The 55,919-nt window shown below is 71.6% G+C and carries 51 protein-coding genes and 1 pseudogene (1 of these 52 running past the window's edge); 31 read left to right on the top strand and 21 right to left on the bottom strand.

Features of this window, described 5'->3' with window-relative positions:
- The 3 genes from Ato02nite_RS19995 to Ato02nite_RS19985 all read left to right on the top strand — a co-directional run.
- Positions 1–1,290: the 3' portion of a GlnX family signal transduction membrane protein gene (locus Ato02nite_RS19995; RefSeq protein WP_246607231.1), read on the top strand. Its footprint begins 45 nt before the window's first position; 1,290 of the gene's 1,335 nt are visible here — the last part of the coding sequence; the start codon falls outside the window, past its left edge; it ends in the stop codon at positions 1,288–1,290.
- 10 nt (positions 1,291–1,300) lie between these two features.
- Complete coding sequence (gene pstS / locus Ato02nite_RS19990) at positions 1,301–2,347, top strand: phosphate ABC transporter substrate-binding protein PstS (RefSeq protein WP_213008094.1); 1,047 nt, start codon at positions 1,301–1,303, stop codon at positions 2,345–2,347.
- A 762-nt stretch (positions 2,348–3,109) separates the two neighbouring features.
- Positions 3,110–3,496, top strand: coding sequence for a hypothetical protein (locus Ato02nite_RS19985; protein ID WP_213008093.1), 387 nt, complete (start codon positions 3,110–3,112; stop codon positions 3,494–3,496).
- A 284-nt stretch (positions 3,497–3,780) separates the two neighbouring features.
- On the opposite strand, the gene Ato02nite_RS19980 is transcribed toward Ato02nite_RS19985, so the two are convergent.
- The 3 genes from Ato02nite_RS19980 to Ato02nite_RS19970 form a co-directional block, all read right to left on the bottom strand.
- Complete coding sequence (locus Ato02nite_RS19980) at positions 3,781–4,734, bottom strand: helix-hairpin-helix domain-containing protein (RefSeq protein WP_213008092.1); 954 nt, start codon at positions 4,732–4,734, stop codon at positions 3,781–3,783.
- Positions 4,735–4,901: 167 nt separating this feature from the next.
- A complete protein-coding gene (locus tag Ato02nite_RS19975) occupies positions 4,902–5,261 on the bottom strand; it encodes an MmcQ/YjbR family DNA-binding protein (RefSeq protein ID WP_213008091.1) in 360 nt (119 codons plus the stop codon).
- A 10-nt stretch (positions 5,262–5,271) separates the two neighbouring features.
- On the bottom strand, positions 5,272–5,649 hold the full coding sequence (locus Ato02nite_RS19970; protein ID WP_213008090.1) for a YccF domain-containing protein: 378 nt from the start codon (positions 5,647–5,649) through the stop codon (positions 5,272–5,274).
- 172 nt (positions 5,650–5,821) lie between these two features.
- Here Ato02nite_RS19970 and Ato02nite_RS19965 point away from each other — a divergent pair, with 172 nt between their 5' ends.
- A complete protein-coding gene (locus tag Ato02nite_RS19965; RefSeq protein WP_213008089.1) occupies positions 5,822–10,015 on the top strand; it encodes a bifunctional nitrate reductase/sulfite reductase flavoprotein subunit alpha in 4,194 nt (1,397 codons plus the stop codon).
- Here Ato02nite_RS19965 and Ato02nite_RS19960 read toward each other — a convergent pair.
- Positions 10,009–10,434 carry a MarR family winged helix-turn-helix transcriptional regulator gene (locus tag Ato02nite_RS19960; RefSeq protein WP_213008088.1) on the bottom strand — a complete coding sequence of 142 codons (426 nt, stop codon included), beginning with the start codon at positions 10,432–10,434 and terminating at the stop codon, positions 10,009–10,011. The two genes, Ato02nite_RS19965 and Ato02nite_RS19960, sit on opposite strands and share 7 nt — an antisense overlap.
- A gap of 81 nt (positions 10,435–10,515) precedes the next feature.
- Between Ato02nite_RS19960 and Ato02nite_RS19955 the strand changes: the two genes are divergently transcribed.
- Entirely contained in the window at positions 10,516–11,685 is a 1,170-nt protein-coding gene (locus Ato02nite_RS19955) for an MFS transporter (RefSeq protein ID WP_213008087.1), read from the top strand.
- A gap of 137 nt (positions 11,686–11,822) precedes the next feature.
- The gene (locus Ato02nite_RS19950) at positions 11,823–12,371 is read left to right on the top strand and encodes a hypothetical protein (protein ID WP_246607230.1); all 549 of its coding nucleotides are present in this window, start codon (positions 11,823–11,825) and stop codon (positions 12,369–12,371) included.
- Here Ato02nite_RS19950 and Ato02nite_RS19945 read toward each other — a convergent pair.
- Genes Ato02nite_RS19945 through Ato02nite_RS19930 form a run of 4 tightly spaced genes read right to left on the bottom strand, consistent with a single transcriptional unit; the run spans position 12,256 to position 15,494 of the window.
- Complete coding sequence (locus tag Ato02nite_RS19945) at positions 12,256–13,089, bottom strand: metal ABC transporter permease (RefSeq protein ID WP_213008086.1); 834 nt, start codon at positions 13,087–13,089, stop codon at positions 12,256–12,258. The two genes, Ato02nite_RS19950 and Ato02nite_RS19945, sit on opposite strands and share 116 nt — an antisense overlap.
- Positions 13,073–13,897 (bottom strand): metal ABC transporter permease, encoded by an 825-nt coding sequence (locus Ato02nite_RS19940; RefSeq protein WP_246607229.1) that lies wholly within the window; start codon positions 13,895–13,897, stop codon positions 13,073–13,075. The genes Ato02nite_RS19945 and Ato02nite_RS19940 overlap by 17 nt, the downstream gene beginning before the upstream one ends.
- Complete coding sequence (locus Ato02nite_RS19935; protein ID WP_213008085.1) at positions 13,894–14,586, bottom strand: metal ABC transporter ATP-binding protein; 693 nt, start codon at positions 14,584–14,586, stop codon at positions 13,894–13,896. Before Ato02nite_RS19935 ends, Ato02nite_RS19940 begins: the two co-directional genes overlap by 4 nt.
- 2 nt (positions 14,587–14,588) lie before the next feature.
- Entirely contained in the window at positions 14,589–15,494 is a 906-nt protein-coding gene (locus Ato02nite_RS19930; protein ID WP_213008084.1) for a metal ABC transporter substrate-binding protein, read from the bottom strand.
- Between the two features lie 322 nt (positions 15,495–15,816).
- On the opposite strand from Ato02nite_RS19930, the gene Ato02nite_RS19925 reads away from it, so the two are divergent.
- A complete protein-coding gene (locus tag Ato02nite_RS19925; protein WP_213008083.1) occupies positions 15,817–17,223 on the top strand; it encodes a glycoside hydrolase family 10 protein in 1,407 nt (468 codons plus the stop codon).
- A gap of 71 nt (positions 17,224–17,294) precedes the next feature.
- Positions 17,295–18,671 carry an extracellular catalytic domain type 1 short-chain-length polyhydroxyalkanoate depolymerase gene (locus tag Ato02nite_RS19920; RefSeq protein ID WP_213008082.1) on the top strand — a complete coding sequence of 459 codons (1,377 nt, stop codon included), beginning with the start codon at positions 17,295–17,297 and terminating at the stop codon, positions 18,669–18,671.
- Positions 18,672–18,688: 17 nt separating this feature from the next.
- On the opposite strand, the gene Ato02nite_RS51705 is transcribed toward Ato02nite_RS19920, so the two are convergent.
- The 5 genes and pseudogenes from Ato02nite_RS51705 to Ato02nite_RS19900 all read right to left on the bottom strand — a co-directional run bounded on the left by Ato02nite_RS51705 (position 18,689) and on the right by Ato02nite_RS19900 (position 22,982).
- On the bottom strand, positions 18,689–19,333 hold the full coding sequence (locus tag Ato02nite_RS51705; protein ID WP_246607228.1) for a hypothetical protein: 645 nt from the start codon (positions 19,331–19,333) through the stop codon (positions 18,689–18,691).
- A gap of 193 nt (positions 19,334–19,526) precedes the next feature.
- Positions 19,527–19,961: pseudogene (locus Ato02nite_RS53035) on the bottom strand (transporter substrate-binding domain-containing protein); the annotation flags it as partial.
- 158 nt (positions 19,962–20,119) lie between these two features.
- A complete protein-coding gene (locus tag Ato02nite_RS19910; protein ID WP_246607227.1) occupies positions 20,120–21,229 on the bottom strand; it encodes a hypothetical protein in 1,110 nt (369 codons plus the stop codon).
- Positions 21,226–21,939: a TIGR03943 family putative permease subunit gene (locus Ato02nite_RS19905; protein ID WP_213008080.1), complete on the bottom strand. Its 714-nt coding sequence runs from the start codon at positions 21,937–21,939 to the stop codon at positions 21,226–21,228. The genes Ato02nite_RS19910 and Ato02nite_RS19905 overlap by 4 nt, the downstream gene beginning before the upstream one ends.
- The gene (locus tag Ato02nite_RS19900; protein ID WP_213008079.1) at positions 21,936–22,982 is read right to left on the bottom strand and encodes a permease; all 1,047 of its coding nucleotides are present in this window, start codon (positions 22,980–22,982) and stop codon (positions 21,936–21,938) included. The genes Ato02nite_RS19905 and Ato02nite_RS19900 overlap by 4 nt, the downstream gene beginning before the upstream one ends.
- 126 nt (positions 22,983–23,108) lie before the next feature.
- Here Ato02nite_RS19900 and Ato02nite_RS19895 point away from each other — a divergent pair, with 126 nt between their 5' ends.
- A complete protein-coding gene (locus Ato02nite_RS19895) occupies positions 23,109–24,260 on the top strand; it encodes a YibE/F family protein (protein ID WP_246607226.1) in 1,152 nt (383 codons plus the stop codon).
- Here Ato02nite_RS19895 and Ato02nite_RS19890 read toward each other — a convergent pair.
- Together Ato02nite_RS19890 and Ato02nite_RS19885 are read right to left on the bottom strand one after the other, a co-directional pair.
- Complete coding sequence (locus Ato02nite_RS19890) at positions 24,193–25,350, bottom strand: 4-hydroxybenzoate 3-monooxygenase (RefSeq protein ID WP_213008078.1); 1,158 nt, start codon at positions 25,348–25,350, stop codon at positions 24,193–24,195. The two genes, Ato02nite_RS19895 and Ato02nite_RS19890, sit on opposite strands and share 68 nt — an antisense overlap.
- A 40-nt stretch (positions 25,351–25,390) precedes the next feature.
- Complete coding sequence (locus Ato02nite_RS19885; protein WP_213008077.1) at positions 25,391–26,134, bottom strand: IclR family transcriptional regulator; 744 nt, start codon at positions 26,132–26,134, stop codon at positions 25,391–25,393.
- 67 nt (positions 26,135–26,201) lie between these two features.
- Here Ato02nite_RS19885 and pcaH point away from each other — a divergent pair, with 67 nt between their 5' ends.
- The 9 genes from pcaH (at position 26,202) to Ato02nite_RS19840 (ending at position 35,098) form a co-directional block, all read left to right on the top strand.
- Positions 26,202–26,945 (top strand): protocatechuate 3,4-dioxygenase subunit beta, encoded by a 744-nt coding sequence (gene pcaH / locus Ato02nite_RS19880; RefSeq protein WP_246607225.1) that lies wholly within the window; start codon positions 26,202–26,204, stop codon positions 26,943–26,945.
- Complete coding sequence (pcaG, locus tag Ato02nite_RS19875; RefSeq protein ID WP_213008075.1) at positions 26,942–27,496, top strand: protocatechuate 3,4-dioxygenase subunit alpha; 555 nt, start codon at positions 26,942–26,944, stop codon at positions 27,494–27,496. The genes pcaH and pcaG overlap by 4 nt, the downstream gene beginning before the upstream one ends.
- Positions 27,493–28,656 (top strand): lyase family protein, encoded by a 1,164-nt coding sequence (locus tag Ato02nite_RS19870; protein WP_213008074.1) that lies wholly within the window; start codon positions 27,493–27,495, stop codon positions 28,654–28,656. The genes pcaG and Ato02nite_RS19870 overlap by 4 nt, the downstream gene beginning before the upstream one ends.
- Complete coding sequence (pcaDC, locus tag Ato02nite_RS53300) at positions 28,650–29,798, top strand: bifunctional 3-oxoadipate enol-lactonase/4-carboxymuconolactone decarboxylase PcaDC (RefSeq protein WP_213008073.1); 1,149 nt, start codon at positions 28,650–28,652, stop codon at positions 29,796–29,798. Before Ato02nite_RS19870 ends, pcaDC begins: the two co-directional genes overlap by 7 nt.
- A 213-nt stretch (positions 29,799–30,011) precedes the next feature.
- Positions 30,012–31,625: an ABC transporter substrate-binding protein gene (locus Ato02nite_RS19860; RefSeq protein ID WP_213008072.1), complete on the top strand. Its 1,614-nt coding sequence runs from the start codon at positions 30,012–30,014 to the stop codon at positions 31,623–31,625.
- Positions 31,622–32,569, top strand: coding sequence for an ABC transporter permease (locus Ato02nite_RS19855; protein ID WP_246607224.1), 948 nt, complete (start codon positions 31,622–31,624; stop codon positions 32,567–32,569). Before Ato02nite_RS19860 ends, Ato02nite_RS19855 begins: the two co-directional genes overlap by 4 nt.
- On the top strand, positions 32,566–33,405 hold the full coding sequence (locus tag Ato02nite_RS19850) for an ABC transporter permease (RefSeq protein WP_213008071.1): 840 nt from the start codon (positions 32,566–32,568) through the stop codon (positions 33,403–33,405). The genes Ato02nite_RS19855 and Ato02nite_RS19850 overlap by 4 nt, the downstream gene beginning before the upstream one ends.
- Positions 33,402–34,346 carry an ABC transporter ATP-binding protein gene (locus Ato02nite_RS19845; RefSeq protein WP_246607223.1) on the top strand — a complete coding sequence of 315 codons (945 nt, stop codon included), beginning with the start codon at positions 33,402–33,404 and terminating at the stop codon, positions 34,344–34,346. The genes Ato02nite_RS19850 and Ato02nite_RS19845 overlap by 4 nt, the downstream gene beginning before the upstream one ends.
- Positions 34,343–35,098, top strand: a complete 756-nt coding sequence (locus tag Ato02nite_RS19840; protein WP_246607221.1) for an ABC transporter ATP-binding protein — start codon at positions 34,343–34,345, stop codon at positions 35,096–35,098. The genes Ato02nite_RS19845 and Ato02nite_RS19840 overlap by 4 nt, the downstream gene beginning before the upstream one ends.
- Before the next feature lies 1 nt (position 35,099).
- Here Ato02nite_RS19840 and Ato02nite_RS19835 read toward each other — a convergent pair whose 3' ends face one another.
- Positions 35,100–35,678, bottom strand: coding sequence for a TetR/AcrR family transcriptional regulator (locus Ato02nite_RS19835; protein WP_213008069.1), 579 nt, complete (start codon positions 35,676–35,678; stop codon positions 35,100–35,102).
- Between the two features lie 68 nt (positions 35,679–35,746).
- Here Ato02nite_RS19835 and Ato02nite_RS19830 point away from each other — a divergent pair, with 68 nt between their 5' ends.
- The 4 genes from Ato02nite_RS19830 (at position 35,747) to Ato02nite_RS19815 (ending at position 39,540) form a co-directional block, all read left to right on the top strand.
- Positions 35,747–36,208 (top strand): DUF3237 domain-containing protein, encoded by a 462-nt coding sequence (locus tag Ato02nite_RS19830; protein WP_213008068.1) that lies wholly within the window; start codon positions 35,747–35,749, stop codon positions 36,206–36,208.
- A gap of 1 nt (position 36,209) precedes the next feature.
- Positions 36,210–37,829, top strand: coding sequence for a CocE/NonD family hydrolase (locus tag Ato02nite_RS52540; RefSeq protein WP_213008067.1), 1,620 nt, complete (start codon positions 36,210–36,212; stop codon positions 37,827–37,829).
- 11 nt (positions 37,830–37,840) lie between these two features.
- The gene (locus Ato02nite_RS19820) at positions 37,841–39,250 is read left to right on the top strand and encodes an amidase family protein (protein WP_213008066.1); all 1,410 of its coding nucleotides are present in this window, start codon (positions 37,841–37,843) and stop codon (positions 39,248–39,250) included.
- Positions 39,251–39,342: 92 nt separating this feature from the next.
- A complete protein-coding gene (locus Ato02nite_RS19815) occupies positions 39,343–39,540 on the top strand; it encodes a hypothetical protein (protein ID WP_213008065.1) in 198 nt (65 codons plus the stop codon).
- Positions 39,541–39,617: 77 nt separating this feature from the next.
- Here Ato02nite_RS19815 and Ato02nite_RS19810 read toward each other — a convergent pair whose 3' ends face one another.
- Entirely contained in the window at positions 39,618–41,060 is a 1,443-nt protein-coding gene (locus Ato02nite_RS19810; RefSeq protein WP_213008064.1) for an alpha/beta fold hydrolase, read from the bottom strand.
- A 100-nt stretch (positions 41,061–41,160) separates the two neighbouring features.
- On the opposite strand from Ato02nite_RS19810, the gene Ato02nite_RS19805 reads away from it, so the two are divergent.
- Positions 41,161–42,375 (top strand): family 1 glycosylhydrolase, encoded by a 1,215-nt coding sequence (locus Ato02nite_RS19805; protein ID WP_213008063.1) that lies wholly within the window; start codon positions 41,161–41,163, stop codon positions 42,373–42,375.
- Here the strand turns inward: Ato02nite_RS19805 and Ato02nite_RS19800 are convergent.
- Entirely contained in the window at positions 42,342–42,602 is a 261-nt protein-coding gene (locus tag Ato02nite_RS19800) for a hypothetical protein (RefSeq protein ID WP_213008062.1), read from the bottom strand. The two genes, Ato02nite_RS19805 and Ato02nite_RS19800, sit on opposite strands and share 34 nt — an antisense overlap.
- 109 nt (positions 42,603–42,711) lie before the next feature.
- On the opposite strand from Ato02nite_RS19800, the gene Ato02nite_RS19795 reads away from it, so the two are divergent.
- The gene (locus tag Ato02nite_RS19795) at positions 42,712–43,158 is read left to right on the top strand and encodes a hypothetical protein (RefSeq protein ID WP_213008061.1); all 447 of its coding nucleotides are present in this window, start codon (positions 42,712–42,714) and stop codon (positions 43,156–43,158) included.
- 292 nt (positions 43,159–43,450) lie between these two features.
- On the opposite strand, the gene Ato02nite_RS19790 is transcribed toward Ato02nite_RS19795, so the two are convergent.
- Both Ato02nite_RS19790 and Ato02nite_RS19785 read right to left on the bottom strand, forming a co-directional pair.
- Positions 43,451–44,710, bottom strand: a complete 1,260-nt coding sequence (locus tag Ato02nite_RS19790; RefSeq protein ID WP_213008060.1) for an MFS transporter — start codon at positions 44,708–44,710, stop codon at positions 43,451–43,453.
- A gap of 43 nt (positions 44,711–44,753) precedes the next feature.
- Positions 44,754–45,734, bottom strand: coding sequence for a LysR family transcriptional regulator (locus Ato02nite_RS19785; RefSeq protein WP_213008059.1), 981 nt, complete (start codon positions 45,732–45,734; stop codon positions 44,754–44,756).
- A 114-nt stretch (positions 45,735–45,848) separates the two neighbouring features.
- Here Ato02nite_RS19785 and Ato02nite_RS19780 point away from each other — a divergent pair, with 114 nt between their 5' ends.
- The 7 genes from Ato02nite_RS19780 to Ato02nite_RS19750 all read left to right on the top strand — a co-directional run bounded on the left by Ato02nite_RS19780 (position 45,849) and on the right by Ato02nite_RS19750 (position 53,820).
- On the top strand, positions 45,849–46,979 hold the full coding sequence (locus Ato02nite_RS19780) for an FAD-dependent monooxygenase (protein WP_246607219.1): 1,131 nt from the start codon (positions 45,849–45,851) through the stop codon (positions 46,977–46,979).
- Positions 46,980–46,988: 9 nt separating this feature from the next.
- Positions 46,989–47,927, top strand: coding sequence for a VOC family protein (locus tag Ato02nite_RS19775; RefSeq protein WP_213008057.1), 939 nt, complete (start codon positions 46,989–46,991; stop codon positions 47,925–47,927).
- Positions 47,927–48,832, top strand: a complete 906-nt coding sequence (locus Ato02nite_RS19770; RefSeq protein ID WP_213008056.1) for a fumarylacetoacetate hydrolase family protein — start codon at positions 47,927–47,929, stop codon at positions 48,830–48,832. Before Ato02nite_RS19775 ends, Ato02nite_RS19770 begins: the two co-directional genes overlap by 1 nt.
- Complete coding sequence (locus Ato02nite_RS19765) at positions 48,832–49,959, top strand: alpha/beta hydrolase family protein (protein ID WP_213008055.1); 1,128 nt, start codon at positions 48,832–48,834, stop codon at positions 49,957–49,959. The genes Ato02nite_RS19770 and Ato02nite_RS19765 overlap by 1 nt, the downstream gene beginning before the upstream one ends.
- A complete protein-coding gene (locus tag Ato02nite_RS19760; RefSeq protein ID WP_213008054.1) occupies positions 49,956–50,921 on the top strand; it encodes a cyclase family protein in 966 nt (321 codons plus the stop codon). Before Ato02nite_RS19765 ends, Ato02nite_RS19760 begins: the two co-directional genes overlap by 4 nt.
- 128 nt (positions 50,922–51,049) lie before the next feature.
- Positions 51,050–52,069 carry a phosphatase PAP2 family protein gene (locus Ato02nite_RS19755; protein ID WP_213008053.1) on the top strand — a complete coding sequence of 340 codons (1,020 nt, stop codon included), beginning with the start codon at positions 51,050–51,052 and terminating at the stop codon, positions 52,067–52,069.
- 53 nt (positions 52,070–52,122) lie between these two features.
- Positions 52,123–53,820 (top strand): SulP family inorganic anion transporter, encoded by a 1,698-nt coding sequence (locus tag Ato02nite_RS19750; protein WP_246607218.1) that lies wholly within the window; start codon positions 52,123–52,125, stop codon positions 53,818–53,820.
- Here the strand turns inward: Ato02nite_RS19750 and Ato02nite_RS19745 are convergent.
- Complete coding sequence (locus Ato02nite_RS19745) at positions 53,808–55,418, bottom strand: amidohydrolase (protein ID WP_213008052.1); 1,611 nt, start codon at positions 55,416–55,418, stop codon at positions 53,808–53,810. The genes Ato02nite_RS19750 and Ato02nite_RS19745 overlap by 13 nt on opposite strands.
- Positions 55,419–55,919 lie beyond the last annotated feature (501 nt).

Raw genomic sequence — 55,919 nt, 5'->3', positions numbered from 1 at the left:
GTCCGGCCCGAAACCCCCGCCCGGCTGCGCCTCTGGTCCGCGGTCACCATCGTCGCCGCCGTCGCCCTGCTCGCCTCGCTCAGCCTGCTCATGGCCCGGGTGCAGGAACAGGTGCGGATCATCGGCGACGAGGCCGCCCCGCAGGCCGCCACCGCCGCCGACCTCTACTTCGCGCTCAGCGATATGGATGCCCAGGTCGCCCGCATGGTCCTCACCGCCGGCCAGGACGAGCTGGCCGGCAGCCAGATCGACGCCCTCGGCACCTACCAGGAACGCAGCCGCCAGGTCGACGCCGATGTGCAGAAAGCCCTGAGCGCCCCGAGCGACCACGACCTGGTCCTCGAACTGATGGGGCACCTGGCCACCTACCGGGAGCGGGTCTGGCAGACCCTCACCGCCGGGGACGCCGCCGCCGGCTATTACACGCAGGCCACCAACGTGCTGCACCTCGACCTGCTGCCGGCCGCGAAGGACCTCCGCGACCGCGGTGCGGAACGGCTCTCCCAGGCGTACGGCCGGAAAAGCGTGACCGAAGGCCGGGCCGTGACCGTCGCGGTCGTGCTGGGGGCCGCCCTGCTGCTGTTGCTTCTCGCCCTGCAGGTGTGGCTGGCCCGCCGGTTCCGGCGGGTGCTCAATCCGGCCCTGCTCGCCGCGACCGGGCTGACCGCGGCCCTGGTGATCCCGGCCGTCGCCGTGCTGACCCTGCAGGCGTCCCGGCTGAACGAGGCGCGCGACGACAGCCTCACGCCGTTCCTGGCCCTGTCCCAGGCGCGGGCGATCAGCTACGACGCGGCCGCCGACACGAGCCGCTACCTGATCAGCGACAACCTGGCCTACTACGACGACGACTTCCGGCGGAAGTCCGGCTGCCTGACCACCGGCGGCTCGTGCGGCCCGGAGGCCGGCGAGATCGAGGGTGGCCTGCCCGCGGTGGCCGGCGAGATCGGCGGCGGCCTGCCCGCGGTGGCCGGCCGTTCCGACGTGCTGACCCGCTGGCAGGCCTACCGGGCCGACCACGAGCGGATCGTCGGCCTGGCCCGTGGCGGCCGGAGCGCGGAGGCGGTCGGCGCCCTCACCGGCATCCGCCGCGGTGACGCCTCGTTCGACTTCTCCTACTTCGACGCCGCGGTCGCCGACATCGCGACGGCCCGATCGAACGACTTCGACCAGGCCCTGCACGACGCGAAAACCATCCTGACCGGCTGGCCGTGGATCCCGGTAGCCGTCCTGGGCCTGGTGATCCTCCTGATCCCGGTCGCCGTCCGCAAACGCTTCGCCGAATACCGCTGAGGGGTCCCCGATGAAACTTCGAGCGCTGGGACTGATCGCTCTGGTGACGCTCGCCGGATGTTCGGCGCCGCGGCCGGCGGCGGCCGCGCCGATCTCCTGCGCGTCCGGCAAGATCACCGGACAGGGATCCTCGGCGCAGGCCAACGCGGTCAGCGCCTGGATCCGGAACTACCAGGTCAGCTGCGCGGACGCGACGGTCGAATACGCGAGCGTCGGTTCCGGCGCCGGGCTGGCCGCCTTCATCGCCGGTGCCGGCGACTTCGCCGGAACCGACTCGCCGCTGTCGGCAGCCGACCAGTCCAGGGCGAACGCCCGCTGCGCCCAGGCACCGGCGATCCACCTGCCGATGGTGGTCGGGCCGATCGCCCTGGCCTTCAACGTCGCCGGCGTAGACAGCCTGCGCTTGACACCCGCCACGATCGCCCAGATCTTCACCGGCCGGATCACCACCTGGAACGACCCGTCGATCATCCGCGACAACCCGGCAGCCGCGCTGCCGGCGACGCCGATCCGCCCGGTCCACCGATCCGACAACTCCGGCACCACCGACAACTTCACGAAATTTCTGGCAGCCACCGCGGCGCCAAACTGGCCGCACGGCTCCGGCAGCACGTGGAAGGCCCCCGGCGGCCTGGCGCAGAAGGGCAGCAACCGCGTGGTGTCCACCATCGAGCGCTCGGACGGAGCGATCGGCTACGTAGAGGCCTCCTACGCCCGCTTCCACCACCTGCCGACCGCCAGAGTAGGCAACGCGGCCGGCGAGTTCACAGCACCGACCGACGCTGCCGCGGGCAACATGGTCGACGGCGCCAAACTCACCGGCACAGGCGGCGACCTGCAACTGGCCATCGACTACGGCACCGGCTCCGCCGGCGCCTACCCCCTGGTCCTGGTGACCTACGAGGTGGTGTGCAAGGCGGGAGCATCACCCCTGGTCAAGAGCTTCCTGACGTACGCGTCAAGCCCCACCGGCCAGACCGCCGCCACAAGACTCGGCTACGCCCCACTACCCAGCACACTCCGCACCCGGGTAGCCAACGCCGTAGCCACCCTCTGATCACCCGGAGGAGCCCGCGACCAGCCCGAAAGCGGACGGCCTGACCGACGATCGACCGCGACCATCGAAGGCGGAGCCGACCGCGCTGACACGGCTCAGGCTCTGGCCGGCGCCCCACCGAGATTCATTGCCTACCGATGTGAGCGCCCGGTCAGGGCGGTGATGAGGTATTTGCCATCGCCGCCAAGAATTATTGTTGTCCACGCGTCCGCACGACGTTGGCCCGGAGTCGAATGCATCCCCCTTCTTTACTTTTCTGAGCTGGGCGACGCCGGTCGGTCCGGCAATGTGTACGGTCGGCCTTTCCCTGGTGGTCTCTGGTGCTCGGATGAGTTTGTTCTGGATGTGTGGTGGCCCCCCACCGACCGCGGCGGGGCTATTGGGAGATCGGCCGTCGCCAGTGACCCGATGATGTCGCCGGTAGCGTTACGCCGGTCGGCCTCGCCGGTCGGCCTCGCCGGTCGGCCTCGCCGGTCGGCCTCGCCGGTCGGCCTCGCCGGTCGGCCTCGCCGGTCGGACGATCGCCGCGCGGCAGCCGAACCTCGGTGGTGCGCCGGCGCCGGGCGGCCGACGATGTTCGTCCCGTCCTGGCGGTTTGTCGCTGCGAGGGGGCCGGACCCGGCGCGTTGACTCAGCGCGGTCGTGGTCGTCCGCGCGGCCGGGCTGGTCTGCGCGCCTGGCTGGGCGGGCCTGGCGCGCGGGGTGCGTCTGCGTCGCTGCCGTGGTTTGTGGGTTGGGGTCGGTTCGGGTGGCGGTGTCTGCATGGTGTTCGGGCTCGGCGCGCGTCTCGGCTTCCGGCTCGCGTGCGAGGGCTGTCCGGTCGGCGGGGACGGGCTGTCCGGGTGGCTGTTTGCCGTGTGGCGGCAGGTCGCCCTGGGTCGCGACGTCACGGCTGCGGGAGGGCCGCCGGGCCACGGTCGCCTCCTGCGGCCAGATCAGCGGCGGGACCAGCTCGGTCTCGTCGTGCAGGCCCAACTCGCCGCACTCACGGGAGCAGCCATGTGCGCGGCACTGCTTGCGCGCGTGTCGGCGAGCGAGTCCCCACCGCCGGCGACGGGCATGCTCACGACGAAATTCGTCCGTTGCCGGCGAATAGTTACGCGCTTTCGTGCGATCACGCAGGGCAGCAGTTTCGGGCCGGGTGAATAGCTGGAGCTGCTGGTACCGCATGCATATATTCTCGCGCAGCCGGAACCGCACCCGCTAAGAGATGATCATGCCAATCTCGGACGCCATCCGGAACCGGCTAATCGGTTGCCTACAAGCAATTCGATGCCGGAAAATGGAATTGACTTTATACCCGTCGCCGTGTGGTTCACCGGGCTGAACGTGTGCTCATGACCGTGCGGACGGCGATGCCCGGCGGTTCGAGAACCGCCGGGCATCGTCAGTTTGTCCGGGCGCCGGCTTGTGGCGTGGCCGGGGATGGGTCGTCAGGCCGTCTCGGCCAGCTGCTTGGCCTTCTCGGGCCAGGTCGCCACGGTCGGGGACAGGCGCATGCCGGCGCTTGCGATCGCGGTCTTCAGGGTGGCCACATCGGAGTCGGCCAGCTGACGGAACGTCGTGATGCCGGCGACCGCCAGGGCCATCGCCATCTTGGGGCCGATGCCGGTGATCTTGGTCAGGTCGTCCGGCTCGGCGATCGCCACGGCGACCGGGGCCGGGGTGGCCTCGACCTCGTCGGCCTCGGCCGGGCCGGGGACGGCCGCGACGACGGCGGGCGAGGCGGGGATCGGCTCGGCGGCGGCGATCGGCTCGGTCTCGGCGGCGACGGCCACCGGCTCGGGAATGATCTCGGCGACCGGCTCGGCGGCAACCGGCTCGGCGGCGGCCGCGATCGGCTCCTCCACTGCGACCGGCTCGGGCGTGAACTCGGGCTCCGGCTCGGCAGCGACGGGCTCGGCCACGGCGACCGGCTCCGGAACGGCGACCGGCTCGGTCTCGGCGACCGCGACCGGCTCGGTCCCGGCGGCGGCGACAGGCTCGGCGGCGGCGACAGGCTCGGCGGCGGCGACAGGCTCGGCGGCGGCGACAGGCTCGGCGGCCGCGGCAGGCTCGGTCTCGGCGACCGAGGCGGGCTTCTCGACGGCGACCGGCTCCTCGACCGCGGTGGGCGTCTCCTCAGTGGCCGGCTCGGCTGCGGCGGATGTGGTGGGGGTCGGGTCCTCGGTGACCACGGCCTGTTCGGCGATGGCCGCCTCGGTCTCGGCGGGGGTTGCCTCCTCGGCTTGGGTGGTCTCGACGGCCGGGACGGCTACGAGGGCCGCCTCCGGAGTTGCCGGGAGCGTGGCGGTAGCGGGCTGCTCGGTGGCCCGGCGGGCCCGCAAGAACCAGCCGCCGAGCAGGCCGATCACGAGCCCGGCAACGAAAAAGAGAAACGAAGCCATGAAGGGCCTCCGGACAATGAGAGCTGCGGATGTAGCGCGCATGTTTGCACATCCCCTCGTTTGCGCACCATGAGGGTGGTGTGCCGGCGCCGTTCATACAACGAACAAGCTCACCAGCCGTCATGGCTCGATTACCGTTCGACGACCGGGGGACCGGAAGTTCCCGTTTAGAGCATCCCGGCCAGGTCCTCGGGCGCCCGCATCCGCCATGCGTCGGTGACGAGTTCCTCCAGACGCGCGGCCGAAACCTGGGACAGCCGCACCATCACGAGTGGCAGGCCGTCGTAGCCGGGGGTGGTGAAGAACAGTGCCGGCTCGCCGAGCAGCAGCGCCTGCTTCTCCGCCTCGTCGCCCACATACAGCACCGCGATGTCGGTGCGGATCACCCGCGGCTTGCCGGGCAGTCGCTCCGGATAGGACCAGATGAAGCCCTTGTTACCGACCCGGAAGTCGAAACCGTCGCTGTCGATCTCCACCACGTGCGGCAGCTTCAGCGCCAGCCGCCGCACATCCTCGGCCCCAGCCATGCGCGAGACTTTAGTCGAGCTCGACGATCTCGCGGCCGAGCGGCCAGAACGCCACCGGGACCAGTTTGAAGTTGGCGATGCCGAACGGGATGCCGATGATCGTCAGGCACTGGGCGACGCCGGTGGTGAGGTGGGCGAGGGCCAGCCACCAGCCGGCCAGCACGACCCACAGCACGTTGGCTACGCCGGAGCCGACGCCGGCGCCGGGCCGGCTGACCACGGTGCGGCCGAACGGCCACAGCGAATACACCGCCAGGCGCAGCGAGGCGACGCCGAACGGGATCGTGACGATCAGGGCGAAACAGATCAGGGCCGCGACGCCGTACGCGATGGCGAGCAGCAGCCCGCTCCCGAAGATGAACCACAGCACGTTCAGAATCAGCCTCACGTCTTCAGGATGACCCGTGTCGGCAACCGGTTGACCATCCGGGCCGGAGGAGCGGGGGCTTCTCACATTCGCCCCGGGGCGCGTGGTGATGACCGGGTAACCCGCCGAGCACAGACGATTGACGACCGCGAAACCCCGTACGCCTACCGTCGGCCTCGACGGAAGGGGACTGATGGTCGCGCAGGTCAGGACGGTGTGCGGCTATTGCGGCGTGGGCTGCGGCATGGTGCTCGACATCGAGCGCGGCCCGGACGGCCGGCGCCGCGCGGTGAAGGTGCGCGGCGACCGGGACCATCCGGCCAACGCGGGACGCCTGTGCACGAAGGGCGCCACCAGCGCGGACATGCTCGGCGCGCCGGGTCGGCTGGGCACGGCGCTGACCCGCGCCGCGCGCGACGCCGCCGCGGCGGAGACCCCGGTGGAGCAGGCCGTCGCCGAGGCCGGGCGGCGGCTGCGGGAGATCATCCAGCGGTACGGGCCGGACAGTGTCGCCCTCTACGTCTCCGGTCAGATGACATTGGAAGCCCAGTACCTGTCGAACAAACTCGCCAAGGGGTTCATCGGCACCAACCAGATCGAGTCGAACTCCCGGCTGTGCATGGCCAGCGCCGGCACCGGCTACAAGCTGTCGCTGGGGGCGGACGGTCCGCCCGGCTCCTACGACGACCTGGACCACGCCGACGTCTTCTTCGTGATCGGCGCGAACATGGCCGACTGCCACCCCATCCTGTTCCTGCGGATGATGGAGCGGGTCAAGGCGGGCGCGAAACTGATCGTCGTCGACCCCCGCCGCACCGCCACCGCCGACAAGGCCGACCTCTACCTGCCGATCCGCCCCGGAACCGATCTTTCCCTGCTAAACGGCCTGCTCCAACTGCTGGTCGCGAACGGGGACATCGACGAGGAGTTTGTCACCTCGTACACAAATGGTTGGGAAGCGATGCCGGACCACCTGGCCGAATATCCGCCCGAGGCGGTAGCCGAGGTGACCGGTCTCGAAGAGGCCGGCATCCGGCAGGCCGCCGAGTGGATCGGCGCGGCCGGCAACTGGGTGACGCTGTGGACGATGGGCCTCAACCAGAGCACCCACGGCACCTGGAACACCAACGCGATCTGCAACCTGCACCTGGCGACCGGCGCGATCTGCCGCACCGGCAGCGGACCGCTGTCACTGACCGGCCAGCCGAACGCGATGGGCGGCCGGGAGATGGGCTACATGGGCCCGGGGCTGCCCGGACAGCGGTCGGTGCTGGTCCCGGCCGACCGCGAGTTCGTCGAGAACGCGTGGGGGCTGCCGGCCGGCACCCTGCGCACCGAGGTCGGCAAGGGCACGGTGGAGATGTTCGAGCGGATGGCCGCGGGCGAGATCAAGGCCTGCTGGATCATCTGCACGAACCCGGTCGCGTCGGTGGGCAACCGCCGCACGGTCATCGCCGGCCTGGAGGCCGCCGAGCTGGTCATCACCCAGGACGCGTTCGCCGAGACCGAGACCAACGCGTACGCGGACATCGTGCTGCCGGCCGCGATGTGGTCGGAGACCGACGGCATCATGATTAACTCGGAGCGGAACCTCACCCTCGTACACCCGGCGGTGGACCCGCCGGGCGAGGCCCTGCCGGACTGGCAGCTGATCGCGATGGTCGCGCGGGAGATGGGTTTCGGCGACCAGTTCGGGTACGGGTCGGCCGCCGAGATCCTGGACGAGATCAAACAATTCTGGAACCCGCAGACCGGGTACGACCTGCGCGGCGTCACGTATGAGCGGCTCGCCGAGGGCTCGGTGCAGTGGCCGGTCCCGCCGGACGCCGGCGACCGCAACCCGATCCGCTATCGCAACGACGGCACCAGCCAGCCCCTGCGCGAACGCCCCGACGGCAGCCGGCCGGCGCTGACCTTCGCCACCCCGGACGGGCGGGCGGTCTTCCACGCCCGGCCGCACATGCCCCCGGCCGAACTGCCCGACGACGACTTCCCGTTCGTCCTCAACACCGGCCGCCTGCAGCACCAGTGGCACACCCTCACCAAGACCGCCAAGGTGGCCAAGCTCAACCGCCTGAACCCTGGTCCGTTCGTCGAGGTCAACCCGGCCGACGCCGCGCGGCTCGGCATTACCGCGGGTCAGTCGGTGGAGATCGCGTCGCGGCGTGGGCGCGCGGTGCTGCCGGCGGTGCTGACCGACCGGGTCCAGGTGGGGAATCTGTTCGCGCCGTTCCACTGGAACGACCTGTTCGGCGAGTACGTGAGCGTCAATGCGGTGACCAGCGATGCGGTCGATCCGCTCTCCTTCCAGCCGGAGCTGAAGGTGTGCGCGGTGTCCCTGACGCCGGTCGCCGTCCCGCCATCCGGGGACCCATCAGCCACTCGAACGTTAGGCGCCCCAACGTTAGGCGCACCAACGTTAGGCCCACCAACGTTAGTCGGACGAACGTTAGATGGACTTACGTTAGGGGACCTTACGTTAGGTGGGCCAACGTTAGGGGCGCCAACGTTAGGGGGACTAACGTTCGGTCGCCTAACGGCCGCGGGATCAGTGGCCGGGGAGTCGGTGGGGCCGGCCGGCGCGCTGGGCGGGATCCTCGGCCTGCCTTCCGGGCCGGTGCTCGATGACGCCGGACGGCACTACCTCTCCGGGTTCCTGACCGCGCTCGCGGTGCTGCCCGCGGACCCGGAAATGCCGCCCACCCTGCCGGCCAACGCCCCGTTCGACGCCACCACCGCAGCCTGGTTGAACGGGCTGCTGGCGGGGGCCTTCACCCGCGTACCGCAAAAGCCGGCCGCGGACCCGGCGGCGGACGCACCCAGCCGGCGCCTGCAGGTCCTGTGGGCCTCGCAGACCGGGACCGCGGAGGAGTTCGCGCAGGCCGTCGGCCGGCGGCTGGCCGAGGCCGGGCGGCCCGCCACGCTGCGCGGGATGGACGGCTCGGCCGGTGACCTGCTCGACAGTGACGCCGATCTGCTCATTGTGACCAGCACGTTCGGCGACGGGGAGGCGCCGGACAACGGCACCGGGTTCTGGGATTCGCTGGCCGGGCCGGACGCGCCGCGGCTCGACGGGCGCCGCTATGCGGTGCTGGCGTTCGGCGATTCCAGCTACGACGATTTTTGCGGGCACGGCCGCCGCCTCGACGATCGGCTCGCCGAGCTCGGCGCGGTCCGGATCGCGCCGCGTGTCGACTGCGAGCCGGACTTCGAGGACGCGGCTCGCGGCTGGCTCGACCAGGTCGTCGTCGCGCTCACCGCGCCGGTCGCGGCGCCCGCGCCGCAACCCACCCGGGCCGCGCCGCTGACCGCTGTGCTGTGCGGGAACGACCTGCTCAGCGGGCCGGGATCGGCCAAGGAGGTACGGCAGTTCACTTTTGACACGGGTGGGCGGCTCGAATACTCGGCCGGTGACGCGCTCGGGATCTGGCCGACGAACTGCCCGGACCTGGTCGACGAGTGGCTGGCCGTCACCGGGCTGCGGGCGGATCAGGCCGTCTCGATCCCCGGCGTGGGGGAGCGGTCCTTCGCCGATGCGCTTCGCCGGGATCTCGACATCACCCGGATCACCCCGGATCTGTTGCGGTTCCTGGCCGAGCGCACCGGGGACGCGTTCCTGCGTACCCTGCTGCGGCCGGACAACAAGGGGGAGCTGGCCAAGTTCACGTGGGGGCGGCAGGCCGCCGACCTGATTGCCGAACATCCGGTGCGGGCGGCCGCCCAGGAGTGGGCCGACGTGCTCAAACGGCTCCAGCCGCGGCTCTACTCGATCTCGTCGACGCCGCTGACCGACCCGGGCCGGGTCAGCCTGACCGTGTCGGTGGTGCGTTTCGACAACCTGCGCGGGGCTCCGCGCAAGGGGGTGTGCTCGACGTTCCTGGCCGACAGCGCCGACGAGGTGCCGGTGTTCGTGCAGCGTTCGCCGCACTTCCGCCCGCCCGCCGACCCGGCCACCCCGATGATCATGGTGGGGCCGGGGACCGGGGTGGCGCCGTTCGTCGGTTTCCTGCGGGAGCGGCAGGCGCTCGGCGCGACCGGCCCGAACTGGCTGTTCTTCGGCGAACAGCGCCGGGACACCGACTTCTACTACGCCGACGAACTCGCTCAACTGCAGAACGACGGCGTGCTGAACCGGCTCGACCTGGCCTTCTCCCGCGACCAGCGCAGCAAGGTCTACGTGCAGGACCGGATGCGTGAGCACGGCGCGCAGCTGTGGGCGTGGCTGCGCGACGGCGCCCATCTCTACGTCTGCGGCGACGCTTCGCGCATGGCCCGCGACGTGGACCGGGCGCTGCGCGACATTGCCGCGGCCCACGGCCGCGTCGACCCTGACGAGTACGTGAAACAGCTGTCGGCCGAGAAGCGCTACCGCCGGGACGTCTACTGATCCTTCGCGGTCGCGCCGATGCGGGTGAGGAGCTCCTTGAGCGTGCCGAGTTCGACGTCGTCGAGCGACTTCGACAGGGCCGCGTCGAGCTCGGCGACCCGGGCGTCGGCCGCGGCGAACAGGTTGCGCCCGGCCCGGGTCAGCCGGATCTCGACCAGGGTGCCGTGCATCGGGTGCGGGGTGCGCTCGACGATGCCGCGCCGCTCGAGCCGGACCAGGGTGCTGTTCATCGTCTGCGGGGTGACGTCGCACTCCCGGGCGAGCTGAGCGCCGGTGATCCCCTCGTGGTCGCTGAGGATGGCCATGGCGGTCTGCTGGGCCGGGGTGAGCCCGAACTCGCGCAGCGCCCGCTCCTTGGCCGATTGGGTCGCCTGCTCGGCCCGCTTCACATAGCCCAGAATCCGCTCGGAGTAATGCACGCCACAAAGCCTAACCGACGTGATAAGTCTGCTGTTAACTATCAGCCATCTGATAACCATCAGGATGCTGAGGTGATGAAGGTGGCTGATCGTCGGCGTTGGGCCGTCCTCGCGGTGGGCATGCTGGCCATGGCCGCGGCCTGCACGTTCCAGTACGGCCTGCCGTACCTGATTCCCGCGTTCCGCGCGGACGGGCTCACCCTCGCCCAGGCCGGCCTGCTCGCCGCCGCGCCCACCGCCGGCCTGCTCGTCACCCTGATCGCCTGGGGCGCCGCTGCGGACCGCTGGGGCGAACGCCGGGTCCTCGCCATCGGCCTGGGCGCGGCCGGCGCGATCCTCCTGGCGGGCATCGGCGCGGGCGGCCTGCGAGCCCTGGCCACCTGCTTCTTCCTGGCCGGCGCGGCCGGTGCCGCCACCCACGCCTCCAGCGGCCGGCTGATCCTGGGCTGGTTCGCCGCGAGGGAGCGCGGCCTGGCCATGGGCCTCCGGCAGACCGCCCAGCCGCTCGGCGTGGCCCTGGCCGCCCTCGTGCTGCCGGGGCTGGCCCGCGGCACGGCGCTCGCCTTCCTCGGCGCGTTCTGCCTGGTGGCGGCATTGACGGTGATCGCGTTCGTGCGCGACCCGGCGGTCTCGCCGGCCGAGCATGCGGTGCCGTCCGGGACCCCCTACCGGACGCCGGTGCTGTGGCGCATCCACGCGGCCAGCGCCCTGCTGATCGTCCCGCAGTTCACCGTCGCGACGTTCGCCCTGGTCTTCCTGGTCGACACGCACGGCTGGGACGCGGCGGCGGCCGGCCGCCTGCTGGCCGCCGGGCAGATCCTCGGTGCTCTGGGCCGCCTCGCGGTGGGCTGGTGGTCCGACCGGGCCGGCTCCCGGATGCGCCCGATGCGCCAGGTAGCCCTCGGCATTGCCGCCGTCCTCGCTGCCCTCGCCGCCGGTGCGGGAACCGGCTTCGCGATCCCCGCGCTGCTGCTGGCCGGCGTGCTGGCGGTCAGTCCGAACGGTCTGGCCTTCACCGCGGTGGCCGAACACGCCGGCCGCTCGTGGGCGGGCCGGGCCCTGGGCATCCAGAACACCGCCCAGAACATCGTCGCCACCGCGACCCCGCCGGTCATGGCCACGCTCATCGCCGCCACCGGTTACCGCCTCGGCTTCGCCGCCGCGATCGCGTTCCCCCTGGTCGCCGCAGCAGTGATCCCCACCCTCAAGGAACCTCGTGGAGATGCCGTCCCGGTCGAAGCCCGGACGTGACCCGCCGACCCCGCACCGCTCGAGGCGTTCAACGCCCAGGCCGCCCGGCACCACGTACGGCCCGGCCGCATACCTAGGGGGCGTCCCCGGGACTTCACCTATGTCGGGTGGGGTGTGCGGCTTCCTAGGCTCGGGTCATGAGATCGATGGCCTTCGCCGCGCCGCTGCTCCTGCTGGCCTACGGCGTTCTGCGGTGGATGGACGGACTGGACGGGCATCGGGACAAGGACGGGGCGGCCTGGATCGTCGGGCATCTCGCGTTCTTCGGGTCGATGGTGCTGTTCGCGATGATCGCGGTGACGCTTGCCCGGCGTACCCGGATGGGCCGGCGCCTTGCCGCGGTGGCCGCGGCCGTCTCGGTTTTCGGGGTGGCCTGCTTCCTCTGGGTCATCACCGGGGACCTGTCCGCGGAATTTCGGGAACGGTGGCCGTTGCCGGACGCGCTGCAGATCGTGGGGCCGCTGCTGTTCGTGCTCGGCATGTCGGTGCTGCTCAGCCTTCAGGTCGCGGCGGGGCGGGTGCCGGTGTGGAGCCCGGTTCTGTTCTTCGTGGGCTATCTCGCGATCAGCGTCAACCTGGACTTGCTGCCGCTTGCCGCACTGGTGATCCTTGCCGCGACGGTGCCGCTCGGACGGCCCGGGTCCGGGTCGCCGCGAGCGATACCAGCAGTATCGCGGTTGCACTGAGGGTGATCGCGGCTCCGGCGGCGATGTTCCACCGGGTCGACACGGCCAGGCCGGCCGCGCCGCTCACCACGCCGAACCCCATCGAGAGCGGGGTGAGCAGGGCGAGCCGGTCGGTCCACAGGCGGGCGGCCGCGGCCGGGGCGACCAGCAGGGCCAGGGCCTGGACGGTGCCGACGGCCGGGACGATCGTGACGACCACCAGTTCGATGGTGACCAGCAGGGTGAGGTCCACGGCGCGGGCGTTCACCCCGGCGGCCCGGGCGGCCGCCGGGTCGAAGCCGGTGAACAGCAGCGGGCGGGCCAGTACGGTGAGCACCATCGCGGACAGGGCCAGCACGACGGCGGTGGTGGCCACGTCCCGGCCGGTCACCGTGAGGATCGAGCCGACCAGGAACTCGGACAGGTCGATGCCGAAGCCGTCCTGAGTGGCGACCAGCCCGACGCCGAGCGCGAAGCCGCCGGAGAGCAGGACGCCGGTGACGGCGGCGGTGTTCTGGCCGCGCCGTCGGGACAGGACGGCGACCGCGCCGGCCACGATCAGCCCGGCGGCCGCCCCGCCGAGGTAGATGTTGAGGCCGAGGATGGCGGCCGCCACCACGCCGGGGAAGGTCGCGTGGGTGAGCGCCATCGTGAAGAACGACAGCCGCCGCAGCACGACCTGCACCCCGACCAGCCCGCCGAGCGCCCCGACCAGCACCGCTTCAAGCCACCAGATCACGTCGCCGGCCTTTCGAGGGAAGGGGCAAGAGCACCAGGTACGCCGCGACCAGCAGGAGCACCACCGCGGAGGCGGAGGTGACGCGCATGCCGTGGTCGACGGAGGCGGTCCAGCTCAGCCACAGCCCGAGGTACCCGGCCCCGGCGGTCAGCGCGGTCGCCACGACGATCATCGGGATCACCCGGGCGGTCACCAGGCGAGCCGCGGCGGCCGGGACCACCAGCAGGGCGACGACGAGGACGGTGCCGACCGCGCGCACCGCCGCGACCACCACGAGGGCGACGATCACATTCAGCCACAGGTCCAGCCGGGCAACGCGGTAGCCGGCGGCCGCGGCGCCGGCCGGGTCGAAGGTGCGGAACAGGAACGCCCGGCCGCCGATGGCCAGGGACGCCAGGACGATGACGCCGAGGACGGCCGTCTCGACGATCTGGGACATGGTGACCGTGAGGATTCGGCCGAAGAGAAAGGCGGTCAGATCCGAGGTGTACGACGTACGCCGGGACACCAGCGCGACGCCGACCGCGAACATCGAGGTGAGCAGGACCGCCGTGGCCGCGTCGGAGGGCAGCCGGTCGAGCAGGGTGAGGCCGATCGCGGTGAGCAGCCCGGCGGCCAGGGCGCCCAGGAAGACCCCCGACGCGCCGCCGAACAGGAAGCCGATCACCACCCCGGGGAAAACCGTGTGGGTGAGGGCGTCCGCGACGAACGACAGCCGCCGGGCGAAGACGAACACGCTGACCGGCCCGCAGATCGCCGCGAGCAGCAGCAGCTCGGTCAGCGCCCGCAGCATGAACGGCGTGGTCACAGCGTCACCAGCCCGCCGTACGCCTGCCGCAGCAGTTCCGGCGTGAGTGTCGACGACGGCGGGCCGGCCGCGTGCTGCCGGCCGTTGAGCAGGCTCACCAGGTCGGCGTGCGAGCGGGCCAGGTCGAGGTTGTGGGTGCTGATCACGATGGCCGTGCCGTCGGCGGCCGCGGCCTTCAGGACGCGCAGGATCGCGTCGCGGCTGAGCGCGTCGACCCCGTTGAACGGCTCGTCGAGCAGCAGCAGGCGCGGGGCGGCCACCAGCGCCCGGGCCACCAGGACCCGCTGGCGCTGGCCGCCGGAGAGCAGCCCGAACCGGTCCCGCGCCCGGGCGGCCAGCCCGACCAGGGCGAGGGCGTCGAGCGCCACCTGCCGGTCGGCCCGGCCGGTGGGCCGCCACCAGCCGATCCGGCGGTAGCGACCCATCAGGACGACCTGTAGCGCCGACACCGGGAAGTCCTGGTCGACCAGGCCGCTCTGGGGAACGTACCCGATGGGGCCCGGTGCGAGCACGGAGCCGGCGGCGACCTCGGCCAGCCCGACCACCGATTTGATCAGAGTGGATTTGCCGGCCCCGTTGGGGCCGACCAGGGCGAGGACCTGGCCGGGGGCAAGGGCCAGATCAACATCTTCGAGTACGACGTGACCGCGGTAGCCGAGGGCGGCGCTGTCGAGCCGCAGGGCGTCCATGCTCAGCCGGCCAGTGCGCCGGCGATGGTCGCGGTGTTGTGCCGCTCGGCGGTCAGGTAGGTCGCGCCGTCGGAGCCGGCCGGGCCGAGGCTGTCGCCGTACAGCGAGGCCACCACCTTGACGCCGGCCTGGGCCGCGATGGCCTCGGCGGTCTTGGGCGGCAGCGAGCTCTCGGTGAAGACGGCCTTCGTCCCGGTCGCCCTGATCTTGGCGACCAGGTCGGTGAGCTGCTTGGCGCTCAGCTCGGCCGAGGTGTCCATGCTCGGGATGACCGAGCCGACGAAGTCGAGCCGGTAGCGGTCCACGTAGTAACCGAAGGCGTCGTGGTTGGTGACCAGCTTGCGCTGATCGGCCGGGATCCGGGCGTACGCGGCGAGGTTGTCGGCGTCGAGTTCGTCGAGCTCGGCGCTGTAGTCGGCGAGGTTCTCGGCGAACACGGCGGTGCGCGCCGGGTCGGCCGCGGCGAGGCCCTTCTCGATGTCCGCCACCATGATCTTGGCGTTGAGCGGGTTGTGCCAGATGTGCGGGTCGTCGGGGCGCAGCGCGACGTTGGCACTGGCGTCGACCACCGTGCCGGTGTAACCGGCCGAGGAGATGGTCCGGTCGAGCCACTTCTCCAGGCCGACGCCGTTCTTCACGACGAGTTTCGCGCCGGCGACGGCCTGCATGTCGGCGGGGGTCGGCTCGTAGTCGTGCGGGTCCACGCCGGGCTTGACGATCTGGGTGACGGTCACGTCGTCGCCGCCGATGTTGCGGACGAAGTCGGCCACCTGAGGCGTGGTGGCGACCACCGGCACCGGCTCGGAGGAGGCGGCGGCCGCGTTCCCGGCGGGCTCGGCGGAGCAGCCGGTCAGGAGGCCGGCCACGGCCAGGGCGGCCGCGGCCACCCCGTAGCGAAGTCGTGTCATGGCCCGGAACGATAACCATGTTCATTTAGATGGTCTAATCGCAATGTGTCTTTCCAATGAAACGGTTCATTGATGACTGTCAACGTTGTCATTTGATCGAGACCGAAAGTTTCGGAACGCCGATCTTGCCGACTTGCCCGGTAAAGGGCGGATAAAAACGGTGTTTTACCAGCGTGAAAGGGGTGGCTACGAAAACTCTGGCATTGAGATTTCCGGAACTTGGAGTTAATGTTTCGATCGATCCGGATCACTTTCTGCTGTAACGGTTAAGGCTCCACCGCCGCGACCATCCGTCCCCCTCCGCAGCTGGAAGGCATCGGCAATGAACCGTTCCCCCAGGCGGCGCGTCCTCGCCGCCACCCTCTCCGCCGCCTCCGCGGTCCTCGTCGCGAGCGGCGCCGTGCTTCTCTCCGCGGGCAACGCGAACGCGGCCACCACCCTCGGCGCCTCGGCGGCTGCCTCCGGCCGTTACTTCGGCACCGCGGTCGCGGCGTACAAACTGAGCGACACCGTCTACTCCACGATCCTCGACCGCGAGTTCGACATGGTCACGCCGGAGAACGAGATGAAGTGGGACGCCACCGAGCCGTCCCAGAACTCGTTCAGCTACTCCAGCGCCGACCAGATCGTCAGCCACGCCCAGTCGCACAACCAGCGCATCCGCGGGCACGCCCTGGCCTGGCACCAGCAGCAGCCGTCGTGGGCGCAGTCGCTGTCCGGCACCGCCCTGCGCAGCGCCATGACCAACCACATCACCAACGTCGCCACCCACTACAAGGGCAAGATCTACTCGTGGGACGTGGTGAACGAGGCGTTCGCCGACGGCAGCACCGGGGCCCGCCGCGACTCCAACCTGCAGCGCACCGGCAACGACTGGATCGAGGTGGCGTTCCGCACCGCGCGGGCCGCCGACCCGGCCGCCAAGCTCTGCTACAACGACTACAACACCGACGGGATCAACGCGAAGTCGACCGCCGTCTACAACATGGTGGCCGACTTCAAGTCCCGCGGCGTCCCGATCGACTGCGTCGGCTTCCAGGGGCACTTCAACTCCGGTTCCCCGGTGACCAGCGACATCCAGCAGAACCTGGCGCGGTTCGCCGCCCTCGGGGTGGACGTGCAGATCACCGAGCTGGACATCGCCGGCTCCGGCACGGCCCAGGCCGGCAACTACTCCACCGTGGTCAAGGCCTGCCTGGCCGTCGCCCGTTGCAACGGCATCACCGTGTGGGGCATCCGCGACTCGGACTCGTGGCGGGCCAGTGACACCCCGCTGCTGTTCGACAACAGCGGCAACAAGAAGGCGGCGTACACCGCGGCGCTGGACGCGCTGAACAGCGGCGGGACGACCGACCCGACCACCACGCCGCCGACCACCAACCCCACCACGTCCTCGCCGCCGCCCAGCTCGAACCCGACCACCACGCCGCCGGCCACGGCCGGGTGCGGTGCCACGGTGTCGCTGAACCAGTGGACCGGCGGGTTCGTCGCCACCGTCAAGGTGACCGCGGGCTCGGCGAAGATCAACGGCTGGACCGTCGGGGTGAACCTGCCCAGCGGCGCCGCCATCACCAACTCGTGGAACGCGTCGGCGACCGGCTCGAGCGGCGCGGTGAGCTTCGCCAACGTCAGCTACAACGGCTCGGTCAACGCGGGTGCGTCCACCGAGTTCGGCTTCCAGGGCACCGGCGTCGGCCCGTCCGTGACGCCCACCTGCACCGCCCGATGAGTGGCAGCGGCCGCGGAACCTCCCCCGTCCGGTGTTCCGCGGCCGCGCCCCTGTCCTGAAGGACCGACGACATGAAGAAACTGCTCGCCGCCTTTGCCGCGGCCGCGGCGATCGTCCTCGGCGTCACGCTCCCGTCCTCGCCGGCCGCCGCCGCGTCGCTGCAGGAGATCACCGGTTTCGGCACCAACCCGACCGGCCTGCGCATGCACCTCTACGTCCCCGACCGGCTCGCCACCAACCCCGGCCTGCTGGTCGCCGTGCACTACTGCACCGGCTCGGGCCCGGCGTTCTACTCCGGCACCGAGTTCGCCACCCTGGCCAACCAGTACGGCTTCATCGTGATCTACCCGTCCACCGTCCGCTCCGGCAACTGCTACGACAACTCGACGGCGAGCGCGCTGACCCACAACGGCAACAGCGACCCGGTCGGCATCGTGTCGATGGTCCGCTACGTGCAGTCGCACTACGGCACCGACGTGAACCGCACGTTCGTCACCGGCGCCTCGTCCGGCGGGATGATGACCAACGTCCTGCTCGGCGACTACCCGGACGTGTTCGCGGCCGGGTCGGCCTTCATGGGCGTACCGTTCAGCTGTTTCTCCGCCTCGGCGAGCGACCCCACCAACCCGGCCAACCAGGCCGGCTGGAACAGCGCGTGCGCCCAGGGCCAGGTCAGCAAGACCCCGGCGGCCTGGGGTGACGCGGTCCGGGCCGCCTACCCCGGTTACACCGGCCGGCGCCCGCGGATGCAGCTCTTCCACGGCACCACCGACACCACGCTGGCGTACCCGAACTTCGCCGAAGAGATCAAGCAGTGGACCAACGTGCTCGGCGTGAGCCAGACCCCGGTCCTCACCGACACGCCGCAGTCCGGCTGGACCCGCACCCGCTACGGCAGCAACGCCGTGCAGGCGCCGGTCGAGGGCATCAGCGTGGCCAACACCGGCCACTCGCTGCCGCTGTCCGGTCAGGCCAAGCTGGCCATCTCGTTCTTCGGCCTGGACGGCACGTCGCCGACCACCCCGCCGACCACCCCGCCGACGACCCCGCCCACCACGCCACCGACCACCCCGCCCACCACGACCCCGACGACCCCGCCGACCACCGCGCCCACGACGATCCCGCCGTCGGGCCTGTGCAAGGTGGTCAACTCGGTCAGTGCGTGGAGCACCGGCCTGACCAACAACGTCACGGTGACCAACACCGGCAGCGCGGCGCTCAGCGGCTGGCGGCTCGCGTTCGCCCTGCCGTCCGGCCAGACCATCACCAACGGCTGGAACGCCACCTACAGCCCGTCCTCCGGTCAGGTGACCGCGACCAACGTGTCGTACAACGGGAGCATCCCGGTGGGTGGGTCGGTGACCGTCGGCTACCAGGCCACCCACACCGGCAACAGTGGCGCGCCGACGGGCTTCACGCTCAACGGCGGAGCATGCACCTCCAGCTGATCAGATCCACCGCCTGATCAGCACCGGGCGTCGCCGCGGGGGTAGGGCCCCGCGGCGACGCCGCCCCGCCGCCGGACCCGTTCGCGCGGGTGGCTCAGAAACCGCTCCAGCTGTCGCCGCGAATGCGGCACCGGGGATCCTCGATCACCGCGGGCCGCTGCCGGCGGGCGAGGACTCGCAGCGCCCGAGTCCTGCAGGGGCAGACCCAGGAAGTTCGGTGAACCGCCCGGCAGGTCGGTGACGCTCGGGCACAGGACCCGGGTGCGGATGTTCGCGTTCGGAATGATCGCGATACCGCCCTGCTCCAGCAGCATGGTGGTCGACTCGTCGTCGACCGAGACGGTGAACCCGCGCAACCACCGGATGGCGCCCGGGCCGAGCCGCGACACATCGGAGTCCGCCTCCGCTCCGTCGGCCTTCGGCGCCACCATCACCGTCGTCGACGGCAGAATCGGCGCACTGACGAGGTTGTAGATCATGCCGGCCACCATGCCGGCCACCAGCAGGGCCACCAGTCGCACGAAGGCCACGATGCGGGAACGCAGCATCGGCCCGTCGGCCCCCATCAACAAGGCGACCAGGGGCCATCCGGCGATCACCGCGTACAGCGGCCTGCCGTCGATCAGTGACACCACGACGATCGCCGCCGTCCCGCCGAGCATGGCGATGCGACCGGCGCGGCGAGGGCGGGCCGGTAGTGCGCGGACACCGCGGCCGGCACGCCGACCAGCAACGACCAGAATCCCGGACGTGGCGCCGGTGCCGGCGCCGGTTCGATCCCGGTGGTCCGGCGGCTGAACGCCGGGGCCGGGCTGACCGGGGCGCGCACGGATCGTCGCCGGGGCCCTTCGCCTTACTGACGGTGAGGAAGGACTGCACTATCTGCCACAGGTAGGGGTCACCCCTGGGCACGGCGATGCCGTATTCGGCGGCCACGCCGGGAATCTCGACCAGGCCGGCATCGCGGCCGAACGTGTCGGCGAAGCCGACCAGCTGAGCGGTGTCGTTGGCCACCGCGTCCACCTCGCCGTCCTTCAGCGCGGCGGCGCAGCGACCGAGGTTCTCCCGCCGGACGATCACCACGTCGGCGCTGCTCCGCAGGAAGTCCTCCGTCACGGTCGCTCCGACGACACAGACCTTGGTACCGCTATGCGCCAGGATCGTCCGCGCGTCGCCCGCCACGGCCGACCGGACCAGCAGTGACGCTCCGGTGCTGAGGTACGGGCCGGCGAAGTCAACATATTTCCGGCGCTCGACCGTCATCGTCATGCCGGCGATGACGAGATCCACCAACGCTGGACCTGGCGAGGTAATCGCCCCAGGTCGGAGTCGGTTCGCCCTGCCCGACGAGAAGTCCGGCGGTAACGGCGACGCACAGGACACTGGCGAAGACCCCGGCCGTGCCGAGTCGGCGTGCGTTTTCCCTCACGAAGAAGGTAACGAGTGCTTCAGACGGTACGGAGGTCGAGCACGTGCCAAACGGGCTCGTTCTCGCCGCCGCCCGTCGACCACCACAGCAGTCCGCCGCCGGTGAAGGCGCCGTCCACCGCCGCCCCCACATCGACCGTCCGGCTGGTGGCCGCGTCGTAGACGAGCAGCGCGGTCGTCCCGGTCAGGTCGGCGTCCGGGCCGGGCTGGGCCAGCAGCTCGAACCGGTCCAGCACGGCCACGTCGTCCACCGCGGCCTGCACGTCGCCGCCCGCGATCCGGCGCCGCTGCGTGCCGTCCGGATGCATGAGGTCGATGCGGGCGAGGCCGTCGCCGTTCATCACCATCACCCGGCACCAGGCCGGTGAGCAGGTGGCCGTCTCGGGGCCGGCGGTGACCACCTCGGTGTCCCGGTTGGCGGCCAGGTTGCGCAGCCGCCGCTCGTTCTCGTCGACCAGCCACGGCCAGGCCGACAGCGACCAGTTGCCCGGTTCGCTGTGCACGCCGACCGGCCCGCCGCCGAGCGGCACCGATCGCACCTCGGTGTTCGTCCCGTTCGCGGCCGCCCACCGCACCAGGCCGTCGGTGACGATCAGGTCGTACTGGTTGCCGAAGAAGATCGCGTTCCCGGTGTCGGCGGTGACCAGCCGCGCGTGCCCGCCCGGCCGCGACGCGTGCCAGATCCGCACCCTCGGCTGCCCGTCGGTGGACTCGGTCCACACGATGTCGTTCCCGGCCGCCGCGACCGCCTCGAACTGCGGGTTGCCGTCGAGCGGCAGCGACCGCAACTGCCGGAAGCCGGTGGCGTCCCGGATGCCGAGGCGCACCGACCGGGCGTCCGGCGTGGGCGCGGTGCCGATCGCGGTGGTCGTGTCGAGGAACAGCAGCGGCGCGAAGAGCGGCCCGTCCGGCATGACCGGATCGAAGTCGGCGCGCACCGCCGTCGGCCAGGCGGCCTCGGCGGTCAGCCGCTCGGGCGGCGCCGGCTCGTCACGCCGGGCCGGCCCGGCCACCAGCAGCGCACCGCCGGCCACCAGCGCCACCACCAGGCTGGCCAGCACCGCGACGCCGGGCCGCCGCGGTGGCCGGGCCAGGCCGGATGCGGCCGGGCTCGCCGAGACCAGCGTCATGCGTACGGTTGCTTCGGCTGGTCGATCTCCTGCCAGGTCTTCACCTCGAGGTAGGCCACGTCGACCTCGTTGACCGGGTCCTTGCCGCGCTGGGTGCTGTAGGCGCCGGTGACCTCGATCCAGGTGTCGGCCGGAACCTCGAGGGGCACCTGACCGGTGAGGCCGAGCTTGATCGGGCGGCCGTCGGCGGCGCAGCAGCTGAGCACGATCCGGGCCAGCATCGGCGAGCCGTCGGGCGCCGGGGTGACGAAGCCGGTCAGCTTCACGTTGCGCCCGGTCAGGCTCTTGCCCTCGTCGAAGAGCGCCCGCGACGCGTAGTCGAGCAGGCTCACCGGCACCGGATCCCCGGCCGGCAGGGCGGGGTAATCCGAATCGGACACCGGGGTGGCCGAGACGCTGCCCGACTTCCCGGCCGCGAAGGAGCCGAGCGCCGGCGGCGCCACCAGGAGCAGGCCGAGCACCGGCAGGATGAGCAGCCACCCGATGCGGGGTTCGTGCGAGTGGGAATGACCGTGGTCCTCCTCGGCCTCACCGGCGCGCAGCGACTGCCACAGCGTCGTCACCGCCGCGGCCACCAGCAGAAGACCGGCCGCGAGGAGGAAGGGACGCAGCCCCTCCTTCACGTAGCGCAGGTAGAGGTCGGTGATCGAGGCGCGCAGGATCGCGCCGCCGAAGAGCAGCAGCACCACGGCCTGGGTCAGCCGGCTCACAGCAGCAACAACCCGGCGCCGGTGCCGACCAGGATGGCGGCGGCGAACGTGGCCGGGGCGAAGCGGACCACGAACCGCCGGCCGAAGACGCCGGTCTGCATCGCGATCAGCTTCAGGTCGACCATCGGGCCGACCACCAGGAACACCAGGCGGGACGTCAGCGAGAACTGGGACAGCGACGCGGCCACGAACGCGTCGGCCTCGCTGCAGATGGACAGCAGGACGGCCAGGACGGCCAGCGCCAGCACCGACAGGACCGGGTTCTCGGCGAGGCGTTGCAGCCAGGAGGCCGGGACGACCACGTTGATGGTGGCGGTGGCCGCAGCGCCGAGCACCAGGTAGCCGCCGGCGTGCATGACGTCGTGCCGGACCGCCGCCCAGAACGCGTGCCACTTCGACTCGCCGTCCACGTCGGGGCGGTGCGGCAGGCGGATCCAATCGGTCCGGCCCAGGCGCAGCCACAGCCAGCCCATCGCGACCGCCACGATGAGGCTGGCCACGCCGCGCGCGACGACCATCTCGGGCTTGCCGGGGAAGGCGACCGCGGTGGCGGTCAGCACGATCGGGTTGATCGCGGGCGCGGCGAGCAGGAACGCCAGCGCGGCGGCCGGGGTCACGCCCCGGCGGATCAGCGAACCGGCGATCGGCACGCTGCCGCACTCGCAGCCGGGCAGGATCACCCCGGCCAGGCCGGCGGCCGGCACGGCGAGGGCCGGATGGCGGGGGAGGGCCCGGGCCCAGAACGAGCGGGGTACGAACACCGCGATCACGGCGGAGAGCGCGACACCGAAGACCAGGAACGGGACGGCTTGGACCAGCACCGACACGAACACGGTGGTCCAGGTCTGCAGGCGTTCGGAGTCGACCAGCCCGGCCAGCCAACCGCGGAGGATCACCAGCAGGACGAGCAGCGCGGCCAGCACCTCGAGCGAGCCGATGCGCCGGGCGCGGGGCACCGGCGGCTCGGCCGGCGCGAGCGCCGGCTCAGGCGCGGGCGGCGGGGTCCAGTCGATCTCCTCGGCGTCGAGGCGGTTCTGGCTCACGGGTCGCTCCAAAGCTGGGGGCCGCGGCCCACCTTAGCGGCCCCGGCGGCGATCACCGACGCTGGCTTGAGCTGCGCATATGTCTACTTGTGAATAGGAAAGCGGCGGGGCTAGCGTCGCCGCACTGTGAGCCACGCGCACGGCGTACCGGCAGGGCCGGCCGATCCCCGCACCCGGCGGGTCCTGGCCGCCGTGCTGATCCCGGCGGCCATCGCCACCCTGGTGGCGATGGCGGTGCTCTGGCCCGGCCGGGTCCATCTCGGATCGGCCGCCGATTCCGCCGAACGGGTGAACGCCACGGTCACCGCGATCGCCGGAGCCACCGCGACCGTGCGCCTCGGCGACGGGACCACGGTCACCGTGGACGTGCCGGACGGGCCGGGCGCGCCCACCCTCGGCACCGGCGACGACGTGGTCCTGCTGCACCTGCCGGACGCGGTGCCGGGCGGCCGGGACTACACGGTGGTGGACCACCAGCGGGCCCGGCCGATGATCTGGCTGCTGGTGGCGGTGGTCCTGGCGGTGCTCGCGTTCGGGCGGCGGCTCGGGCTGACCGCGCTGATCGGGCTCGCGGTCAGCTTCGCGGTGCTGCTGCTGTTCGTGATCCCGGCGATCCTGAAGGGCGAGAACCCGCTGCTGATCGCGGTGGTCGGCAGTGCCGCGATCATGTTCGCGGCGCTGTATCTGACGCACGGCGTCAACGTGCACACGTCGGTGGCGATCGCCGGCACCCTGGCCAGCCTGGTCGTCACCGGGCTGCTCGGCGCCGGGTTCACCGCCGCGCTGCACCTGACCGGGGTGGCCGGCGACGACGCCGCGTTCCTCGCCGCCACCCGGGCCGGTCTGGACATGCGGGGCCTGCTGCTGGCCGGGGTCGTGATCGGCGCGCTCGGTGTCCTCGACGACGTCACCGTCACCCAGGCCGCGACTGTGGCCGAGCTGGCCGCGCACGGCGACCGCGGCCGGCGGGAGATCTACCGGGCGGCGAGCCGGGTCGGCCGGGCGCACGTCGCCTCCGCGGTGAACACGCTTGTCCTCGCGTACGCCGGAGCCTCTCTGCCCTTGTTGTTGTTGCTGGCCACCGGCAGTTCGCCGGTCGGTGACGTCCTCACCGGCGAACTGCTGGCCGGCGAGATCCTGCGCAGTGCGGTCGGCACGATCGGCCTGGTGGCCTCCGTGCCGATCACGACCGCGCTGGCATGCCTTGTGGTCAGAAGCCGATCGGCAGGCCCGCGTAGTTCTCCGCCAGCCCGGTCGCCCCGGCATTCGAGGTCGTGACCCACCGCAGCTGGGACAGCTGGAGTTGGGCGTCGAACGGGTCGCCGCTCGTGTGCAGCATCGTCGTCATCCACCAGGAGAAGTGCGTGCAGCGCCAGACCCGCCGCAGCGCGTCGTCGGAATAGGCATCGGCGAGAGCCGGGTCGCGGCGATTCAAAAGAGCGACCAGGGCCGTGCTGAGCAGGGAAACGTCGGCGATCGCCAGGTTGAGGCCCTTCGCGCCGGTCGGCGGCACGATGTGCGCGGCGTCGCCGGCCAGGAACAGCCGGCCGTGCCGCATCGGCGTCTGCACGTAACTGCGCATCGGCAGCACGCTCTTCTCGGTGATCGGCCCGGGCGTCAGTTTCCAGCCGTCCTGCCCGTGCCCGAGCCGGACGGCCAACTCGTCCCAGATCCGCTCGTCCGGCCACGAGGCCGGGTCGGTGCCGTTCGGCACCTGCAGGTAGAGCCGGCTCACCGTGGGCGAGCGCATCGAATGCAGGGCGAAGCCGTTCGCGTGCCAGGCGTAGATCAGCTCGTCGGTGGACGGTGCCACATCGGCCAGGATGCCCAGCCACGAGTACGGATACGTACGCTCGAAGTGCTCGGCCGGCACCGCCTGCCGGCTCGGCCCGAACGACCCGTCACAGCCGGCGATCACGTCGGCGTCCAGCCGCTGGGCCGCGCCGCCGGCGTCGAGGTAGGTCACGTACGGCCGGTCGGATTCGACGTCGTGCAGCTGGACGTCGGTCACCTCGTACCGTGCGTCGGCCGTGCCCGCCGCGACCAGGTCCTTCTGCACCTCGGTCTGGCCGTAGACCCAGACCGTGCGGCCGGCCAGATCGACGAAGTCGAGATGGTGGCGTTCGCCGGCGAAGTTCAGGTAGATGCCGCGGTGCTCGTGCCCCTCCGCCCGCAGCCGGTCGCCGAGGCCCACCTCGGTGAGCAGATCGACGCTGGACTGCTCGAGGATGCCGGCCCGGATGCGGGACGCGACGTACTCCTGCGAGCGGGTCTCGAGGACCACCGAGTCGACGCCGCCCTGGGCGAGCAGATGGGACAGGAGCAGGCCCGCCGGGCCGGCGCCGATGATGGCGACCTGGGTACGCATGCCTCCAGACAACCCGCCCGCGGCCCGGCGGGGCAAGGGGCTATTTCCACTGAGCGGAAGCCAGCACCCGGCTGATGCCCTGCGCCGCGACCTGCAGCGCCGACACCAGGCGGGCCCGTTCCCGGCGCAGGTCGGGCACCACGAGACCGAGCGCCGCCACCACCTCGCCGACCGGCCCGCGCACCGGCACCGCCACCGAGCAGGCGCCCAGGCTCATCTCCTCGCCGGTGGTGGCGAACCCCTCGGCGCGCACCCGCCTCAGCTGGTCGAGCAGCCGGGCCGGCTGGGTGATCGTGTACGGCGTGACCCGGGTCAGCTTCCCCAGTACCTCGGCTCGCACGGGCTCGGGGGCGTGGGCGAGCAGCACCTTCCCGACGCCGGTGGCGTGCATCGGCAGCCGCGATCCGACCTTGCTGACCACCGGCACCGACACGTGCCCGGAGAGCCGGTCGATGTAGAGCACCTCGCAGCCGTCCCGCACCGCCAGGTGCACGGTGACCAGGGTTGCCCCGTACAGGTCGTGCAGGAACGGCGAGGCGGCCTGCCGCAACCCGGCCTGCACCGGCGCGAGCAGCCCGAGGTCCCACAGGCGGCGGCCGATCACGTATTCGCCGGACTCCAGGCGGGCCAGCGCACCCCACCGGCACAGCTCGCCGACCAGGCGATGGGCGGTCGCGAGGGGCAGGCCGGCGCGCCGGGCGAGCGCGCTGAGGGTGAGCTGCCGGTGGTCGGTGTCGAACGCACCCAGCAGGTCCAGGGCCCGGGAGGTGACGCTCGCCGACATGGTGATCCTTCCGTCCAATGGAAGGCAAGTATCGCGCCCGCAACCGCCGGGGCCTAGTTTCGATTACGTGACGACCACCCAGGCGGACATCGACCGCGAGATCCTGGCCGGTCAGGCCGACGGCCCGCAGGAGAACCAGCCGCGCCTCGACTACCCGCCCTATCGCAGCAGCATCCTGCGCCACCCGACCAAGGCGCTGCATCCGATCGACCCCGAGGGTGTCGAGCTGTGGGCGCCGTGCTTCGGCCACTCCGACGTCGACGACGCGGAGGCCGACCTGACCATCCAGCACGCCGGCGAGCCGCAGGGGTCGCGGATCGTGGTGGCCGGCCGGGTCGTCGACGGCGCCGGCCGCCCGGTGCCGCACCAGTTGGTGGAGATCTGGCAGGCGAACGCGGCGGGTCGTTACGCCCACCTGCGCGACCAGCACCCGGCGCCGCTGGACCCGAACTTCACCGGGCAGGGCCGGGCGCTCACCGACGCCGACGGCTACTACCGGTTCCAGACGATCCAGCCGGGGCCGTACCCGTGGCGGAACCACCTCAACGCCTGGCGCCCCGCGCACATCCACTTCTCGCTGTTCGGCACCGACTTCACCCAGCGGCTGATCACCCAGATGTACTTCCCGGGCGACCCGCTCTTCGCGCTCGACCCGATCTTCCAGTCGGTGACCGACCCGAAGGCGCGGGAGATGCTCATCGCGAAGTACGACCACGACCTGACCTCGCCCGAGTACGCCCTCGGATACCGTTGGGACATCGTGCTCACCGGCGACCACCGCACCCCGCTCGACACCGAGGAGCCCTCGTGAGCGCCGCCCCGGGCCAGACCGTCGGCCCGTTCTTCCACCTCGGTCTGCCCTACGAGAAGGGCAACGAGCTGGTGCCGCCCGGCCGGGCCGGCGCGATCCGGCTGCACGGGCGGGTGCTCGACGGCAGCGGCGTCCCGGTGCCGGACGCGATGATCGAGATCTGGCAGGCCTCGCCGGACGGGAAGATCCTGCAGCAGCCGGGGTCGCTGCGCCGGGACGGCTGGACGTTCACCGGCTTCGGCCGGGCCGCCACCGACGCCGACGGGCACTACTGGTTCTCCACCCTCGCGCCCGGCCCCACCGAGCCCGGCAAGCCGGCCTTCTTCGCGGTCGCGGTGTTCGCGCGCGGCCTGCTCGACCGGCTGTTCACCCGCGCCTACCTGCCGGCCCCGAAGGATCTGGACGCCCTGCTCGAGTCGGTTCCGGAGGACCGCCGCGGCACGCTGATCACCGAGGCCGACGACACCGGCGTGGTCTTCGACATCCACCTGCAGGGCCCGCACGAGACGGTGTTTCTCAGTTTCCCGAGGCATCGCGGCATCTGGGCATGAGTCTTCTCTGGCCCGGCGAGCACCGCGCCGGCGATCTGTTCACCGACGAGTCGGTCGTCGCCGCCATGGTCCGGGTGGAGGAGGCCTGGGTGGCTGCCGTCACCGGGTCGCCGCAGGATCTGGGTGACCTCGTCGGAGCCGCCGACCTGCCCGTCCTCGCCCGCGAGGCCGAGGACGGCGGCAACCCGGTGATCCCGCTGGTCAAACTGTTGCGGCAGCGGATCGACCCGGCGCTGAAGGAAACCCTGCACACCGGCCTGACCAGCCAGGACGTCCTGGACACCGCGCTGGTGCTCAACCTCGGCGCGGCGATCGAGCGGATCAAAGCCGATCTCTCGGTGCAGGTCGGGGAGCTGGCGTACCTCGCCGAGCGGCACCGCGGCACCCGGATGGCCGCCCGCACCCTCACCCAGCACGCCATCCCGATCACCTTCGGGCTCAAGGCGGCCGGCTGGCTGCACGGCCTGCTGGACGCCCGGGACGCGCTGACCGCCGCCGCCGACCTGCCGGTCCAGATCGGCGGGGCGGCCGGCAGCCTGGCCGCGCCCACCGTGCTGGCCGGCTCGCCGGAGCACGCCCTCGATCTGGTGACCATGACGGCGGCCAACCTCGGCCTGGCCGTCCGGCCGCCCTGGCACACCGCCCGCGCCCCGTTCACCCGGGTCGCCGACGCGTTCGTCACCTGCACCGACGCCTGGGGCAAGCTGGCCAACGACGTCCTGCTCGGCAGCCGCCCCGAGATCGGCGAGCTGGCCGAGCCGGCGGTCGCCGGCCGGGGTGGTTCGTCGGCGATGCCGCAGAAACAGAACCCGGTCCTGTCCGTGCTGATCCGCCGCACCGCCCTGGCCGCCCCGCAGCTCGCCGCCACCCTGCACCTGGCCGCCGCCGAGGCGGTCGACGAACGCCCGGACGGCTCCTGGCACGTCGAGTGGTCCACCCTGCGCACCCTGGCCCGCCGCACCGTCGTGGCGTCCTCGCAGACCGCGGAGCTGCTCGGCGGCCTGCGGGTGGACCCCGAGCGGATGGCCGCGACCCTGGCCGCGGCCCGCCCGGGCATCGACGCCGAGCGCACCAAGATGGGCGACGACGGTCCCTACCTGGGCGCCACCGAGCAACTGATCGACGCCGCCCTCGAACGAGCCCAGGGGAAACCATGCTGACCGGTGTCACCCTCGTCGACGCTCCCGGCCGGCCGCTGCTGCTGCTCGGCCCCTCGCTCGGCACCTCGGCCGAGACGCTGTGGGGCAGGTGCGCGCGGCTGCTGCGCGGCGACTACCACGTGGTCGGCTGGGAGCTGCCGGGGCACAGCACCGGGGCGCCGGCCTCGGCCGGCTTCGGCATCGCCGGCCTGGCCAAGAGCGTGCTCGAGCTGGCCGATCGGGTGCGGCCGGGCGCGCCGTTCCGGTACGCGGGGGACAGCGTCGGCGGCGCGGTCGGCCTGCAGTTGCTGCTGGACGCCCCGAACCGGGTCGAGGCGGCGGTGCTGCTCTGCACCGGCGCCAAGATCGGGGAGAGTGGCGGGTGGCGGCAGCGGGCCGAGACGGTCCGGGCCGAGGGCACCCAGGCGGTGGTGGCCGGGTCGATCCAGCGGTGGTTCGGGCCGGGCTTCACCGAGCGCGAGCCCGAGGCGGCCGAGGCGCTGCTGGACGTGTTGCGCGGCGCCGATCCGGAAAGCTACGCCAAGGTCTGCGAGGCCCTCGCCTCGTTCGACGTGCGGGACCGGCTCGGGGCGATCACCGCTCCGGTGCTGGCCGTCGCCGGCGCCGAGGATCAGCCCACCCCGCCGGACAGCCTGGCCCTGATCGCCGAGACGGTCCGCGACGGGCGTCTCGTGGTGCTCGACGGGGTCGCGCACCTCGCCCCGGCCGAGCGGCCGGACACCGTGGCCGAGCTGCTCGACGAACACTTCCGCCGGGACGAGCAGGAGCGCACGCTCGCCCGGACCAGGGAGGCCGGGATGGCGGTGCGGCGGGCCGTGCTCGGCGATGCCCACGTCGACCGGGCCGTGGCCGGGACCACCCCGTTCACCCAGGATTTTCAGGAGCTCATCACCGCGTACGCCTGGGGGGAGATCTGGACCCGCCCGGGCCTGGACCGCCGCAGTCGCTCGATGATCACCATGACCGCGCTGGTGGCCCTCGGCCACCACGAGGAGCTCGCCATGCACGTGCGCGCCGCGCGGACCAACGGCCTCAGCGACGACGAGATCAAGGAAGTGTTGCTGCAGACCGCGATCTACTGCGGTGTGCCGGCCGCGAACACCGCGTTCCGGATCGCGCAGCGAGTCCTCGACGAGGGCTGAACCACCCGGATCAGGCAGCGCCGGCCCGCCCAAGCGGTCCGGCGATTTGTCGTGTCTGACTAACAAAGAGCACCATGCTGAACAGCAATCTTGGAACTCCGTTAATGATTAATTTCCAGGATTGACAAACAACTCCCTGCCGGGAAGCCTGAGGCGGTCACCACAGCAGGGGAGCGACGAATCATGAACTCGAAACCAGCGATAATTCCGTCCTTGTTGGCCCTCTCGCTGATCGTCGGCGGCTGCGGCGGGGGCGGCTCGTCGCAGTCCGCCACCGGAACCGAAGCGATCACGCTCACCAGCACCACGCCCGCGGCCGCCGGGGACATCGACAAGGTCACCTGGGCGTTGCCGAACGGCGAACCGACCTCGCTCGACCCGGCCAAGACCGGCGACTACTCGGCCAACTCGGTCGTCACCAACCTCTGCGAGAGCCTGCTGCGCCTGCAGCCCGACTTCTCCACGGCACCCGGCCTGGCGAAGTCGGTGACCCAGAAGGACGCCAGGACCGTCGTCATCACCCTGCAGGACGGCGTGACGTTCTGGGACGGCGCCGCGATGACGGCCGCCGACGTGGTCTACAGCCTCCGGCGCAACATGGACCCGAAGCTGGCGTCCTACAGCGCGCACGTCTTCGCCAACGTGTCGAGCATCGACGAGACCGGCCCGCTCGAGGTGACGGTGCAGTTCCGTACGCCCGATGTGCAGTTCATCCCGGACCTGGCCGGCGTGCCCGGCGCCGTCATGGAAAAGGCCTTCACCGAAAAGGCCGAAGCCAAATTCGGTACGCCCACCGGCGGCCTCATGTGCACCGGGCCGTTCCGGCTCGGCACCTGGCAGACCGGCCAGAAGATCGAGCTGAAGCGGTACGACGGGTACTGGGACAGCGCCCGTAAGGCGAAGGCCGCCACCTTCGACTTCGTCTTCATCACCGACGACAGCACGATCACCAGCGCCCTGCTGGCCGGCGAGGTCGACGGCGTCTACGGCGCCCCGGTCGGCAGCCTCGCCACCCTGCGCAGGACCGCGGCCGGAAAGCTCTACTTCGGGCCCAGCACCGAGACCGTGAGCCTCGGCCCGGTCGCCGCCGAGGGGCCGGCCGCCGACGCCCGCATCCGGCAGGCTCTCGACCTCGCCATCGACAAGACCACGTTCATCACCAGCGTACTCAAGGGCGCGGGCACCCCGCTGAAGACCTTCACCCCGCCGCTGGCCTGGGCCGGCAGCCCGGCCAAGGCGGTCTACGACGAGGGGTACGCGGCCCTGCCGGACAGCGCCAAGGCCGACCTCGACGCCGCGAAGAAGCTGGTCGCCGCGGCCGCCCCGAGCCGGACCACCCTGGTCGTGGCCGTGCCGGCCGGCAACCAGGCGCTGCTGCAGACCGCCACCATCACCCAGGCCGCCGCCCAGCAGATCGGCCTGACGGTGACCATCAAGCAGCTGCAGGCGGCCGAGTTCGCCGGGCTGTTCTACGACCCGTCGCTGCGGGCCGGCATCGACTTCATCGCCACCACCGGTTACCTCGAGGTGCCCGGCGCCCTGTATTACGCGCCCGGTTTCGTGCTCAGGGGCGCCCAGTTCAACTGGACCGGCTACGACGACCCGGCGGTCACCCAGAAGATCATCGCGGCGGTCTCGGCCACCGACCCGGCCGAGTCGGCCAAGCAGTTCGTGGCCGCGCAGGCCATCTTCGGGCCGGCCCGGCTGCAGATCACCCTGGCCGAGTCGTACAACCGGCTGTTCCTCGGCAAGCGGATCACCGGCGCCCCGGCGTCGTTCTCCTACATCAGTACGGCCTGGGCCGCCCAGGTCGGCTCCGCGTCGTGATCGGGTTCGTCGGGCGCAAGGTGGCCGCGATGCTGGGCACGGTGCTGGTGGCCAGCTTCGTCATCTACGGCGCTCTCTACCTCGCGCCCGGCGACCCGGCCTCGCTGCTGGCCGGCGGGCACGAGATGAGCCCGGCCGCGCTCGCCGCGATCCGCGCGCAGTACCACCTCGACGACCCGTTCCTGGTGCAGTACTGGCAGTGGCTGTCCGGCGTGCTCACCGGGCACCTCGGTGACTCGCTGGTGTTCCGGGAACCGGTCGCGCACCTGATCGGGGCGCGCCTGCTGAACACGGTGCTGCTGGTGGCGTACGCCTCGCTCCTGATCCTGGGGGTCGGGGTCGGATCCGGGATCGTCGCCGCCGTCGGCGGCAGGATCGCCGACACGGCGGTCACGGTGACCACGACGGTGCTGATGGCCGCGCCCGCGTTCGTCGCCGCCATCGTGCTGATCTGGATCTTCGCGACGAAGCTGTCGTGGTTCCCGGTCTACGGATCGGGCACCGGCTTCGGCGACCGGATCCACCACCTGACCCTGCCGGCCGTCGCGCTCAGCGCGGGCTATCTCGCCTACCTCTCCCGGATCACCCGGGCCGAGGTGCGCGCCGAACTCGGCTCCGACCACGTGGTCGCGGCCCGGGCCCGGGGCGTGCGGCGGGCCGCGATCCTGCGCCGGCACGTGCTGCGCAACGCGGCGGCCCCGGTGCTCGCGGTCTCCGGTATCACCGTGGCCGGGTTGTTCGCCGGCACCGCGATCGCCGAGCAGGCGTTCGGGGTGAGCGGGCTCGGGTCGCTGCTGGTGCAGAGCGCGGCCCGGCAGGACCTGGTCGTCGTGCAGGTAATCGCGCTGCTGCTGGTCGCCGCGTTCGTCCTGGTCAACATGCTGGTCGATGTCGTCAACGCGATTCTCGACCCGCGCTTGCTCCGCGCCCGGGAGGTCGGATGACGCTCGCTCTTGCCGCTCCGCTGCGGCTTCCGGCCCGCCGGCTCGCCGCCCTCGGGTGGGCCTCGTCGCTCGCCGGCCTCATCTGCGCGCTGGTGGTGCTGATCGCGGTGTTCGCGCCGTGGATCGCGCCGCACGACCCGAACGCGGTCGACCCGCTCAACGCCTACGCGCCGCTCTCCGCGGCGCACCCGCTCGGCACCGACGACCTCGGCCGGGACCTGCTGTCCCGGCTCATCCTCGGGTCGCGCACCAGCCTCGCCGGGCCGCTCGTCGTGATCGTGCTGTCCGGTGCGACCGGCACCGCGCTCGCCGTCTCGGCCGCCTGGATCGGCGGCTGGTTCGACGCCGCCGTGTCCCGGGTGCTGGACATCCTGTTCGCCTTCCCCGGACTGGTCCTGGCGATCACCGTGGCCGCCCTGTTCGGCGCCGGTTTCCTGGCTCCGGTGGTGGCGCTGTCGCTCGCCTACGTGCCGATCATCGCCCGGGTCATGCGGGCCGCGGCACTGCGCGAACGGTCGCTGCCCTATGTGGAGGCACTGCGCGTGCAGGGCTTCTCCGGATGGCACATCTGCCGCCGGCACCTGCTGCCCAACCTCGCTCCGCTGCTGGTCGTGCAGGCCGCGATCAGCTTCGGCTACGCCATGATCGACCTCGCGTCGATCTCGTTCCTCGGCCTCGGGCTCCAGCCGCCGGCCGCGGACTGGGGTCTCATGATCGCCAACGGGCAGCCGTCGATCCTGGCCGGCTTTCCCCAGCAGTCCATCGCGGCCGCCGTCGCCGTGGTGATCACCGTCGTGGCGTTCACGGTCGTGGCGGAGCGGATGGCGGCCCGATGACCGCGTTCCTCGAATTCGATCACCTGCGGGTCGACGTGCCGACGCCGATGGGGCCGCGGCCGGTGCTGCGATCGGTGAACCTGGCCATCGCCGCCGGGGAGGCGGTCGGCCTGGTCGGCGAGAGCGGCTCGGGCAAGTCCCTGACCGCGCGGTCGGTGCTGGGCCTGCTGCCCGGCGGGGCGACCATCGCCGGGGCGGTCCGCTTCCGGGGTACGGACATCGGCACGCTCGACGCCGCCGGGCTACGACGCCTGCGGTCCCGGGAGGTCGCCATGGTCTTCCAGGACCCGCGGGCGACCGTCAACCCGGTGCGGACGATCGGCGACTTCCTCACCGAGGTGCTGCGCGAACGGGGCATGTCCCGCTCCGCCGCGCTCGCCCTGGCCGGCGGCATCCTCGCCGACATCGGCGTCGACGACGTGCCCCGGCGGCTGAAGCAGCGGCCCTACGAACTGTCCGGCGGTCTCCTGCAGCGGGTCGTCATCGCGGCCGCCCTGGCCGGGGAACCGGCGCTGATCCTGGCCGACGAGCCGACCACCGCGCTCGACGTCACCACCCAGGAGGAGGTGGTGGCGATCCTCGACGAGCAGCGCCGGCAGCGCGGGACCGCGCTGCTGTTCATCTCGCACGACCTGGAACTGGCCACCGCGGTGTGCGACCGGATCGCGGTGATGTACGCGGGCGAGATCGTCGAGATCCTTCCGGCGAAGTCGCTGCACGAGGAGGCCCGCCATCCGTACACGAAGGCGCTGCTGCGGGCCCGGCCCGGCTCGGTGCCACCGGGGGAGCGGCTGCAGATCGTGCCCGGCACCCCGCAGTCCGGCATCGAGGCCCCGCCCGGGTGCGTGTTCGCCGACCGATGCCCGGTCGTCGAGGCGGACTGCCGCACCACCGTGCCGCTGCTGGTCGGCGGCGTCGCCTGTCACCTGGAGGTGCCGTGATTCTCGAGGTGACCGACCTGCGCAAGGTGTTCCGGGGCGACTTCGTCGCGGTCGACGGCGTCTCGTTCGCCGTACCGGTCGGGGGTTCCCTGGCCATCGTCGGCGAATCCGGCTCGGGCAAGACGACCTGCGCCCGGCTCGTGGCCGGTCTGGAACGGGCGACGTCGGGAACGATCCGGCTGGGCGACGACGGGACACCCCGGGCCCGCGTCGTGCAGATGGTGTTCCAGGACCCGTACCAGTCGCTGGATCGCCGCCAGACGGTCGCCGCCTGCCTCGACGAGGTGCTGGCCTTCCACACCGGCCTCGACCGGGCCGAGCGGCGCAGGCGGATCGGCGAGCTCCTCGAACTCGTCGGCCTCGACCAGCGCCACGCGGGCGTCCTGCCACGGCAGCTCTCCGGCGGTCAGCGCCAGCGGGTGGCCATCGCCCGCGCTCTCGCGCCGTCGCCGCGGCTGCTGATCCTGGACGAGGCGGTGGCGGCACTGGACGTCTCCATCCAGGCCCAGATCCTCAACCTGCTGGTGGACGCCCGCGCGGCTACCGGCGTCGGCTACCTGTTCGTCACCCACGACCTGTCCGTGGTGCGGCACGTCTGCGACGACGTCGTCGTTATGCGGCGCGGCCGGATCGTCGAGTCCGGATCGGTGGAACAGGTCCTCGGCGCGCCGTCGGCCGACTACACGAAGAAGCTGGTCGGCTCGATCCCGCGGCCCGGCTGGGTGCCCGTCCGAGGCGGCACCCGTGGCTGAGTCACAGCTGGTCCAGCAGGGACTCGGCGGCCGTCCGGACCAGGCCGCCGCCGGCGATCGGCAGCTGGAGCTCGGCCATGGTCGAGTTGCCGAGCGCCAGGCACCACAGGCCGTAAGCGGCCGACCGCCGTCGCAGAGCCGGCGCATCGGGATATTCGGCCGCGAGGGCCTCCTCGATCGTCTCGACCGCCCCCAGGTACTGCGCCTGCAGGATCGACCGGATCCGCTCGTCGGTGATACCGGCGGTGATCAGCTCGCGGATGACGGTGTCGTCGTCGCTGATCGGCAGGAAGCCGCTGCCGAACAGGTAGTCCATCACGATCGGCAGCTTCGCCGGCCCCTCCGCCTCGGCGACCGCCCCGGTGAACTCAGACTCGTAGCCGGTGTAGAGCCAGGACGCGAACGCCCGCAGCAGATCGTCCCGGTTGCCCACGTAGTGCCGCACGTGGCTGCGGCTGAGCCCGGACTCCTCGGACACCCGCTCCAGGGTGGTGCCGGCCAGCCCGTTCTTGCGCAGGCAGCGGCCGGTGGCCTGCATGATCTGCTCGGTCCGCTCGGCGGCCATGCTCGGGCGTCCCATCGCGGCTCCTCACTCGAAATTCAACGCCACTCTAATTGATTGTCATTGCGACGAAGAACGGAGTCACCATGAACCTGCCCGAACCCCGGCTGGCGTTCGCCTTCGAGGCCCGGGTCGGCGTCGCGGAGTCACTGCACGTCGGCCGGGGACCCGGCGAGGTGCTGATGTTCACCCCGATCACCGGCGGCTCGGTGGCCGGCCCCCGGCTGAACGGCGTGGTCCTGCCCGGCGGCGGCGACTGGTCCACCACCCGCGGCGGCACGACCGAGCTGGACGCGCGCTACCTGCTCCGGGCCGACGACGGCGCGGTGATCGACATCGTGAACCGCGGTTTCTGGCGGGCCGACCCGGACATCGAGCGCCGCGTCGACGCCGGCGAGGACATTCCCGAGACCGAGTACTACTACCGCACCAGCCCGGTCTTCCGCACCGACGCCGACCAGCACCGGTGGCTGGCCGAGTCGGTCTTCGTCGGGCTGGCCCGCGGCGAGGCCGGCCAGGTCTGCATCCGCTTCTTCGAGGTGCTCTGACATGACGATCGAGATCCACCGAACCGGCCCCGGCCCGCTGTCGCCGGACGCCACCCAGCACATGGTGCGCATGCGCGACGGCGTCCGCCTCGCCACCGACGTCTACCTGCCCGCCGACCCGGCCGTGCCGGGCCCGACCATCCTGACCCGCCTGCCGTACGACAAGACCGGCGAGTACACCTTCATGCCCCGGGTCGCGGCCTGGTTCATCGCCCGTGGTTACACGATGGTCGTGCAGGACGTACGCGGAAAGTTCCGCTCCGAGGGTGAGACGCTGCTGTTCGTCAACGAGACGTACGACGGCTACGACACCATCGAGTGGATCACCCACCAGCAGTGGTCCGACGGCGTGGTCGGCATGTGGGGCGACTCGTACTACGGCTACACCCAGTGGGCCGCCGCGTCGTCCGCGCACCGCGCGCTCAAGGCCATGGTCCCGCGCGTCACCGGCACCCGCCTCGGCGAACTGCCGGTGCCGATCCCCGGGCAGCGCACGCACGACGTGGAGATGTCCGTGCACCGGTTCTATCCGCTGTCGATGTTCCACGACCGGGACATCCTCGAGTGGGAGCTCGACTGGTCCCGGCGCCCCCTCGCGGACGCGGTCGAGGAGTTCTTCCAGGCGGTGGGTTCCCGAAGTGCCTCCTACGACCTCTGGTTCCCGCACCCGGTGAGTTTGCGCCGATTCCCGGCCGGCAGCCCGTTCGACGCCCCGGCGGTCCCGGTCCTGCTGACCATCGGATGGTGGGACAACTGCGCACCCTGGCAGTGGTCCGACTACCGCGAGCTGGAACGCCGGCCGGCCTGGTCGCAGAACACCTTCCTGCTGCTGGAGGCCATCGACCACGAGAACAACAGCCACTTCGACCCGGCCGCCGCCCGTGACGAGACCTGGATGAACCGCTACCTCGAACCGGCCGCCGACTTCTTCGACGTCTTCCTGCGCGGCAAGGCCGCGACAATCCCCAGGGTCCGCTGGCAACTGGCGAACTCCGGCGACCCCACCCTGCGCCCGGCGGCCCATTGGCCTCCTTCCGGCGTACGGGCAATGGAGTTACATCCCCATCCTGGGGGGACCCTGGTCGCGGGTGGTTTCGATCCGCCGGTCGAGAAGTCCTGGGTCCACGACGCGTCGTCGCCCGTGCCGTCCCCGGTCCGTGACCCGTTCGCGTTCCTCGCCGAGTTGCCGGACGAGCGGGGTCTGGCCGCCCGGCCGGACGTCCTCACCTTCACCGCCGACCCGGTCGACGGCCCGCTGGACCTGGCCGGCCCGGTCCGGCTGCACGCCACGGTCGGCTCGGACGGCCCCGAGATGGACCTGTTCGCCCGCCTGTCCGACGTGGCCCCCGACGGCACCACCCACCTGATCGCCCGCGGCCAGCAGACCATCCTCGACCCCGGCACCGCGTTCGACGTCGAGCTCGACCTGGGCCACGTCGGTTACCGCCTGCCACCCGGGCACGCCCTGCGCCTGACCCTGGCCGGCAGCGACGCCCCCGAGTTCATCCCCGCCCCCGGCACCGGCGAACACCGCTGGCTGGCCGCCACCACCAAGCCCAACCACCAGCGGGTACGTCTGGGTGGCCGCACCGGCTGCCGGCTGACCGTCACCGTCCTATGAGAGGCCCCACCATGGACAAGCTCACTCTTCTCTCGGCCACGGAGATCGCCGAGGCGGTCCGCTCCGGAAGCGTGCCGGCCGGTGACGTGGTGGCGGCCCACCTGGCTCGTATCGACGAGGTCAACCCGGCGGCCGGCGCCGCCACGGTGGTCCTCGCCGACCGGGCCCGGGCCGCCGCCGCCGAGGTGGACGCCCGCATCGCGGCCGGCGAAAACCCCGGCCCGCTGGCCGGCGTACCCATCTCGGTGAAGGAGAACATCGACCTGACCTGGTCCGCGACCACGTCGGGCCTGCCGTTCGCCGCCGACCACATCCCCGCCTCGAACGCCAGCTTCGTCACCCGGCTGCTGGCCGCCGGCGCGATCCCGGTGGCCCGCGGCAACATGCCGGACGTCGGGCTGCGCTGGGACACCGACAACGACCTGTTCGGCCGCACCTTCAACCCGTGGGACCGCACCCGGGTCCCCGGCGGCTCCAGCGGCGGCGACGCGGTCATCGTCGCCACCGGCATGGCCGCGGCCGCCGTCGGCAACGACTACGGCGGCTCACTGCGGCTGCCCGCCCACGCGGCCGGCATCGCCGCCCTGCGCCCGTCGGCCGGCCGGGTGCCCGCCCCGACCCGCCAGATCATGCCGATCGAGCTGTCCCTGCAGGCCTTCGCGGTGAACGGCCCGCTGGCCCGCACGGTCGCCGACCTCGACCTGCTCTTCGGCGTCATGCACGGCGCCGACGACGTGGACCCGCAGAGCGTGACCGTCCCGCACCCCACCGGCTACGACGGCCCGCGCCGGGTCGCGGTCACCGTCGACCCGGCCGGCTGGGGCGTGGAACCGCAGGTGGCCGCGGCCGTCCGGGAAGCCGCCGCCGCCCTGGCCGCGGCCGGCTGGGAGGTCGAGGAGGTGGAACCGCCGCAGGTGGACCGCTGCGCCACCCTGTGGCGGCAGATCTCCGCCTCGGAGATGGCCCCCGGCCTGCTCACCCCCGGCGTGTTCCCCGGCCCGCTGTCGGCCGGCACGGTCAAGTACTTCACCGACAACGTGGCCGGCGTCGACCTGCTCGACACCGCCCCCGCGTACGCGGCGGCCTGGGCCGAACGGCACGCGCTGGCCGCGCTGTGGCGGCAGTTCCACACCCGCTACCCGATCGTGCTGGGCCCGGTCACCACCGCGGCGATGCCGGCCATCGGCTGGGACCTGTCCGGCCCCGAGGCCACCACCCAGCAGTGGCGCCAGCACCGCCTGCTGGTCACCGCGAACTTCCTCGGCCTGCCCGCCGTGGCGGTCCCCACCGGCCTAGCCGACGGCCGCCCCCAGGGCGTCCAGGTGATCGCCCGCCTGCACGGCGAGCACATCGCCCTGGCCGCGGCCCGCGACATCGAGGCGGCCGCCCCCACCCTGACCCCGATCGACCCACGCCCCTGACCGGCGCGCCCCGGGACGGCGGCACCCACGCGGCCCACCGGCCGCCGTCCCACCCATGGCGTTCCGCACCATCCACAAGCGACGATGGGGTCATGAAACACCGAAGTTGGCCGGTGATCGGTCTCGTCCTGGGCGCCGTGGCCGGCGGGCTATGGGGCTGGTTCGGCGCGGGCGGCTACGAGGCCAACGACTCGGCCATCGGCACGAGCTTCCTGTGCGCCCTGGCCGGCCTCCTACTCGGCGCCGTGGCCGCCACCGTAGCGACCCGCCGAGACCGCCGACGCCACTGACGCACGTCGAACGGGCGTCGAGCGTCGTTCCCGCCGCCGTAGACCGCGCCAATGCCTTCTCCGGGTGCGCGAGATCATTAACCGGGGATCGGGGCGTCGCGGCAGACCGTTCCGGCGGGTGGGACGGTGACGCGCAGCAGGTATTCGTACATGTAAGCCTCCATGCAGGCGCTCTTGCGCCGGGCGGTGTGGCCCTCGCCCTGCCACGTGATCAGGTGGCCGTTCGCCAGGATGCGGGCAAGGGCGACCGCGTCGGCGTACGGGGTGTCGGGATCGCCGGTGTTGCCGGAGACCAGGATCGGGGCCGACCCGGCCGCCCGGTACGACCCGGTGTAGCGACTGAGCCGCGCGGCCGGCCACTGCAGGCACGCCGGCGCGTGGGTCTGGTCGTAGGCGGGTGGCCCGTACGCCATGCGCGGCGCGGTGAGCGGGAAGTCCGCCGCGACCTTGGCCAGCCGGGTGCGCAGTTGCGGCAGGCCCGGCGGGTAGACCCGGTCGGCGCACTCGACGGCCACGTTGACCGCGTTGAACGCCGTGTCCGACTGGCTGATCGCGTACATCAGGGGCCCGGTGCGGGACTCGGCGAGGTGCAGGTCGGTGCCCAGGGCGGCCCACCGCCGGGTGCCGCTGTTCAGCCGGGACGTCAGTTCGGACAACACCGTGGCGCCGTTGACGCCCGGCAGTGGGTGGGCGTCGAGCGAATCCAGGATCGCCCGCACCCGCGCGGCCAGGTCCGGCCTCCCGGCCGCGAAGGCGCACGAGGCGGGCGTGGCGGCACACCACCGCAGGAAGCGTTGCAACGCCGCCTCGGTGGCCCGGTATTGCCCGTAGTCGTAGGAGTACGGGTCCTGGGCGTACTTCACCGGGTCGTAGCCGGAGTCCAGGACCAGCGCCCGGGTCCGCCCGGGGAACAGGTTGGCGTAGACGGTGCCGACGTAGGTGGCGTACGACCCGCCGAAGAACGTCAGCTTCGAGTCGCCGACGGCGGCCCGCAACAGGTCGAGGTCGCGGGCTTGGAACTCGGTACCGACGTACGGCAGAAGGTCTCCGGAATGCGCGAGGCAGGCGGCATTCCACTGCCGGGCCGAGCGTACGGCGTTGCCGAAGGTCGCCGGCGAAGCCCACTGGGCCTGGTAGTCCGGCCGATCCAGGCAGCTGACCGGCCGGCTGCGGTGCACCCCCCGCGGATCGAACCCGACGATGTCGAACCGGTCGCGGATCTCCTGGATCGCCGAGCCGGCGAACCCCTGCACCCACTCCCACCCGGAGCTGCCGGGCCCACCGGCGTAGAGGAACAGCGTCCCGATCCGCTCGGCCGGCTTGGCGGCCGGCCACCGCCGCAGCTGCAGCGTCAGCCGGGCGCCGTCGGGCCGGCGGTAGTCCACCGGAACCTGGGCGGGTGTGCACTGATAGACCCCGTCGCCGCAGTCCGCCCAGTCCAGGCCCGGCGCGACCGGGGCCGCCACGACCGGTCCGGCGCTCAATGTCAGCAGCGCGGCCACCGCGCCCAGGATCCTCATGGGCCCGAACCTAGGGACACCGGCCCGCAGACCGGCCCGAACGGCCGGTTCGTCACACGAAATGATTGACCGCGCGCCGGGCGGCTGTACTAATGATCGAATGCGGACCTTTCCTGCGGATTTCCTCTGGGGTGTGGCCAGCGCCGGTCACCAGATCGAGGGCGACAACACGACCAGCGATACCTGGTTCGCCGAGCACGTGACGCCGTCGGTGTTCCGGGAGCCGTCGGGGAAGGCCTGCGACGGCTACCGGCTCTGGCGGGAGGACGTCGATCTGGCGGCCGGGATGGGGCTGTCGGCCTACCGGTTCTCGGTGGAGTGGGCGCGGGTCGAGCCGGCCGAGGGGCAGTTCGACGACGAGGCGCTCGCGCACTACGAGGGCATCGTCGACCGGTGTGCCGAGCGCGGCCTGGCGGCCGTGGTGACGTTCAACCACATGACCTCGCCGCACTGGTTCGCGGCCCGGGGGAGCTGGCTCGATCCGGCGGCGCCGGGGTTCTTCGCGCGCTACTGCGACCGGGTGATGGCCGCCTTCGGGGACCGGATCGCGGTGGCGGTCACGCTGAACGAGCCGAACCTGCCGCACCTGCTGCGCTGGACGGCGATACCGGACTTCGTGCGGGATCTGGAACGCGCGACGCTTGAGGCGGCGAGCAAAGCGGCGGGGGTGGAGCGCTACCGGCTGACCAACGTCATGGTGCCCGAGGACCTGGACGCGATGGGCGACGGGATGAGCGCCGGTCACCTCGCGGCTCGCGCCGCGATCAAGGCGCGCCGGGCCGACCTGCCGGTCGGATTCTCCCTGGCGATCGTGGACGACCAGGTGGTCGGGGACGATCCGGCGGTGCGGGACCGGAAGCGGGCCGAGGTTTACGCGCGGTGGCTGGAGCTGGCCCGCGGCGACGACTACATCGGCATCCAGAACTACGAGCGGCACTACTACGACGGGAACGGACCGATCGGCGACCACGGCCCGCTCTCCGCGGTGGACGCGCGGTCCCTCGGCGAGACCGTTCGGTACGCGCACGCCGTCACGGGCGTGCCGGTGATGGTGACCGAGCACGGCATCTCCACCGAGGACGACAGCCGCCGGGCCGCGTTCATCCCGGAATCGCTGGCAGGTCTGTGGCAGGCGGTCGAGGACGGCGTGCCGGTTCGTGGCTACTTCCATTGGACGCTGATGGACAACTTCGAATGGATCTTCGGGTACGGGCCGAAGCTGGGCCTGCACAGCGTGGACCGGGAGACCTTCGAGCGGAGCCCGAAACCGAGTGCCGCCGTTTACGGGGGTATCGCCCGCGCGAACGGAGTCTGAGCTCGGCCCAGGGGCGCGGTCTTGAGGGCGACGGCCGTGGTGACGGTGACGACCGTGCCGCTCGAGCCGCCGGCGGTGCCGCCGTTCATGCCGGCCAAACCGACCCGGCTGCTCTCCGCGGCGGACGCGTTGAGCTGTCCGGCCGCGACGACCGTGCCGACGGTCAGCACGCCGGCGGTGGCTGCTGCGACGATGGTGACCAGGCGGCGGCGCTTACTTGCGGGCATAGGAGATCCTTCCGGTTGTGGGAGCCACTCAGTAGTGCGGCCGCCGTCCCGGGGGTAACCGAAAAAAGGAGAACTCAAGGTGCGTAGGCATCGATGGCTGGCGATCGCGATGGCCGTCGTGCTGTTGGCCGTAGTGGGCATCGTGGGCTTCTGGCCACTGAGCACCGGCGGCGGCACCGGAAACAGCGCCGCCGACGAGCCGTACTACGCGACCACCGCCGAGCTGGAGAACAGCGCCGAGGCGATCGTGCGCGGCACGATCGCATCGACCCGCGAGCGAGCCGACGAGACGATCGCGACCGTGCACGTCACCGCCGTCGCGAAGGGAAGCGCCGGACCGACGATCGACGTCATTTACGCCACGGCAGGCCCGGAGATCCCGGAGGGCTTACACCGAGGCGGCGAATTCGTGCTGCTCTTGCAGGTCCGCGACGAAACAGCATGGAATCTGGTCAACACCACCCAGGGCTATTACCCGTTCGTCGACGGCCGTGCAATCCCCGCCGCCGACAATTCGGTAACGCTGAGCGAAGCCGTTCTGCGCAGCGTTTCTTAAGGTCAGTTCCAATTCCCAAGTACGCCGTAGGACCAGTTCCCCGGCACTCGGTCCCGCTGCGCAAGACTCACCCTCCGCGCGCCCCCACCGGGCGGGCCCGGCGATTCCGCCTTTCCGACGTGCCAGTCACGTTCCTCTCCCATAACGGTGGCCTTCTGGATTCCGAGCCATCGTCGTTGCGCGCACAAATAGTGGGCGACGCATCGCCGACGAAACGATATGCCGCTTATATCGCCCGGCCCCGGCAATTCCTGCGGCGATGTGGCGCGGGGGCGAGGCCCCGCGCGGTCGGCTATGACGTCACGTTGAGGGGTGCGGCGGTGCGGGGGACCACCAGCAGGGCGATGACGGCCAGCACCGCGGACACCGCCGCCAGCACGCCCAGCCCCGGCTGCAGGCCGCCCGCCGCGGCGCCGAAACCGGCCACCAGCAGCGGTGACGCGAACTCGCCGACGAACAGGAAACCGGTCCACAGGCCGGTTCCCCGGCCGCGCTGCTCGAACCGTAGCCGGTTGGTGGCCCAGGTGAGCAGCACCGGCAGCAGCAGGCCGGTGCCCGCCCCGGTGATCATCGCGCCGACCGTCACCACCGGCACGTTGGGGGCCGCGAAGACTACTGCCAGGCCCACCGCGGCCAGGCCGAACGCGATCGGCAGCAGGGTGCGTGGCCGCTGCCGGGACAGCCGGGCGAACGACGCCGAACCGGCCGCGGTGGCCAGCGACATCGCGGCGCTGACCCCGCCGATCGCGGCGCTCGACGTGACGCCGAGGTCGTCCAGCACGAACGACAGCTGCACGATCAGCGCGTAGAACACCACCCCGCCGACCAGCGTGATCAGGCACGGGACCAAGAGTTCCCGCCAGGGCAGCGAGGGCAACTTCTTCGGCTTCGGGCCGGCGGCGGGCTGCCACAACAGCTTCGCCATGGGTACGACGAGGAGCAGCGCTACGGCGTACACCCAGAAGGGCGTGCGCCACCCGGCCGCGCCCAGCGCCCCGCCCAGCGCGAGGAACACCGTGGCCGCGAGGGTTGCGGCGAGGGTTTGCAGGCCGAGGTAGCGGCTGCGTCTCGGGCCCGACCAGTAGTCGGCGATCAGCGTGGTGCAGCAGGTCATGATGGCCGCCTCGCACAGCCCGACCACCGCGCGGCTGGCGATGATCGCGCCGAGCGAATCGAGGTAGAGCGGCGCGGTGCCGGCGATCGCGTAGACGACCAGCGCGGCGAGCAGCAGGCGCTTGCGGTCGAGGGCGTCGATCACGACTCCGGCGAACGGTGCGGTCAGGCCGATGATCAGCGCGGGCACGGTGAGCACGATCGGCACCAGCACGTCGGCGCCGGCGATCCCCGCGAAGTGGTCCTCCATCTTGGGCAGGACCGGCGCGATCAGCACCGCGCCGAGCACGGCCAGGCAGCTACCGGCGAGCAGCAGCGCCAGTTGGGCCGGGCCGGCCTCGCGGCCGTCCGGGGCACGAGCGGCGCTGTCCGGGGAACCGACGGAGGCGCTGTCCGAGGCACGGCCCGATATGGACGGGGACTCCAGGGGTGACGACATGGTGGGGCGGCCCTTCGACGGTGGAGACGCAGGTCACACCGGACTATCGGGGCGTCGCCGGGCCATCCGGAAGAGGGAATTCGGCTATGGGCGCCATAACCGGGGCTGATAGCTCGCGGCCCACCGAGTCCAGGACGCCGCGCAGCCAGGCGTGGGCCGGGTCGTTGCGGTAGATCGGATGCCACCAGAACGCCTCGGCGAGCGGCACCACATCGAACGGGCACGGCATTATGCGTACGCCGGCCGGGCCGGCCAACCGCCGCGCCAGGCGCTCCTGCAGCAGCGCGACCCGCCGCGTCCCGGTCACCAGGAACGGCATCGGCAGGAAGCCGTCGGCCACCACCTCGACCCGCGGCTCGATCCCGAGCAACCGCAGCTGCTGGGTGGCCGGCGCGAAGGCGGTGCGCAGGTTGTAGAGCACCACCCACGGCAGCATGGCCAGGTGTTCCAGGGTCAGCGTGTCGCCGACGGCGTCGTTGTCCGGCGACACGATGCACACCCATCGATCCTCGTAGAGATCGAGGTAGGGGATGTCGGTGAGGAAGCCGTGCGGCAGCAGCAGACCGTCGGCGGTGCGCAGGGTGTCGGCCGCGTGGTCCACCGTGTACGGCGTGGTCTGCTGCAACCGCAGCCGCACCCCGGGCGCGAGCTCGCCGAGTCGCCGGGCGAGCAGCGGCCCCACCTCGGTGGCCGCGTAGTCCGAGGTGATCACCGTGAACTCGCGCTCGATCGTGGTCGGGTCGAAGTCGGGCGTCACGTCGAAGACCCGCCGCACCCCGGCCAGGGCCGGCCCGGTCAGGGCGAGCAGCTGCGCGGCGAGGGGCGTCAGTTCGTACCGGTTGCCGGTGCGGGCCAGCAGTGGATCGCCGAAGTGCCGGCGCAGCCGGGCCAGCGCGGCACTGACCGCGGGCTGGCTCACCCCGAGCGCCTCGGCCGAGCGGGTCACGTTCCGCTCGCGCAGCAGCGCGTCCAGGGTGACCAGCAGGTTGAGATCGAGGTTGGCGAGCACGCGGTCGGCCGTCACGGGCCGAAGTATAAGCACGGCTGATGGCCAACATCAGCAGTTGGGCCTTTCCTGATGGCCGGACGGCCCTGGACAGTGGTGGCAGTCACATCCCGGCAACAGGGGGTAATGATCGTGCCTGCCGTACGAAACGTTCTCGTGGTCGGTGGCGGCGCCGCCGGCGCCGCTGTCGCGACGCTGCTGGCCGAGGGCGGGGTCGCGGTCGAGCTCATCGACATCAAGCCCGACATCGGCGCTCTCGGCTCGGGCATCACCCTGCAGGGCAACGCTCTGCGGGTCCTGCGGGAAGTCGGCGTCTGGGACGAGATCAGCCGGCGCGGATACGCCTTCGACACGCTCGGCCTGCGCGCGCCCGACCCGAACGGCACGCTGATCGCCGAGCTCGACGACATCCGCACCGGCGGCGAGGACCTGCCCGCCACGCTCGGCATGTACCGCCCCGACCTGGCCCGGATCATGGTGGCGCGGGCCGAGGCGGCCGGCGTCAAGGTCCGCTTCGGCACCACGTACACGGCACTCGACCAGGACGGCGACGGCGTGTCGGTCACCTTCGCGGACGGTACGGCCGGCGACTACGACCTGGTCGTCGGGGCCGACGGCATCCGCTCGTGGACCCGCCGCACGCTCGGCATCCCGCTGGAGACCGCGAACGTCGGCATGGGCATCTGGCGGGCCTTCACGTCCCGCCCGGCGAGCGTCACCCGCACCGACCTGTACTACGGCGGGCCGAGCTACATCGCCGGGTACTGCCCGACCGGCGAGAACACGCTCTACGCCTACCTGGTCGAGGACGCGCAGGATCGCAGCACGCTCACGCCGGACGAGTGTCTCGACGTCATGCGTTCGCTGGCCGGGGCCTACCACGGGCCGTGGGACGACATCCGCGAGACCCTGACCGACCCCTCGCGCATCAACTACACGTGGTTCGAGAGCCATCTGCTCGACGGCCCCTGGCACCGCGGCCGGGTCGTGCTGATCGGCGACGCCGCGCACGCCTGCCCGCCGACCCTCGCCCAGGGTGCCGCCCAGGCCCTCGAGGACGCCTCGGTGCTGGCCGAGCTGCTGCTGCGGGAATCCGTGCTGAGCGACGAGCTGTGGCAGGAGTTCACCGGCCGCCGCTTCGAGCGGGCGAAAACCGTCGTCGAGGGCTCGCTGCAACTGTGCCGCTGGCTGCTCGCCCACGAGCGCGGCGACGTGCCGGGGCTGATGGGCCGCATCTCCCACCTTCTGATGAATCCCGCCTGAGGACCCGCCATGAACGAACGACTGATCACCCACCTGCGCCACGTCGACCTGGCCGTGCCGGACTACGACAAGCAGCTGGAGTTCTACACCACGATGTGGGGGCTCGACCCCACGGTCACCGACGAGGGCATCGCGTTCCTCGCCGCGGCCGGTTCCCCCGAGCAGTACTCGGTGCGGCTCCGCAAGGCCGCCGAGAAGCGGCTCGACCTGATCGCGTTCGGCGCGGCCACCCCGGCCGACGTGGACGCGCTGGCCGAGCGGCTCGGCGCCGACGGCGTCCGGCTGGTCGGCGAGCCGGGCACGATGCAGACCCCCGGCGGCGGTTACGGTTTCCGGTTCTTCGACTGCGACGGCCGTACGGTCGAAGTCTCTTCCGATGTTGAAGTTCGTGCCCACCGGAAGCTGGAGGAGGGCGAATCCGTCCCGGTCAAGCTCTCGCACGTGGTGATCAACTCACCGAACCCGGAGCAGACCGTCGCGTTTTACGAGAAGCATCTCGGGTTCGCGCTCTCCGACACCCTGATGCACCCGCGGATGGGCTCGATGATGTGGTTCCTGCGCACCAACCGCTGGCACCACAGCCTCGCCATCGCCCGCGGGCCGCACGTGGCGCTGCACCACGCGTCGTTCGAGATGCGCGGCATCGACGAGTACATGCGCGGCACCGGCCGGCTGCTGCGCGGCGGCGTCGAGAAGGTATGGGGGCCGGGGCGGCACATGGCCGGCAACAACACGTTCTCCTACTTCCTCGACCCGCACGGCAACACCATCGAGTACACCACCGAGCTGGAGGAACTCGACGAGGACAGCTGGCACCCGCACCTCTACGACTTCTCCGACCCGGCGGTGTCCGACCAGTGGGGCACGGCGAACCCGATGACCGAGTTCGTCGCCAAGCAGTCGTTCAACGACCCCGACCGCGGCATCTTCGTCGCCCCGCCGGTCTGATGCGGATCGCCACCTGGGCTTTCCAGGGCGAGACGCAGTCGGGTGTGGTCCGCGACGACGCCGTGCACCCGTTTGCCGACGGGCTCACCGCTCGTCAGGTCGTGGAGTCCGGGGATGCGGCCTCGGTGGGAACGCTTCCCGGCGTACCCCTTGCCGAGGTGCGATTGCTTGCGCCGCTGCAGCCTGCCTCTTTCCGCGACTTCGTCGCGTTCGAAGAACACGTCGAGGGCGTACGGCGGGCCGTCGACGGCCGTGGCGGGGTGCCGGAGGCCTGGTACGACGCGCCGACCTTTTATTTCACCAACCCGCACACGCTGACCGGCCCCGACGTCGACGTCGCCTTTCCGGCCTCCTCGGTGGCGCGTGATTTCGAGCTGGAGGTCGCCGCGATCGTCGGCCCCTCCGGGATCTTCGGATACACGATCTTCAACGACTGGTCGGCGCGCGATTTGCAGAGCCGGGAGATGCAGGTCAACCTGGGCCCGGCCAAGGGCAAGGACTTCGCCGGCAGCCTCGGGCCGTGGATCGTCACCGCCGACGAGCTGGCTCCCTACCTCGACGGCGACGGTTTCCTCGCCCTGGAGTGCACCGCGGCGGTCAACGGCGCCGAGATCGGCCGGGATCTGCTCTCGAACATGGGCTGGACCTTCGAGACCATGCTCGCCTACGCCGCCCGGGACAGCCGGGTCGTCGCCGGCGACGTGCTGGGCTCCGGGACGGTCGGCAACGGCGGCTGCCTGGCCGAGCTGTGGGGCCGGTCCGGCAAGCAGGAACCGCCGCCGCTGCGGGACGGCGACGTCGTCACCCTCACCGTGCAGGGCATCGGCAGCCTGACCAACCGGGTCACCTCGGCGCCGCCCGCCGCCGCCCTTCCGCCCGTTCGCCCTCCGAAAGGCAGGCCCTGATGTTCGAGTACTTTCCCGGCAACTACGTCTGGAACCTCAGCGTGGTGGCCGCGCTGAACAGCGGCGGCCTGATCGACGAGGTGGACCGCGCGTGCCGGCCGATCCGCGACCTGGCCGCCCAGGGTTCCGACGTCGGCACCAAGCAACTGATGGCCTCCTTCACCGCCGTCGTCGACGACCTGGAGGCGCAGGCCACCGCGGCCGGATCGGCCCGGACCGCCGGGCAGCTGTACTTCCGGGCCACCAACTACCTGACCCAGGCCGAGCGGATGCAGAGCGCCCACGACCCCGGACGCCGGGCCATCTACCAGCGCTGCCTCGACCTCATGCAGAAGACGTTCGACCTGATCGACCCGGCCACCACCCGGGTCGCGGTGCCGTTCGAGGGGACCACCCTGCCGGCCTACTTCAAGTCGGCCGGGCCGGGCACGCCCTGCATCATCATGTTCAACGGGCTGGACTCCACCAAGGAGCACATGTACGTCTCCAGCTTCCCGCACGAGCTGGCCGCCCGCGGCATCTCGACGCTGATGGTCGACTGCCCGGGAAGCGGCGAGGCCCTGCGGTTCGGCGGCCTCACCGCCCGGGTCGAGTCCGAGGACTGGGCCGCCGCCTGCGTCGACTACCTGCTCGCCCGTGGCGACGTGGACGCGGCCCGGATCGGGCTGGTCGGCTGGTCCCTCGGCGGCTACTACGCACCCCGGGCCGCCGCCTTCGAGAAGCGGCTGGCCCTCTGCGTCGCGTGGGGCGCTAACCACAACTGGGGTGAGGTGCAGCTGCGCCGGGTCGAGCGTGAGGGGGAGAACCCGGTTCCGCACTACTGGGACCACGTCATGTGGGTGTGGGGCGAGACCGACCGCGACGCGTTTCTCAAGAAGGCCGCGAACGTGCACCTGGACGGGGTCGTCGAGAAGATCACCGTCCCGTTCCTGATCGCCCACGGCGAGAACGACCGGCAGATCCCCTTGAAGTACGCCCACCGTTCCTACGAGCAGGCGGTCAACAGCCCCCGGCGCGAACTGCGGATCTTCACGCCCGCCGAGGGCGGCGCCGAGCACATCGGGCTCGACCACCTGCCGTACGTGAGTGTGTTCATCGCCGACTGGATCGCCGGGACCTTCGCATGATCGACCGTACCGACCCGGCCGGCGCGATCGCCGCGGCCGCGAAACGCTGCTCCAACTGGGGGCGGTGGGGCGCCGACGACGTACGCGGCACCATGAATTTCCTGACCGACGCCAAGCGGCTGGATGCCGCCCGGCTGATCCGCCGCGGGGTTTCCTTCTCCCTGGCGCAGTCCTTCGACATGGACGGGCCACAGAAGGGCTGGCGCCGGCGCACCAACCCGGTGCACACGATGCTCGACACCGGCACCGACGCGGCGGCCGGCATCCAGGGCTTCCCGCACGGCCTCGGCGGTGCCGACGACGTGATCGCCATGCCGCTGCAGTGCTCGACCCAGTGGGACGGCCTCGGCCACATCTTCGACCACGGCCACGCCTGGAACGGCCGGCTCGCCGCCGAGACGGTGACCAGCCTCGGCGACGGCGTCACCGGCATCGAGACGGTCGCCGGCGTGATCGCCGGGCGCGGCGTGCTGCTCGACGTGGGCCGGGCCTTCGGCGTCGACGGGGAGTTGCCGGACGGCTTCGCCATCACTCCCTCGCATCTGATGGCCACCGTGGAGAGGCAGGGGCCGTCGTCGGCGGTCGGGAGCGGGGACATCGTGGTCGTCCGCACCGGCCAGCTGGCCCGGGCCCGCCGCGAGGGCTGGGGCGACTACGCGGGCGGGCCGGCCCCGGGGCTGTCCTTCACCACCGCCGACTGGCTGCACACCTCCGAGATCGCCGCGATAGCCACCGACACCTGGGGTTTCGAGGTGCGGCCGAACGAGTTCGACGACGCCTTCCAGCCGCTGCACCAGGTCGCCATCCCGCACATCGGCCTGTTCCTGGGGGAGATGTGGGACCCGGACGCCCTGGCCGCCGACTGCGCCGCCGACGGTGTCTACGACTTCTGGCTGACCGCGGCCCCGCTGCCGATCACCGGCGCCGTCGGCTCCCCGATCAACCCCATCGCGGTCAAGTAACTGTGGGCAGGCTGAGAGGGTGACCCAGTTATCAGGCGGGAAGTTTGCTCAGTGAGCAATTTCGGGCCGATGCTGGAGGTCGGACCGCGGCAGGGGCGCCTAGTGGTCCCCGGTCACGGAGGTTCCAGATGGATCGGCTTCGGGTACTGGCGGCCCGGCGGGCTCTCCGCGAGATCCTCCTGGTCGCCGTACTGTTCCTGGCCTACAAACTCGGCCGGCTCCTGGTCGAGGGCCACGTCAGCGAGGCCTTCACCAACGCCCGGACGGTGTGGGACTTCGAACGCCTCATCCATCTGCCCAGCGAGGCCGCCCTGCAGGCGGCAGTGCTGCACCACACCTGGCTGGTCCGGGCCGCGAACTGCTTCTACGCGTACGTCCATTTCCCGGCCACCGCGGCCACGCTGATCTGGCTCTACCTCCGGCGGCCGACGATCTACCTGTGGTTCCGCCGCAGCCTGGCCTCGCTCACCGCGCTGGCCCTGGTGACCCACGCGCTGTTCCCCCTCGCGCCCGGGCGGATGGTGGCCGCCACCGGCCTGATCGACACCGGCAAGCTCTACGGTCCGTCGGTCTACGGCTCACCGACCACCGACACCCTGAGCAACCAGTACGCCGCCATGCCGTCCCTGCACGTCGGCTGGGCCCTGGCCGTGGCGATCGCGCTGATCGCGTCGAGCCGCTCCCGGTGGCGCTGGCTGTGGCTGGCCCATCCGATCACCACCCTGCTCGTGGTTGTCGTCACCGGCAACCACTACTGGCTCGACGCCATCGCCGCGGTGACCCTGCTGGGCCTGGTCCTGGCCGTGGTCACCCCGCTGTCCCGCCCGGCCGCCGCCGAGCCGGCCGCGCCGCCGGTCCTCGCGCCCGCCCCGACCGTGCCCGCACCGGCCCTGCCGGCCGAGGCCGTGCCCGCGTCGGTGCTGACGGCGCACCGCCTTCTCCAGCCCTATGCCCCGCTCGCCGTCCTGGTTCCCGGTGCACCCCTGACCGCCCTGGTCACCTACCCACCGGTCGCCGGGGAGCTGCCCCCGGAGGCCGCCGTCTGCGTGCCGAAACAACGCGTCGACGGCGATGCCCTCACCCGGCCGCCGGTCTCGGCCCGCCATGGGCCCGGCGCACCCAGATCCCGCCGCGCGCCGCACCGCTGAGATAGCCCGCCGCGGGTGGTCCGCCCCGGGCCGGGCGCCGCTAGGTTGGGGCAGTGGAGCTGAGCCGGTGGGTGCCGGGTGTGCAGGCGGTGCGCACCTACCAACCGGCCTGGCTGCCGCGCGACCTCGTGGCCGGCATCGTGCTGACCACGCTGCTGGTGCCGCAGGGCATGGCGTACGCCGAGCTGGCCGGCCTGCCGCCGATCACCGGCCTCTACACGTCGATGGTCTGCCTGCTCGCCTACGCGGTCTTCGGGCCGTCCCGGGTGCTGGTGCTGGGCCCGGACTCCTCGCTCGGACCGATGATCGCGACCGTGCTGGTCGGCGCGATCGGCGTGGGCGCGACCCCGGAGGAGTCGGTCGGGCTCGCCGCCACCCTCGCGCTCATGGTCGGGGTGATGCTGCTGGTGGCCGGCTTCGCGAAACTCGGCTTCCTCGCCGACCTGCTGTCGCACCCGACCCAGGTCGGCTATCTCAACGGCATCGCGCTGACGATCCTGATCGGTCAGCTGCCGAAGCTGCTCGGCTTCTCCGCCGACGGTGACGGCCTGCTGGCCGAGACGGCCGATCTGGTCCGAGGCATCGCCGACGGCCGGGTGGTGATGGAGGCCGTGGCGGTCGGCGGGTTCGGCCTCGCGGTGATCGTGGTGCTGAGCCGGCTGCTGCCGAAGGTGCCGGGCGTACTGATCGCGGTGGTGCTGTCGACCCTCGCGGTGTCGGTGTTCGATCTGGCCGTGCAGGTGGTCGGGCCGCTGCCGCAGGGGCTGCCCGCCCCGGCCCTGCCGTCGGCCTCCCTCGAGGACCTGGGCCTGCTCGCGGTGGGCGCGTTCGGCATCACCGTGGTCTCGCTGACCGACACCATCTCCACCGCCTCGGCGTTCGCCGCCCGCACCGGCCAGGAGGTGCGCGGCAACCAGGAGATGATCGGCATCGGGGCGGCCAACGTGGCGGCCTCGTTCCTGCAGGGCTTCCCGGTCAGCACCAGCGGCTCCCGCACCGCGGTCGCCCAGCAGGCCGGCGCTCGCAGCCAGCTGACCGGGGTGGTCGGCGCGGTCGCCATCGGCGTACTCCTGCTGGTCGCCCCGGACCTGTTGAAGAACCTGCCGCAACCGACCCTCGCGGCCGTGGTGATCGCGGCGGCCCTGTCGCTGGCCGACCTGCCGGCGATGGCGTCGCTGTGGCGGCGCCGCCGGGTCGAGTTCTGGCTGGCGGTCGCGGCGTTCCTCGGCGTCGCCGTGCTCGGCGTCCTGCCCGGCATGGGCGTCGCGGTGATCCTGTCGGTGCTCAACGTCTTCCGCCGGGTGTGGTGGCCCTACCAGGCGGTTCTCGGCCGGGCCGACGGCCTGAACGGCTTCCACGACACCAGCGTCCACCCCTCGGCCGCGCTTCTGCCCGGGCTCGTCCTGTTCCGGTTCGACGCACCGTTGATCTTCGCGAACGTGCGAGTGTTCCGGGAACGGCTGCGCGCCTTCGCCCGCGACGTCCCCGACCTGAGATGGATCATCATCGCCGCCGAGCCGATCACCGACGTCGACACGACCGCCGCCGACGTCCTCGACGAGCTCGACCGGGAACTCAACGCCGCCGGCATCTCGCTGGTCTTCGCCGAGATGAAGCACCCCGTCCACGAAAAGATCGACCGCTACCGGCTGACCCGCGTCATCGACCCGGCGCACTTCTTCCCGACGATCGACGACGCGGTCGCCGCCTACCGTCGCGAAACCGGCGCCACCTGGCATCAGCCCTCGTAGGCGGCCGTCCCGTCGACGAACGTCAGGGCCACCCGCGCGTCCCCGATCTCGGCGGCGGGCGCGGCGAAGATGTCGCGGTCCAGCACGACGAGATCCGCCCGGAAACCCGGGCGGATCCGACCGGTGTCATCCAGGCGATTCACGAAGGCCGACCCCTCCGTGTACGCCGTGAGCGCGGCCGCCAGGGTGAGCGCCTGCTCGGGCAGGAAGCCCTCGTAGTCCTCCCCGTGATGGACCCGGTTGACCGCGACGTGGATGCCCTGCAACGGATCCGGCGTGCTCACCGGCCAGTCGCTGCCGCCGGCCAGCCGCGCGCCCGCCCTGGCCAGGTCACCGAACGGGTACTGCCACCCGGCCAGCGCCGGGTCCAGGAACGGGATGGTCAGATCGTCCATCTGCGGCTCGTGCGACGCCCAGTAGGGCTGCATGTTCGCGGTCGCGCCGAGCTCACCGAAGCGCGGCACGTCCTGTGGGTGCACCACCTGCAGGTGCGCCAGGTGCGGCCGATTGTCACTCGGGCCGTTGGCCCGCCGGGCCGCCTCGACGGCGTCCAGAGCATTGCGCACGGCCTGGTCACCCAGGGCGTGGAAGTGCGGCTGGAAACCCTTCAGATCCAATTCGCTGACGTACGCCGGGAGCAGCTCCGGATCGATGAAGGACAACCCACGGTTCGCCGTCACGCAGCCGCACGAGTCGCGGTAGGGCTCGGTCATCGCGGCCGTGAAGTTCTCGGCGATCCCGTCCAGCATCATCTTCACCGAGTCGCAGCGCAGCCGCCCGACCGTGAAGGCGCCCCGCTTGGCCTCCAGCTCCGCGATCTGCTCGGCGCCGCGGTCACGGTCCCACCACAGGGCACCGACGACGGTCGCGGTGAGCGTCCCGGTCTCGGCCGCCCTCAGGTACGCGTCGGAGATGTCGTCGTACCCGTTGGTGGCGCACACCATGGCGTCCTGCCAGGCGGTGATGCCGAACGCGTGCAGGAGCCGCTGCGCCCGCAGAAGCCCGGCATAGCGCTCCTCGGCCGTCGTCGCGGGGACGCTGACCAGGTCCATCGCGCCCTCCTGCAGGGCACCGACCGGCTCGCCGTGCTCGTCGCGGTCGATCCGCCCGCTGGCCGGGTCGGGGGTGTCCCGGGTGATGCCGGCCAGCTCGAGCGCGCGGGTGTTCACCCAGGCCGCGTGGTGGTCGCGGTTGAGCAGGTAGACCGGGCGATCCTTGACGACCTGGTCGAGCTGCTCCCGCCGGGGCACGCCACCCTCGAAGCTCTCCATCGCCCAGCCACCACCGACGATCCACTCGGCGTCCGGGTTGGCGGCCGCGAAGTCGCCGATCCGGCGCTGGTACTCGGCGAGGTCGGTGGTGCCGGTCAGGTCGCACTGGCCCAGCTCGACCCCGCCCATCACCGCGTGGATGTGCGCGTCCTGGAAGCCGGGGAGCAACAGGCGCCCTTTGATGTCCACGATCTCGGTCTCCGGCCCGACCAGGTCCCGCACGTCACCGACGCCCACGATGCGCCGGGAGCGCACGGCCACCGAGTCCGTGCTCAGCACACCTCCGGAGAACACCGATCCACCGTGAAAGACGAGGTCTGCGTGCATGGTGTGAACTCCGTTCAGGGGGCGGGCGCTAACCGAATCATCGCCCCTCTCCCATGGTCAATGGCGCGCTGTACCGCTACTTCCGCGGCACCGACGACCCCGCCGCCGTCTCGCGCTCCACCGAGGACTCCGCTGCGTGGGCGGATGTTTACGCCGGGCTGCCGGCGGGCACATATCCCCACATCGCAGCGTGCGCGGGGCGCTCGGACGGTCATGTCAGGGTCGGCCTACGCCGTTGCGCTGGGGTTTTTCCTTGACGGCCTCACTCTTGAGTTGGAACGTGCGCGAAACGGTGGGGGCCGATTTGGCGCCCCGGAGAACAGGATGTAGTGTTCTCCAAGTCGCCAGGGAGACGGGCGAGCGAACGGAAGCCTTCGGGCAGCCGGAGCGGCCGTCCTGGAGACAACCCCGGAGAATAGTCGCGGTGGATCACCGTGTACTGTTCTGCGGGTCGAACTAAGCCCCGAGGGCGTTATAACACGGGTGCGGTTGTTCTTTGAG

The organism is Paractinoplanes toevensis, from assembly GCF_018332695.1.
Lineage (GTDB): Bacteria > Actinomycetota > Actinomycetes > Mycobacteriales > Micromonosporaceae > Actinoplanes > Actinoplanes toevensis.
This window is presented reverse-complemented; position numbering and strand designations above follow the sequence as displayed.

What these genes read in the sequence shown, in the direction of transcription:
- pstS (WP_213008094.1), top strand. Translation starts at nt 1,301, where the DNA reads ATGAAACTTCGAGCGCTGGGACTGATCGCTCTGGTGACGCTCGCCGGA.
- Ato02nite_RS19985 (WP_213008093.1), top strand. Translation starts at nt 3,110, where the DNA reads ATGGTGTTCGGGCTCGGCGCGCGTCTCGGCTTCCGGCTCGCGTGCGAG.
- Ato02nite_RS19980 (WP_213008092.1), bottom strand. Translation starts at nt 4,734, where the DNA reads ATGGCTTCGTTTCTCTTTTTCGTTGCCGGGCTCGTGATCGGCCTGCTC.
- Ato02nite_RS19975 (WP_213008091.1), bottom strand. Translation starts at nt 5,261, where the DNA reads ATGGCTGGGGCCGAGGATGTGCGGCGGCTGGCGCTGAAGCTGCCGCAC.
- Ato02nite_RS19965 (WP_213008089.1), top strand. Translation starts at nt 5,822, where the DNA reads ATGGTCGCGCAGGTCAGGACGGTGTGCGGCTATTGCGGCGTGGGCTGC.
- Ato02nite_RS19950 (WP_246607230.1), top strand. Translation starts at nt 11,823, where the DNA reads ATGAGATCGATGGCCTTCGCCGCGCCGCTGCTCCTGCTGGCCTACGGC.
- Ato02nite_RS19935 (WP_213008085.1), bottom strand. Translation starts at nt 14,586, where the DNA reads ATGGACGCCCTGCGGCTCGACAGCGCCGCCCTCGGCTACCGCGGTCAC.
- Ato02nite_RS19930 (WP_213008084.1), bottom strand. Translation starts at nt 15,494, where the DNA reads ATGACACGACTTCGCTACGGGGTGGCCGCGGCCGCCCTGGCCGTGGCC.
- Ato02nite_RS19925 (WP_213008083.1), top strand. Translation starts at nt 15,817, where the DNA reads ATGAACCGTTCCCCCAGGCGGCGCGTCCTCGCCGCCACCCTCTCCGCC.
- Ato02nite_RS19920 (WP_213008082.1), top strand. Translation starts at nt 17,295, where the DNA reads ATGAAGAAACTGCTCGCCGCCTTTGCCGCGGCCGCGGCGATCGTCCTC.
- Ato02nite_RS51705 (WP_246607228.1), bottom strand. Translation starts at nt 19,333, where the DNA reads ATGCTCGGCGGGACGGCGGCGATCGTCGTGGTGTCACTGATCGACGGC.
- Ato02nite_RS19910 (WP_246607227.1), bottom strand. Translation starts at nt 21,229, where the DNA reads ATGACGCTGGTCTCGGCGAGCCCGGCCGCATCCGGCCTGGCCCGGCCA.
- Ato02nite_RS19890 (WP_213008078.1), bottom strand. Translation starts at nt 25,350, where the DNA reads ATGCGTACCCAGGTCGCCATCATCGGCGCCGGCCCGGCGGGCCTGCTC.
- Ato02nite_RS19885 (WP_213008077.1), bottom strand. Translation starts at nt 26,134, where the DNA reads ATGTCGGCGAGCGTCACCTCCCGGGCCCTGGACCTGCTGGGTGCGTTC.
- Ato02nite_RS19870 (WP_213008074.1), top strand. Translation starts at nt 27,493, where the DNA reads ATGAGTCTTCTCTGGCCCGGCGAGCACCGCGCCGGCGATCTGTTCACC.
- pcaDC (WP_213008073.1), top strand. Translation starts at nt 28,650, where the DNA reads ATGCTGACCGGTGTCACCCTCGTCGACGCTCCCGGCCGGCCGCTGCTG.
- Ato02nite_RS19850 (WP_213008071.1), top strand. Translation starts at nt 32,566, where the DNA reads ATGACGCTCGCTCTTGCCGCTCCGCTGCGGCTTCCGGCCCGCCGGCTC.
- Ato02nite_RS19845 (WP_246607223.1), top strand. Translation starts at nt 33,402, where the DNA reads ATGACCGCGTTCCTCGAATTCGATCACCTGCGGGTCGACGTGCCGACG.
- Ato02nite_RS19835 (WP_213008069.1), bottom strand. Translation starts at nt 35,678, where the DNA reads ATGGGACGCCCGAGCATGGCCGCCGAGCGGACCGAGCAGATCATGCAG.
- Ato02nite_RS19830 (WP_213008068.1), top strand. Translation starts at nt 35,747, where the DNA reads ATGAACCTGCCCGAACCCCGGCTGGCGTTCGCCTTCGAGGCCCGGGTC.
- Ato02nite_RS52540 (WP_213008067.1), top strand. Translation starts at nt 36,210, where the DNA reads ATGACGATCGAGATCCACCGAACCGGCCCCGGCCCGCTGTCGCCGGAC.
- Ato02nite_RS19820 (WP_213008066.1), top strand. Translation starts at nt 37,841, where the DNA reads ATGGACAAGCTCACTCTTCTCTCGGCCACGGAGATCGCCGAGGCGGTC.
- Ato02nite_RS19815 (WP_213008065.1), top strand. Translation starts at nt 39,343, where the DNA reads ATGAAACACCGAAGTTGGCCGGTGATCGGTCTCGTCCTGGGCGCCGTG.
- Ato02nite_RS19810 (WP_213008064.1), bottom strand. Translation starts at nt 41,060, where the DNA reads ATGAGGATCCTGGGCGCGGTGGCCGCGCTGCTGACATTGAGCGCCGGA.
- Ato02nite_RS19805 (WP_213008063.1), top strand. Translation starts at nt 41,161, where the DNA reads ATGCGGACCTTTCCTGCGGATTTCCTCTGGGGTGTGGCCAGCGCCGGT.
- Ato02nite_RS19800 (WP_213008062.1), bottom strand. Translation starts at nt 42,602, where the DNA reads ATGCCCGCAAGTAAGCGCCGCCGCCTGGTCACCATCGTCGCAGCAGCC.
- Ato02nite_RS19795 (WP_213008061.1), top strand. Translation starts at nt 42,712, where the DNA reads ATGGCCGTCGTGCTGTTGGCCGTAGTGGGCATCGTGGGCTTCTGGCCA.
- Ato02nite_RS19790 (WP_213008060.1), bottom strand. Translation starts at nt 44,710, where the DNA reads ATGTCGTCACCCCTGGAGTCCCCGTCCATATCGGGCCGTGCCTCGGAC.
- Ato02nite_RS19775 (WP_213008057.1), top strand. Translation starts at nt 46,989, where the DNA reads ATGAACGAACGACTGATCACCCACCTGCGCCACGTCGACCTGGCCGTG.
- Ato02nite_RS19770 (WP_213008056.1), top strand. Translation starts at nt 47,927, where the DNA reads ATGCGGATCGCCACCTGGGCTTTCCAGGGCGAGACGCAGTCGGGTGTG.
- Ato02nite_RS19765 (WP_213008055.1), top strand. Translation starts at nt 48,832, where the DNA reads ATGTTCGAGTACTTTCCCGGCAACTACGTCTGGAACCTCAGCGTGGTG.
- Ato02nite_RS19760 (WP_213008054.1), top strand. Translation starts at nt 49,956, where the DNA reads ATGATCGACCGTACCGACCCGGCCGGCGCGATCGCCGCGGCCGCGAAA.
- Ato02nite_RS19755 (WP_213008053.1), top strand. Translation starts at nt 51,050, where the DNA reads ATGGATCGGCTTCGGGTACTGGCGGCCCGGCGGGCTCTCCGCGAGATC.
- Ato02nite_RS19745 (WP_213008052.1), bottom strand. Translation starts at nt 55,418, where the DNA reads ATGCACGCAGACCTCGTCTTTCACGGTGGATCGGTGTTCTCCGGAGGT.